At 68.5% G+C, this 57,163-nt stretch carries 54 protein-coding genes and 1 pseudogene (2 of these 55 cut by a window edge); 24 read left to right on the top strand and 31 right to left on the bottom strand.

The window, feature by feature from the left end; genetic code table 11:
- Positions 1–18, bottom strand: the 5' end (the start) of a protein-coding gene (locus ACFULV_RS17430; RefSeq protein WP_378631208.1) for a CDP-alcohol phosphatidyltransferase family protein. The gene continues 618 nt to the left of window position 1, outside the view; 18 of the gene's 636 nt are visible here — the first part of the coding sequence; its start codon is at positions 16–18; its stop codon lies off the left edge, out of view.
- A gap of 121 nt (positions 19–139) precedes the next feature.
- Between ACFULV_RS17430 and ACFULV_RS17425 the strand changes: the two genes are divergently transcribed.
- The 3 genes from ACFULV_RS17425 (at position 140) to ACFULV_RS17415 (ending at position 3,107) form a co-directional block, all read left to right on the top strand.
- Positions 140–1,537, top strand: a complete 1,398-nt coding sequence (locus ACFULV_RS17425) for a DUF2252 domain-containing protein (RefSeq protein ID WP_378657749.1) — start codon at positions 140–142, stop codon at positions 1,535–1,537.
- Between the two features lie 63 nt (positions 1,538–1,600).
- Positions 1,601–2,479: a nuclease-related domain-containing protein gene (locus ACFULV_RS17420; RefSeq protein WP_378657746.1), complete on the top strand. Its 879-nt coding sequence runs from the start codon at positions 1,601–1,603 to the stop codon at positions 2,477–2,479.
- Between the two features lie 31 nt (positions 2,480–2,510).
- A complete protein-coding gene (locus ACFULV_RS17415) occupies positions 2,511–3,107 on the top strand; it encodes a phosphatase PAP2 family protein (protein WP_378657743.1) in 597 nt (198 codons plus the stop codon).
- Here ACFULV_RS17415 and ACFULV_RS17410 read toward each other — a convergent pair.
- Positions 3,104–5,035: an acyl-CoA dehydrogenase gene (locus tag ACFULV_RS17410; RefSeq protein ID WP_378657741.1), complete on the bottom strand. Its 1,932-nt coding sequence runs from the start codon at positions 5,033–5,035 to the stop codon at positions 3,104–3,106. The two genes, ACFULV_RS17415 and ACFULV_RS17410, sit on opposite strands and share 4 nt — an antisense overlap.
- Positions 5,036–5,136: 101 nt before the next feature.
- Between ACFULV_RS17410 and ACFULV_RS17405 the strand changes: the two genes are divergently transcribed.
- Genes ACFULV_RS17405 through ACFULV_RS17395 form a run of 3 tightly spaced genes read left to right on the top strand, consistent with a single transcriptional unit; the run spans position 5,137 to position 8,318 of the window.
- Positions 5,137–5,757: a TetR family transcriptional regulator gene (locus tag ACFULV_RS17405; RefSeq protein WP_378657739.1), complete on the top strand. Its 621-nt coding sequence runs from the start codon at positions 5,137–5,139 to the stop codon at positions 5,755–5,757.
- A gap of 3 nt (positions 5,758–5,760) precedes the next feature.
- A complete protein-coding gene (locus ACFULV_RS17400; RefSeq protein ID WP_378657737.1) occupies positions 5,761–6,690 on the top strand; it encodes an ATP-binding cassette domain-containing protein in 930 nt (309 codons plus the stop codon).
- A complete protein-coding gene (locus ACFULV_RS17395; protein WP_378657734.1) occupies positions 6,687–8,318 on the top strand; it encodes an ABC transporter permease in 1,632 nt (543 codons plus the stop codon). Before ACFULV_RS17400 ends, ACFULV_RS17395 begins: the two co-directional genes overlap by 4 nt.
- A 60-nt stretch (positions 8,319–8,378) precedes the next feature.
- On the opposite strand, the gene ACFULV_RS17390 is transcribed toward ACFULV_RS17395, so the two are convergent.
- Entirely contained in the window at positions 8,379–9,878 is a 1,500-nt protein-coding gene (locus tag ACFULV_RS17390) for a sugar transferase (RefSeq protein WP_378657731.1), read from the bottom strand.
- Positions 9,879–10,363: 485 nt separating this feature from the next.
- On the opposite strand from ACFULV_RS17390, the gene ACFULV_RS17385 reads away from it, so the two are divergent.
- From ACFULV_RS17385 to ACFULV_RS17370, 4 genes are read left to right on the top strand one after another with little or no spacing between them, the layout of a single operon-like run.
- A complete protein-coding gene (locus ACFULV_RS17385) occupies positions 10,364–11,623 on the top strand; it encodes a methyltransferase domain-containing protein (RefSeq protein WP_378657728.1) in 1,260 nt (419 codons plus the stop codon).
- 14 nt (positions 11,624–11,637) lie between these two features.
- Positions 11,638–12,414, top strand: coding sequence for a glucose-1-phosphate cytidylyltransferase (locus ACFULV_RS17380; protein WP_378631193.1), 777 nt, complete (start codon positions 11,638–11,640; stop codon positions 12,412–12,414).
- Complete coding sequence (locus ACFULV_RS17375) at positions 12,411–13,061, top strand: PIG-L deacetylase family protein (RefSeq protein ID WP_378657908.1); 651 nt, start codon at positions 12,411–12,413, stop codon at positions 13,059–13,061. Before ACFULV_RS17380 ends, ACFULV_RS17375 begins: the two co-directional genes overlap by 4 nt.
- Positions 13,062–13,063: 2 nt before the next feature.
- Complete coding sequence (locus ACFULV_RS17370) at positions 13,064–14,098, top strand: NAD-dependent epimerase/dehydratase family protein (protein WP_378657906.1); 1,035 nt, start codon at positions 13,064–13,066, stop codon at positions 14,096–14,098.
- Here the strand turns inward: ACFULV_RS17370 and rfbC are convergent.
- The gene (gene rfbC / locus ACFULV_RS17365; RefSeq protein WP_378657726.1) at positions 14,076–14,639 is read right to left on the bottom strand and encodes a dTDP-4-dehydrorhamnose 3,5-epimerase; all 564 of its coding nucleotides are present in this window, start codon (positions 14,637–14,639) and stop codon (positions 14,076–14,078) included. The two genes, ACFULV_RS17370 and rfbC, sit on opposite strands and share 23 nt — an antisense overlap.
- 14 nt (positions 14,640–14,653) lie before the next feature.
- Between rfbC and ACFULV_RS17360 the strand changes: the two genes are divergently transcribed.
- Both ACFULV_RS17360 and ACFULV_RS17355 read left to right on the top strand, forming a co-directional pair.
- Positions 14,654–15,742 carry a class I SAM-dependent methyltransferase gene (locus ACFULV_RS17360; protein WP_378657723.1) on the top strand — a complete coding sequence of 363 codons (1,089 nt, stop codon included), beginning with the start codon at positions 14,654–14,656 and terminating at the stop codon, positions 15,740–15,742.
- A gap of 213 nt (positions 15,743–15,955) precedes the next feature.
- The gene (locus ACFULV_RS17355) at positions 15,956–16,591 is read left to right on the top strand and encodes an MspA family porin (RefSeq protein ID WP_378657720.1); all 636 of its coding nucleotides are present in this window, start codon (positions 15,956–15,958) and stop codon (positions 16,589–16,591) included.
- A gap of 51 nt (positions 16,592–16,642) precedes the next feature.
- Here ACFULV_RS17355 and ACFULV_RS17350 read toward each other — a convergent pair whose 3' ends face one another.
- From ACFULV_RS17350 to ACFULV_RS17325, 6 genes are read right to left on the bottom strand one after another with little or no spacing between them, the layout of a single operon-like run.
- Positions 16,643–17,740: a glycosyltransferase family 4 protein gene (locus tag ACFULV_RS17350; protein ID WP_378657717.1), complete on the bottom strand. Its 1,098-nt coding sequence runs from the start codon at positions 17,738–17,740 to the stop codon at positions 16,643–16,645.
- Entirely contained in the window at positions 17,727–18,776 is a 1,050-nt protein-coding gene (locus tag ACFULV_RS17345; RefSeq protein ID WP_378657714.1) for a beta-xylosidase, read from the bottom strand. The genes ACFULV_RS17350 and ACFULV_RS17345 overlap by 14 nt, the downstream gene beginning before the upstream one ends.
- Positions 18,703–20,301, bottom strand: coding sequence for an oligosaccharide flippase family protein (locus ACFULV_RS17340; RefSeq protein WP_378657711.1), 1,599 nt, complete (start codon positions 20,299–20,301; stop codon positions 18,703–18,705). Before ACFULV_RS17340 ends, ACFULV_RS17345 begins: the two co-directional genes overlap by 74 nt.
- Positions 20,298–21,362, bottom strand: coding sequence for a glycosyltransferase family 4 protein (locus tag ACFULV_RS17335; RefSeq protein ID WP_378657708.1), 1,065 nt, complete (start codon positions 21,360–21,362; stop codon positions 20,298–20,300). Before ACFULV_RS17335 ends, ACFULV_RS17340 begins: the two co-directional genes overlap by 4 nt.
- Positions 21,359–22,723, bottom strand: a complete 1,365-nt coding sequence (locus tag ACFULV_RS17330; RefSeq protein WP_378657706.1) for an O-antigen ligase family protein — start codon at positions 22,721–22,723, stop codon at positions 21,359–21,361. The genes ACFULV_RS17335 and ACFULV_RS17330 overlap by 4 nt, the downstream gene beginning before the upstream one ends.
- The gene (locus ACFULV_RS17325; protein WP_378657703.1) at positions 22,720–23,556 is read right to left on the bottom strand and encodes a glycosyltransferase family 2 protein; all 837 of its coding nucleotides are present in this window, start codon (positions 23,554–23,556) and stop codon (positions 22,720–22,722) included. Before ACFULV_RS17325 ends, ACFULV_RS17330 begins: the two co-directional genes overlap by 4 nt.
- A gap of 294 nt (positions 23,557–23,850) precedes the next feature.
- On the opposite strand from ACFULV_RS17325, the gene ACFULV_RS17320 reads away from it, so the two are divergent.
- The 5 genes from ACFULV_RS17320 to ACFULV_RS17300 all read left to right on the top strand — a co-directional run bounded on the left by ACFULV_RS17320 (position 23,851) and on the right by ACFULV_RS17300 (position 30,971).
- Entirely contained in the window at positions 23,851–24,927 is a 1,077-nt protein-coding gene (locus ACFULV_RS17320; RefSeq protein WP_378657700.1) for a hypothetical protein, read from the top strand.
- Positions 24,928–24,936: 9 nt separating this feature from the next.
- Positions 24,937–26,253, top strand: a complete 1,317-nt coding sequence (locus ACFULV_RS17315; protein ID WP_378657698.1) for a GNAT family N-acetyltransferase — start codon at positions 24,937–24,939, stop codon at positions 26,251–26,253.
- Positions 26,253–27,584 carry a glutamate-1-semialdehyde 2,1-aminomutase gene (locus ACFULV_RS17310; RefSeq protein WP_378657695.1) on the top strand — a complete coding sequence of 444 codons (1,332 nt, stop codon included), beginning with the start codon at positions 26,253–26,255 and terminating at the stop codon, positions 27,582–27,584. The genes ACFULV_RS17315 and ACFULV_RS17310 overlap by 1 nt, the downstream gene beginning before the upstream one ends.
- Positions 27,581–28,684 carry a glycosyltransferase gene (locus ACFULV_RS17305; protein WP_378657693.1) on the top strand — a complete coding sequence of 368 codons (1,104 nt, stop codon included), beginning with the start codon at positions 27,581–27,583 and terminating at the stop codon, positions 28,682–28,684. The genes ACFULV_RS17310 and ACFULV_RS17305 overlap by 4 nt, the downstream gene beginning before the upstream one ends.
- A 274-nt stretch (positions 28,685–28,958) precedes the next feature.
- Positions 28,959–30,971, top strand: a complete 2,013-nt coding sequence (locus ACFULV_RS17300; protein WP_378631166.1) for an SDR family oxidoreductase — start codon at positions 28,959–28,961, stop codon at positions 30,969–30,971.
- Positions 30,972–31,029: 58 nt separating this feature from the next.
- Here ACFULV_RS17300 and ACFULV_RS17295 read toward each other — a convergent pair whose 3' ends face one another.
- The 5 genes from ACFULV_RS17295 to ACFULV_RS17275 form a co-directional block, all read right to left on the bottom strand.
- Positions 31,030–31,914, bottom strand: coding sequence for an NAD(P)H-binding protein (locus tag ACFULV_RS17295; RefSeq protein WP_378657691.1), 885 nt, complete (start codon positions 31,912–31,914; stop codon positions 31,030–31,032).
- Positions 31,915–31,993: 79 nt separating this feature from the next.
- Positions 31,994–33,187 (bottom strand): NAD(P)/FAD-dependent oxidoreductase, encoded by a 1,194-nt coding sequence (locus ACFULV_RS17290; protein ID WP_378657690.1) that lies wholly within the window; start codon positions 33,185–33,187, stop codon positions 31,994–31,996.
- The gene (locus tag ACFULV_RS17285; protein WP_266289085.1) at positions 33,184–33,366 is read right to left on the bottom strand and encodes a rubredoxin; all 183 of its coding nucleotides are present in this window, start codon (positions 33,364–33,366) and stop codon (positions 33,184–33,186) included. Before ACFULV_RS17285 ends, ACFULV_RS17290 begins: the two co-directional genes overlap by 4 nt.
- A complete protein-coding gene (locus ACFULV_RS17280; RefSeq protein ID WP_378657687.1) occupies positions 33,363–33,536 on the bottom strand; it encodes a rubredoxin in 174 nt (57 codons plus the stop codon). The genes ACFULV_RS17285 and ACFULV_RS17280 overlap by 4 nt, the downstream gene beginning before the upstream one ends.
- Positions 33,536–34,762 carry an alkane 1-monooxygenase gene (locus ACFULV_RS17275; RefSeq protein ID WP_378657685.1) on the bottom strand — a complete coding sequence of 409 codons (1,227 nt, stop codon included), beginning with the start codon at positions 34,760–34,762 and terminating at the stop codon, positions 33,536–33,538. Before ACFULV_RS17275 ends, ACFULV_RS17280 begins: the two co-directional genes overlap by 1 nt.
- A gap of 149 nt (positions 34,763–34,911) precedes the next feature.
- Here ACFULV_RS17275 and ACFULV_RS17270 point away from each other — a divergent pair, with 149 nt between their 5' ends.
- Entirely contained in the window at positions 34,912–35,514 is a 603-nt protein-coding gene (locus ACFULV_RS17270; protein ID WP_378657683.1) for a TetR family transcriptional regulator, read from the top strand.
- Between the two features lie 7 nt (positions 35,515–35,521).
- Here the strand turns inward: ACFULV_RS17270 and ACFULV_RS17265 are convergent, their stop codons facing one another.
- Both ACFULV_RS17265 and ACFULV_RS17260 read right to left on the bottom strand, forming a co-directional pair.
- On the bottom strand, positions 35,522–36,175 hold the full coding sequence (locus tag ACFULV_RS17265; protein WP_378631154.1) for a cutinase family protein: 654 nt from the start codon (positions 36,173–36,175) through the stop codon (positions 35,522–35,524).
- Between the two features lie 183 nt (positions 36,176–36,358).
- Complete coding sequence (locus tag ACFULV_RS17260; protein ID WP_378657680.1) at positions 36,359–36,571, bottom strand: hypothetical protein; 213 nt, start codon at positions 36,569–36,571, stop codon at positions 36,359–36,361.
- Between the two features lie 97 nt (positions 36,572–36,668).
- Here ACFULV_RS17260 and ACFULV_RS17255 point away from each other — a divergent pair, with 97 nt between their 5' ends.
- Entirely contained in the window at positions 36,669–38,357 is a 1,689-nt protein-coding gene (locus ACFULV_RS17255; protein WP_378657679.1) for an FAD-binding dehydrogenase, read from the top strand.
- Here the strand turns inward: ACFULV_RS17255 and ACFULV_RS17250 are convergent.
- From ACFULV_RS17250 to ACFULV_RS17200, 11 genes and pseudogenes are all read right to left on the bottom strand, one after another.
- Entirely contained in the window at positions 38,354–39,181 is an 828-nt protein-coding gene (locus tag ACFULV_RS17250; protein WP_378631150.1) for an IclR family transcriptional regulator, read from the bottom strand. The genes ACFULV_RS17255 and ACFULV_RS17250 overlap by 4 nt on opposite strands.
- Positions 39,182–39,258: 77 nt before the next feature.
- On the bottom strand, positions 39,259–40,389 hold the full coding sequence (locus ACFULV_RS17245; RefSeq protein ID WP_378657676.1) for an Mrp/NBP35 family ATP-binding protein: 1,131 nt from the start codon (positions 40,387–40,389) through the stop codon (positions 39,259–39,261).
- 10 nt (positions 40,390–40,399) lie between these two features.
- Positions 40,400–41,776, bottom strand: a complete 1,377-nt coding sequence (locus ACFULV_RS17240) for an FAD-dependent oxidoreductase (RefSeq protein ID WP_378657674.1) — start codon at positions 41,774–41,776, stop codon at positions 40,400–40,402.
- Entirely contained in the window at positions 41,773–42,108 is a 336-nt protein-coding gene (gene fdxA / locus ACFULV_RS17235; protein ID WP_378657671.1) for a ferredoxin, read from the bottom strand. Before fdxA ends, ACFULV_RS17240 begins: the two co-directional genes overlap by 4 nt.
- The gene (locus tag ACFULV_RS17230) at positions 42,105–42,860 is read right to left on the bottom strand and encodes an ABC transporter ATP-binding protein (RefSeq protein ID WP_378631143.1); all 756 of its coding nucleotides are present in this window, start codon (positions 42,858–42,860) and stop codon (positions 42,105–42,107) included. Before ACFULV_RS17230 ends, fdxA begins: the two co-directional genes overlap by 4 nt.
- The gene (locus tag ACFULV_RS17225; RefSeq protein ID WP_378657669.1) at positions 42,857–43,720 is read right to left on the bottom strand and encodes an ABC transporter permease; all 864 of its coding nucleotides are present in this window, start codon (positions 43,718–43,720) and stop codon (positions 42,857–42,859) included. The genes ACFULV_RS17230 and ACFULV_RS17225 overlap by 4 nt, the downstream gene beginning before the upstream one ends.
- A 29-nt stretch (positions 43,721–43,749) precedes the next feature.
- Positions 43,750–45,162, bottom strand: a complete 1,413-nt coding sequence (locus tag ACFULV_RS17220; protein WP_378657666.1) for an ABC transporter substrate-binding protein — start codon at positions 45,160–45,162, stop codon at positions 43,750–43,752.
- Positions 45,163–45,173: 11 nt separating this feature from the next.
- Entirely contained in the window at positions 45,174–45,401 is a 228-nt protein-coding gene (locus ACFULV_RS17215; protein ID WP_056816902.1) for a ferredoxin family protein, read from the bottom strand.
- A pseudogene (locus ACFULV_RS17210) lies at positions 45,401–48,125 on the bottom strand (fumarate reductase/succinate dehydrogenase flavoprotein subunit). Before ACFULV_RS17210 ends, ACFULV_RS17215 begins: the two are co-directional and overlap by 1 nt.
- 5 nt (positions 48,126–48,130) lie before the next feature.
- A complete protein-coding gene (locus tag ACFULV_RS17205) occupies positions 48,131–48,940 on the bottom strand; it encodes a GntR family transcriptional regulator (RefSeq protein ID WP_378657663.1) in 810 nt (269 codons plus the stop codon).
- Between the two features lie 160 nt (positions 48,941–49,100).
- Positions 49,101–49,694: a TetR/AcrR family transcriptional regulator gene (locus tag ACFULV_RS17200; protein WP_378631137.1), complete on the bottom strand. Its 594-nt coding sequence runs from the start codon at positions 49,692–49,694 to the stop codon at positions 49,101–49,103.
- A gap of 56 nt (positions 49,695–49,750) precedes the next feature.
- Here ACFULV_RS17200 and ACFULV_RS17195 point away from each other — a divergent pair, with 56 nt between their 5' ends.
- A complete protein-coding gene (locus tag ACFULV_RS17195) occupies positions 49,751–50,896 on the top strand; it encodes a glycosyltransferase (RefSeq protein ID WP_378657660.1) in 1,146 nt (381 codons plus the stop codon).
- Positions 50,897–50,908: 12 nt separating this feature from the next.
- Here the strand turns inward: ACFULV_RS17195 and ACFULV_RS17190 are convergent, their stop codons facing one another.
- The gene (locus ACFULV_RS17190; protein WP_378631134.1) at positions 50,909–51,829 is read right to left on the bottom strand and encodes a LysR substrate-binding domain-containing protein; all 921 of its coding nucleotides are present in this window, start codon (positions 51,827–51,829) and stop codon (positions 50,909–50,911) included.
- Positions 51,830–51,865: 36 nt separating this feature from the next.
- Positions 51,866–52,471, bottom strand: a complete 606-nt coding sequence (locus tag ACFULV_RS17185; RefSeq protein WP_378631132.1) for a YdcF family protein — start codon at positions 52,469–52,471, stop codon at positions 51,866–51,868.
- Positions 52,472–52,578: 107 nt separating this feature from the next.
- On the opposite strand from ACFULV_RS17185, the gene ACFULV_RS17180 reads away from it, so the two are divergent.
- Both ACFULV_RS17180 and ACFULV_RS17175 read left to right on the top strand, forming a co-directional pair.
- Positions 52,579–53,586, top strand: a complete 1,008-nt coding sequence (locus ACFULV_RS17180) for a YeiH family protein (RefSeq protein ID WP_378657657.1) — start codon at positions 52,579–52,581, stop codon at positions 53,584–53,586.
- A 99-nt stretch (positions 53,587–53,685) separates the two neighbouring features.
- On the top strand, positions 53,686–53,946 hold the full coding sequence (locus ACFULV_RS17175; RefSeq protein ID WP_378657654.1) for a hypothetical protein: 261 nt from the start codon (positions 53,686–53,688) through the stop codon (positions 53,944–53,946).
- A 48-nt stretch (positions 53,947–53,994) separates the two neighbouring features.
- Here the strand turns inward: ACFULV_RS17175 and ACFULV_RS17170 are convergent, their stop codons facing one another.
- Positions 53,995–55,656 carry a 2-isopropylmalate synthase gene (locus ACFULV_RS17170; protein ID WP_378657903.1) on the bottom strand — a complete coding sequence of 554 codons (1,662 nt, stop codon included), beginning with the start codon at positions 55,654–55,656 and terminating at the stop codon, positions 53,995–53,997.
- A gap of 265 nt (positions 55,657–55,921) precedes the next feature.
- Between ACFULV_RS17170 and ACFULV_RS17165 the strand changes: the two genes are divergently transcribed.
- Positions 55,922–56,593 (top strand): FadR/GntR family transcriptional regulator, encoded by a 672-nt coding sequence (locus tag ACFULV_RS17165; RefSeq protein ID WP_378657900.1) that lies wholly within the window; start codon positions 55,922–55,924, stop codon positions 56,591–56,593.
- A protein-coding gene (locus ACFULV_RS17160) for an ABC transporter ATP-binding protein (RefSeq protein ID WP_378657651.1) crosses the window boundary here: on the top strand, positions 56,590–57,163 show its 5' portion. It continues 209 nt past the right edge of the window; only the first 574 of its 783 coding nucleotides appear in the window; it begins with the start codon at positions 56,590–56,592; its stop codon lies off the right edge, out of view. The genes ACFULV_RS17165 and ACFULV_RS17160 overlap by 4 nt, the downstream gene beginning before the upstream one ends.

Raw genomic sequence — 57,163 nt, 5'->3', positions numbered from 1 at the left:
TCCTGATTCGGTTGCCACGCCCCTGCTTACCGCACCGACCCCGTCCGGCGCCATCCGGCCACGCCGAAACGCCGTCAACTCCGCTGAGTACCGAGCGCCACCCTGCCCGGCGCGCGGCAAACGGCTAACCTCGGCAATCGTGTCCGACAGTGGTATTGATCTGCGTTCCTACGTCTCCGCCGAGGAGGCCCGCGAACGTGGCCGGGCTGCCCGGCGGCGGGTGCCTGTCACCGAGCGTAACCGTGCCGCGGCGAGCCCCGATCGGCCGACGGTGCGCGAATTCATCGACATCAGCAACCGCGGCCGGATCGAACGTCTGATCCCGTTGCGGATCGGGCGGATGATCGCCTCACCGTTCACCTTCTTTCGCGGCGCCGCGGGCCTGATGGCCGCCGACCTCGCCGCCGGACCCGACAGTGGTCTGGCCGCCCAGATCTGTGGTGACGCCCACGCCGCCAACTTCGGCCTCTACGGCACGCAGCGCGGCGAGATCGTGATGGATATCAATGATTTCGACGAGACGGTCATGGGCCCGTGGGAGTGGGATCTGGAGCGCCTGGCGGCAAGCCTCGTGCTGGCGGGACGCGAGAGCGGCGTCGACGAGGACGATTGCCTGCGCGCGGCACGCGATGCCGCCCGCTCCTACCGTCGTACCGTCGGCGAATTGGCCGACATGCCGTTCATGCAGTCCTGGACCGCGTTGCCCGACGAGTCGATCCTCACCAGCGCCAAAGCCGAAGACCTGCTCGACGACTTCAAGAAGGCCGCGAAGAAGGCGCGCAAGAACACCAGCGCCAAGGTGGTGGCGAAGTGGACCGAGCACCTCGACGACCACGAGACCGACATCCGCAAGCACCGTTTCGTCAGCGATCCGCCCGTGCTGACCGCGGTCGACACGCCGGTGTCGGAAGCCGTGATCGACGGCCTGGAACGCTACGCGGGCACCATCCGGGAGTCCCGGCGCAACCTCCTGGCCAGGTTCGCGGTCTCCGATGTCGCGTTCCGCATCGTCGGCACCGGCAGCGTCGGCCTGCACAGCTATGTGGCGCTGTTGCACGGCAACGACGGCGAGGCGGTGGTGTTGCAGGTCAAGCAGGCGCGCCCGTCGGCCCTCGCCCCGTTCCTGCCGCCCACCGAGCCCCGGCACGAGGGCGAGCGGATCGTGGTCGGCGCGCGGACCGTGCAGTCCGAGACCGACATCCTGCTCGGTTGGACGACCGTCGAACTCGACGAGTCGCTGCCCTTCATCGTGCGTCAGTTCCGCAATCTCAAAGGCAGCATCGACCCGGCGGAACTGTCCGCCGACGATCTCGACGACTACGGCCGCCTCGCCGGCGCGCTACTGGCCCGCGCGCATGCTCGCTCCCTCGACCCGCGCGCGCTGGCGGGATATCTGGAAACCGACGATGACGACGACGACCGGTTCGAGGACTCGGTGGCCCGCTTCGCGGTGCGCTACGCCGACCGCACCGAGGCCGATCACGCCGACCTCGTCGCGGCCGTGGACGCGGGTACGATCGCCGCCGAACAGGATTGATCGAGCTACGATGTACGCCAACGGTTCTCGGCACAACGAAGGGCGGTCTCCATGCTCGTGCGCGTGCAGAATGCGGCAGGCAGCGATGCCGAGGCGGCACTGATCGACTGGTTGCGCACGTGGAAGGACCCGGCGAGCCCGCACGGCGTCGCCACGATCAACTGCAGCCTGTTCCACCAGGATCGGCTGCATCAGTTCGACGCGGTGGTCTGGACTCCGACCAGTTGCGTGATCATCGAGGCGGAGACCTTCACCGCCCCGCAGGACGGCGTACTCGAGATCCCGCTCAACGGTCCGTGGATGGTCTCCGGCGAACTCGCCCAGTTCGCGGGCGCGGAGAAATCGACGCCGCTGGAACGTTCGCGTGATCACACCTTCGCCCTGCAGGACTATCTCGCCGCGCGCGGGCTCGGCCAGCGCGCGGTGCACGGTCTCGGCCTGATCGTGCCGATGCCCGGCGCCCAGATCGACGTGCACCAGGGCTGGAGCGACCCGAGCTTCGATGTGATCGTCACCGACGACCCGCATCGGCTCGAGATGTACTTCGAGTTGCTGGCCGAGAAGGAACACAACCTCTGGACGGCCAACGACGTCGCCATCGCGTTCCGTGGCCTCGGCATCCTGCCGTTCCTGCCCGCACCACAGGATCTGCTCAACGAGGGCTTCCTCGGCCCGATCGACGTGACGCTGTGGCACGGCGGGCCCACCCAGGCGGCCGCGGAGTCCTACGCCGAGCAACAGGCCGAGCTCGAACGCCAGGCGCAGTCCCGGGGGATGATCGCACCGTGGTACAGCCCGTGGAAGCTGTATCCGCGGGTCGGCGGCGATCTCGATTTCGGCCGGGCGTTCCTGCGGATCACCCTCGCTCTCGGCATGATCGTGGCCATCGTGTGGGTGCTGTGGTTCCTGGTCACGGCGGTACTCACCTACGGTCCGGCCTGAGCGGGGCCGGACGGCGGCTATCGTCGCGTTCGTGATCGACCGTGTCGGTAGTGCCTCCGCTGTGCGAGTGGCGGCGATCGGCGCCGGTGCCGTACTGACCGCGTCGGTCCCGTTGACGTTCCCCGCGGACGGCGGCCCGAGCGAGCTGGATTCGGTGGCGACGACCGACACCGTCTCCCCGGGCCTGGCGCACGTACTCGTCACGCCGAGTAACGCGCCGGTGGTCGTGGCGCTGCTCCTGGCCGCGTGTGCCTTTTTCGCGCTCCATCGGCAGTGGTGGCGGGCCGTGACCATGCTGGTGGTTCCCGAGGTCGCCTTGGCGGTCAACACCTGGTTGCTGAAACCACTGTGGGATCGCCGACTCGACGACCATCTCGCCTACCCGAGCGGGCATACCGTCCACATGGTCGCTGTCGCAACAACTTTCGCGTGCCTGGTGACCGACCTCCGGATACGGATCGCGGTCGCGACGCTCACCGTGCTCGCCCTGATCGCGATCACCCCCGCGATGGCCGAGCTGGGCTACCACCACCCCACCGATGTCCTCGGTGGGGCGGCAGCGGCCGCCTCGATGGCGATCGGCCTGTGCTGGATCTCCGATGCCCTACACGCCCGGCGCGCCGTCTAGCGGCGATCGAAAACGCTGGCGTCGTGCAGCATTTCGGCGCGCAGCATCGTCTCGGGCACACCCATCGCCTCCACCAGGTTCAGCGCGTCCGGGCGCAGGCGGTCGACGAGTTCGTTCACCCCGCGCCGCACCGCCTTGGCCCGCTCCACCGACATGAACCGGTGCATGATGTACCAGGCCAGGTTCTCCTCCAGCGAGGCGTAGACGAAGAGGTCACAGACGGTTTCGGCCAGCGCCTTGGCATCGGGGTCCTCGATGGTGGCGATGCCGTCGACGAACTCCTCGAGCACCAGCCGGTCGATGTGCGCGGCGCCGGCGGCCAGGATGTGGTCCTGGGCATTGTTGAACGCCTCGAACGGGCCGGTGTCGGCGGCGCGGGCGCGCAACCGGTGCGCGGCGGTGCGCAGCAGGTAGTCCTCGCGGTCGGCGAACAGCTGCAGCTGGACGTCGCGTTTGGACAGGTCGCCTTCGTCGACGGACTCGTCGTTGCGGTCGCGCAGGGTCTGGATCAGCTGACGCACGCCGGAGCGTTTGCGCACCACGTCACCGGCCATGGTGGCGGCGAAGCGCACCCAGCCGAGCGCGTCGAGGTCGCGGACCTCGTCGGAGTAGGCCGTGAGCAGTTCCTTCGCCACGAGCTGGGTCAACACGACGTTGTCGCCCTCGAAGGTGGTGAACACATCGGTGTCGGCCTTCAGCGTGACCAGGCGGTTCTCGGTGAGATATCCCGCGCCGCCGCAGGCTTCGCGACATTCCTGAATGGCCCTGGTGGCGTGGCGGGTCTGAGCCACCTTCAGACCGGCGGCACGCTTCTCCAGCGCCCGCTGTGAGCTCGGTTCGGTGTTCTCCCCGCGCTGGATCTCGTCCATCCGGCGCACCAGGTCGTTCTGGGCGAAGGCCAGCGCGAACGACTTCGCGACCAGCGGCAGCAGCCTGCGCTGATGGCTGCGGTAGTCCATCAGCAGGGTCTCTTCACCGGTATCGGGGTCGGCGAACTGGCGGCGCGCCAGCGCGTAGCGGACGGCGATACTCAGTGCCACCCGCGCGCCGGCCGCGGCCGCGCCGCCGACACTGACCCGGCCACGCACCAGCGTGCCGAGGGTGGTGAAGAAGCGGCGGCTCGGGTTCTCGATCTCCGAGCTGTAGGTGCCGTCCGGCGACACGTCGGCGTAGCGATTGAGCAGGTTCTCGCGGGGGATCCGCACCTGGTCGAAGACGATCCGGCCGTTGTCGACACCGGGCAGGCCGCCCTTGAGCCCATCGTCGTAGGTCGTCACGCCGGGCAGGTCCGCGCCGAGGTCGTCACGGATCGGCACCAGCAGACAGTGCACCCCTTTGCTCTCGCCGCCGACGATCAGCTGGGCGAACACCGCGGCCATCCGCGCGTGCACCGCGGCGCCACCGATGTAGTCCTTGCGCGCCGACGGGGTCGGGGTGTTGATGACGAATTCCTGGGTGGCCGGGTCATAGGTGGCCGTGGTCTCCAGATCGGCGACATCGCTGCCGTGGCCCGACTCGGTCATCGCGAAACAGCCGAGCAGATCGAGCGAGATCAGGCGCTTGATGAAGTCACGGTGACGTTCGGTGCCCAGGTTCTCCACCGCGCCACCGAACAGTCCCCACTGCACGCCGGATTTCACCCACAACGACAGGTCGGTGTAGGCGAGCATCTCCAGCCCGATGACCGCGCCGCCGGGATCACCGGTGCCGCCGTTCTCGGGCCGGAAACCGCGTTCGGGGTAGCCCATGGTCGCGATGACCCGCATCTGGTCGAGCACGCGCGCTCTCGCCGCGTGGATGTCGAGTTCGGGATCGTCGGTGAATTCCGCACCGGCGAGCTGGGTGCGCGCCTGCTCCCTGACCGTGCGCCACGGTCCGTCCAGCGCTGCGCGGAGATGTTCTGCCGTCGTCGATGTGCCGGTAGCCATGGCTTCGACATTAGCCCGCACACGATGGGTCCCCCAGGCCCGAAACTCGGAGCGGGCGAAAGTCTTGCCAACGAATTGAACACGCGTTTAACATATTGAACATGCGTTCAGCCGATCTCACCACCGCCGCCAGGATTCGCGATGCCGCGATCGAATTGTTCGGTGAGCAGGGGTTCGGCGTCGGCGTACGGGCCATCGCCGCCGCGGCCGGGGTGTCACCCGGGCTGGTGAACCATCACTTCGGCTCCAAGGACGGCCTGCGCGCGGTCTGCGACGATCGTGTGCTCGAGATCATCCGCGACGAGAAGCTGCGCGCGATCCAGGCGCCCGGTCCCGCGGGGATCTTGAACGCGATGGCCGAACTCGAGATGTACGCACCTCTGGTGGCCTACATGCTGCGCAGCTTCCAGGCAGGCGGCCCGCTGTCGGAGTCCTTGCTCGAACACATGATCTCCGACGCGGAGCAGTACATGCAGACCGCCGTCGACGAGGGCAAGGCCAAACCGAGTCGCGACCACGCGGCACGCGCTCGCTACATCGTGCTCTGCCATGTCGGCGCGATGAACCTCTACCTCCAGATGCGCATGCAGCGCGAAGGAAAACTCGATTACCGCAAGGCGATTCGTGAGCTGTCCGACGAGATCACCTTCCCGGCGCTCGAGCTCTACACCCAAGGATTACTCACCGATTCCACCATGCTCGACACCCTTTTCGAGGAGTAGACGATGCCCTCCCCCACCACCGACCGGGTCATCGATGTCGCGGACCTGCGAAAGACGTTCGGCCGCTTCACCGCGCTCGACGGACTCGACCTACACGTCAGCACCGGCGAGATCCACGGTTTCCTAGGTCCCAACGGCGCAGGCAAGTCCACCACCATCCGCATCCTGCTCGGAGTCCTGCGCGCGACCGGTGGCGAAGCCGCGGTCTTCGGCCGCGACCCCTGGACCGATGCCGTCGACCTGCATCGCCGGATCGCCTATGTCCCCGGCGATGTCACGCTGTGGCCGTCGCTGTCGGGCGGTGAGACGATCGACCTGCTCGCCCGCATGCGCGGGGGGTTGGACGAGTCACGACGCGGCGAGCTGATCGAACGATTCGAACTCGACCCCACCAAGAAGGCCCGTACCTATTCCAAGGGCAACCGGCAGAAAGTCGCACTGGTGTCGGCGTTTTCGGCGAACGCGGATCTGCTGATCCTCGACGAGCCGACCTCGGGTCTGGACCCGTTGATGGAGCAGGTCTTCCAGGACTGTGTGCACGATGCCGCCGCCCGTGGCGCGACGGTGCTGCTGTCGAGCCACATCCTGTCCGAGGTCGAGCACCTGTGCGACCGGGTCACCATCATCCGCGCCGGCCGCACCGTCGAATCCGGTTCACTCAACGATCTGCGCCATCTGAGCCGCACTGCCATCACCGCCGACCTGATCGGCGATCCCGGCGATCTGAGCACGATGCCCGGGGTCGGCGACATCGAACGAGACGGTTCGACCCTGCGCTGCCAGGTCGATGCCGACCACCTCGGCGCGCTGATCCGGGTACTCGGCGACGCGGGGGTCCGCAGCCTGACCAGCGCGCCACCGACGCTCGAGGATCTGTTCCTCCGCCACTACCACGTCGACGGTGCCGAGACCGCGGAGAAGGTGCGGGCATGACTGCGACAGCCGCTCTCCCTCGCTTCGCCGGAACTGCCCGCACCGCAGGCGAATTCGCCGGCACCGGTCAGATGCTGCGCCTGTATCTGCGCCGCGACCGGGTGGTCGCGCCGCTGTGGTCGCTGCTGATCGGGCTGATGCCCGCGCTGCAGATCGTGTCGATCAAGGACATCTACACCACCGGAGAACAACTCGACCACTTCGCGGCGACCACGGCGGCCAGCCCCGCGCTGATCGCCATGTACGGCCCCGTTTTCAGCTCGGCACTCGGTTCCATCGGCACCTGGAAGGCCGGGGCGATGTACGCGATGATCGCGATCGCCGCGGTGCTCACGGTCATCCGCCACACCAGGGTCGAGGAGGAGACCGGGCGCGCGGAACTGGTCGGCGCCACCAGCATCGGCCGCTTCGCCGGTCTCACCGGAGCACTGCTGCTCGCCTACGGGGCTTCGGCGGTTGCCGGAATCGCCTGTACCGCTTCACTGATGGCCACCGATCTGCCCGTCGCAGGGTCGGTCGCCTTCGGCGCCGCACTCGCCGGCTCCGGCGTGGTCTGGGGTGCGGTGGCCGCCGTGGCGGCGCAGGTCAGCACCGGCGCGCGGCTCGCCCGCGGCATCGCGCTGGGCGGGCTGGGCGCGGCGTTCGCGGTGCGTGCGGTCGGCGATGCGGGAAACGGTGTGCTGTCCTGGTTTTCGCCGCTGGGATGGTGCCTGCAGATCCGCCCGTTCGCCGACGAACGCTGGTGGGTGCTCGTGCCGATGGCCGCCCTCGCCACCGGCGCGACCCTGCTCGCCTATCGGTTGCTGCGGACTCGCGACATCGGCGCGGGACTGCTGGCCGACCGACCCGGACCGGCCGTCGCGGGCACCGCGCTGTCGGGTCCGGTGGGGCTGGCCTGGCGACTGCAGCGAGGTTCGCTGCTCGCCTGGACGACCGGTTTCGCCCTCTACGGTCTGCTCATCGGCGGTGCGGTCGACAGCATCGGCGGCATGCTCGACGACAGCGGCACCCTGCAGGATGTGGTCACCTCGATGGGCGGGTCGGCCGATCTGGAGAAGTCGTTCATCGCCTACGCGGTCGCCATGCTGGCCGCCGCGGCCGCCGCCTACTCCGTGTCGGCTGTGCTGCGATTGCACGAGGAGGAGAACTCAGGGCGCGCGGAGACGGTTCTGGCCGCCGCGGTGAGCCGCGTGCGCTACGCGTCGAGCCACCTGCTGTTCGCGATCGGCGGACCTGCCGTGGCACTGCTGACCGCGGGCTCGGCGATCGGCATCGTCTGGGGCGCGACAGACGGCGACCTTCCCGGCAAGGTCGGCGAATCCTTGGGCGCGGTCGCGGTGCAACTGCCCGCGGTCTGGGTGGTCACCGCCGTCGCGATGCTGCTGTTCGGCGCACTGCCCAAGTACGCGGCACTCGCGTGGGGCGTGCTGAGCGCGATGATCGTGATCTTCGTGCTGGGCTCGCTGGGCAGCTTCTCGCAGTGGATCCTCGATCTGGTGCCCTTCGTCCACCCGCCGAAGCTGCCGGGTGCGGCGTTCGACATCGTGCCGATCGCCTACCTGCTCGCCCTGGCGGGGGCGGGAATCGTGGTGGGGCTCATGGCCTTCCGCCGGCGCGACCTGCGCTGACCGCGGGCGTGCGCTCCGCGTCACCGAGCCGGGGTGGTGAGTCGACTCGCCACCCCGGTTTCAATACGCGCCGTCGCCGCGGGTGACCGCCCCGACTGTGCGCGCGATCAACGCCAGATCCAGCACCATCGACCAGTTCTCGACGTAGGACAGGTCGAGGCGCACCGAGTCCTCCGGCGACAGATCCGACCGTCCGCTGACCTGCCACAACCCGGTGACGCCCGGCTTCACCAGCAGCCGCCGTCGCATCTCCCCGTCGTAGCTGTCGACCTCACGTTGCACCTGCGGCCGTGGCCCGACGACGCTCATGTCGCCGCGCAGCACGTTGAAGAATTGGGGCAGCTCGTCGAGGCTGTACTTGCGCAGGAAACGGCCGACGGCGGTCACTCGCGGATCGTCTTTGACCTTGAAGAACAACGGATTTCCACCGTGGTGCTCGATGAGCGCCTCCACCGTGCTGTCGGCGTCGACGAGCATGCTGCGGAACTTGATCATCCGGAACGGAATACCGTCGCGCCCGATCCGCTCCGACAGGTAGAACACCGGCCCCGCGCTCGTCATCTTCACCGCGATCGCGATGGCGGCCAGCATCGGCGCGACGAGCACCAGCACGGTCGCGGCGAAACACACATCGAACAGCGCTTTTCGGCTCGACTTCGCTCGTCCGTAGCGCGGCGGGTCTATGTGCAGCATCGGCATCCCCGCGACGAGGCGGTTGGTCAGCCGCGCCCCCGCGATGTCGGCGATGCCGGGTGCGACGATCAGATCGACGCCGAGGGGATCCAATGCCCATGCCATCCGCCGCAACTCGGCGGGTCCGAGATGATCGGTCGCGGCCACGGCTACGGAGTCGGCGCCACTGCGGCGCACCGCCTCCAGGACCGAGCGATCGTCGCCGAGCACCGACGGCCCGTCGGACGTTTCGAACTGCGGGCCCACCGATCCCGCGGGCACGCAGACACCGACCACGCGATAGCCGGAGCCGGGATCGCCGGTGAACGCCGTCGCCATCGCCTGCGCGGCCTCCGGCGAACCCACGACCAGCACCGCGATATGGCACCGCCCTTGCGCGCGCCACCGCCGCAACCGCCACCGCCACGCCAACCGCCCGGCCACCAGCGCGAACAGCCCGGCGGGCAACGCGATGGCGAGATAGCCGCGCGCGACCTCCACCCGGAACAGCAGCGCGAGGATCGCCAGCACACCGAACAGCCGCAGGGTCGCCGACACCAGCCTGCGGAACTCCTCGGTCCCGGTCCCGACCACCTGTGGGGTGCGGCTGCCGTAGCCGTGCAGCAACGCCAGCCACCCGGCGGCCAGAGCCAGCGACACCACGGAGTAGCCGACCTCGTAGGGCAGTGGCCAGGCCAGCGGCGGCGCGGCGGGCCCGCCGAAGCGGATGACCTGTGCCGCCGCGACCGCACCGAACACCGCGATCACGTCGGTCGCCGCCAACCGCTGGACCAGTGCGCTCTGCCAACTTTCGCGCTGGGTACGGCGCAGCACCTGGACGCCGTTGACAACATCGACGTCGCCACTACCGGTGAGCTCGTAGCTCATGAACCCACACCTCCCCTTCGGGCGACGAATCGTTTCCCGATCCCCGTCGACCGGAATGCGGCCGTTGCGGCCGTCCTACTTCCCGTCGATTCGATACCCGCTCGTTGATTGTTACAGACCACCAGCAGGGGTTCTTTCCGAAGACTCACCGCCACAAGGGATTCCAGTAGTTAGCCACTTCACAGCGCAATCGGACAGCTATCACCGAGCCGCTATTGCCTTTCGATATGAATGCAGGACAATCACTTTCACAAGTGATCGCCATCACAAACAGAGGAGGAATGGTCGCCCTCGCCGACAGTTAGCCGGTGCCGGATCGACCTGGTATTACTCCGAAAATTACCATGAATGTGTTTCCGCCCGAACGTTTCAGGGCACCCTTTCTGCCCACCGCTGTAACGTCTGTGCCCACTGATCCGACTTCCGGCATGACCGGCAAGAGCCGCGACAGCTCGGGTGAACAGGTATGAAGGTGGGGGCTCCACGTGCAATGTCGACTCTGCGACTCCGAACGGCTCACGAGCGTGCTCGACCTGGGCGCCACCCCACCGTGCGAGAGCTTTCTGTCCGCCACCGATCTCGACCGGCCCGAATCGACGTATCCGCTGCACCTGCGGTTGTGTGAGGACTGCCTGCTGTTACAGATCCCGGCGCTGATCACCCCCGAGGACACCTTCACCGAGTACGCGTACTTCTCCTCGTTCTCCGACAGCTGGGTCCGTCACGCCGAGCAGTTCGTCACCACGACCGCCGAACGACTCGGCCTCGGCGCCGATTCGTTCGTCGTCGAGGTGGCGAGCAACGACGGCTACCTGCTGCGACACGCGGTCGCGCGCGGCATCCGCTGTCTGGGCATCGAGCCCTCGGTCAATGTCGGACTCGCGGCCCGCGAGGTCGGCGTACCGACGGACACCGCGTTCCTGCACCAGGATTCGGCCGCGCGGATCCGCGCCGAGCACGGACCGGCCGACCTGGTGGTCGCCAACAACGTCTACGCCCACGTACCCGACCTGCGCGGGTTCACCCACGCACTGCGCACCCTGCTCAGCGACGACGGCTGGTGCAGCATCGAAGTGCACCACGCGCTGAACCTGGTCCAGCTCGGCCAGTTCGACACCATCTACCACGAGCACTTCCAGTACTACACCGTCCATTCGGCGCAGCGCGCGCTGGCGATCGCCGGCCTGACCGTCGTCGATGTGGAACTGCTGGACACCCACGGTGGCTCGCTCCGGCTGTGGGCACGCCCCGACGCCGTCGCCGAACCCACCGCCCGCGTCGCCGAGGTCCTCGACCTCGAGCGCGCGGCGGGGCTGCACGAACCCGCCGGCTACGCCGCACTCGGTGCCCGTGCCGAATCGGTTCGCCACGAGCTGCTGCGTTTCCTGCTCGACTGCCGCGCCGCGGGCAAGCGGGTGGTCGGCTACGGCGCACCGGGCAAGGGCAACACGCTGCTCAACTACTGCGGCATCCGGCCCGACCTGCTCGAATACACCGTGGACCGCAACCCCTACAAGCACGGCCGCTACACCCCCGGCACCCGGATTCCGATCCATCCGCCGGAACGCATCGACGCGGACAAGCCCGATGTGGTGCTGGTCCTGCCGTGGAATCTCGAAACCGAGATCACCGCTCAACTCAGCCACGTCGGCGAATGGGGTGGCGAACTGATCTACCCCCTGCCGGTGCTGCATCGCGCCGCCACGACGGGCGAACCGGTCGCGGCCGGCGCACTCCCGGAATGAAGGTGAACGAACCGATGAAGGTCGTATTGTTCTGTGGCGGATACGGCATGCGCATGCGCGGCGGATCCGACGACGTCGTCCCCAAGCCGATGCAGCTGGTCGGGCCGCGCCCGTTGCTGTGGCACGTGATGCGCTACTACGCGCACTACGGACACACAGAGTTCGTGCTGTGTCTCGGTTACGGCGCCGAGCACATCAAGAACTTCTTCCTCACCTACCAGGAGTCGGCGTCCAACGACTTCGTGATCCGCAACGGTGAAGTGGAGCTGCTGGGCAGCGACATCAGCGACTGGACGATCACCTTCGTCGACACCGGCGTCGAATCCGCGATCGGGGAGCGACTGCGCCGCGTGCGCGAGCACCTCGACGGCGACGAGTACTTCCTGGCCAACTACGCCGACGTCCTCACCGACGCACCGCTGGACACCATGATCGAGCGTTTCCATGCCTCGGGTGCGGCCGCGTCGATGATGGTGGTGCCGCCGCAGTCCTCGTTCCACTGCGTGGACATCTCGCCGACCGGCGAGGTGAAGGACATCGTGCCGGTGGCGCAGATGCCGCTGTGGGAGAACGGCGGATATTTCGTGCTCAGCCAGGAGATCTTCGATCTGCTGCCCCCTGGCGGCGATCTGGTGGCCGACGCGTGCGGCGCGCTCGCCGGGCAAGGCAGGCTCTTCGGATATCAGCACATGGGTTTCTGGAAGCCGGCCGACACCTTCAAGGAGCGCGCCGAACTCGACGACGCCTACCGCAACGGCACCCGGCCGTGGATGGTGTGGGACCGGCCGTGATCGGGCTGTTCACCACCCCGCCGCGCCGGATCGCGGTGCTCGGCGCGCACTGCGACGACATCGCGATCGGGATGGGGGCAACGCTTCTCGCGCTCACCGGCGCCGATCCCGAGGTCGAGGTGCGCGCGCTTGTCCTCTCCGGTGGCGGCACCGCACGTGAGGACGAGGAGCGGGCGGCGCTCACCGCGTTCTGCTCGGGCAACAAGCCGGAACTGCACGTCCTCGATGTGCCCGACGGCCGCGCGCCCGCGCACTGGGATCGGATCAAGGACGCGCTGGCGGTCTTTCGTCGTGGCGGTGAACCCGAGGTGGTGTTCGCGCCGCATCGTGGCGACGCCCACCAGGACCATCGGCTGCTCGCCGAACTGGTGCCCACCGAGTTCCGTGACCACCTGACCCTGGGTTACGAAATCCTCAAATGGGAGACCGACACTCCGGCTCCCACCCTCTACCATCCACTGAGTCACGCACTCGCGCAGCAGAAGTCGCGTCTGCTGCACGAACACTATCCGTCGCAGACGGGCCGCGACTGGTTCGACGAACAGGCCTTCCTCGGGCTGGCCCGGATGCGTGGGGTGCAGTGCCACGCACAGTATGCCGAGGCGTTCGTGCTCGACAAAGCGATCATCAGATGGGAACAGACGTGAACATGCGGGTACTGGTCACAGGGCACCAAGGCTATCTCGGCACCGTGATGGTGCCCGTGCTGCGGGCGGCGGGCCACCGGGTCACCGGCCTGGACATCGGCTACTTCGCCGACTGCCTGCTCGGCGAATTCGCCGGTGACCCCGACGGTCTGGCCGTGGACCTGCGCGAGGTGACCGTCGAGCAGCTGCGCGGTTTCGACGCGGTGATCCACCTCGCGGCGTTGTCGAACGATCCCCTCGGTGCCCTGGCGCCGGAGATCACCTACGACATCAACCATCACGCGTCGGTGCGACTGGCCCGCCTCGCCAAGGAGGCCGGGGTCTCGAGGTTCCTCTACGCGTCTACCTGCTCGGTCTACGGCGCCGCCGGTGCCGACCTCGTCACCGAGGACGCCCCGCTGCGCCCGATCACCCCCTACGCCGAGAGCAAAGTGCGCGTCGAAGACGATGTGGCCGCGCTGGCCGACGACAACTTCGTTCCGGTATTCCTGCGCAATGCCACCGCTTTCGGCTTCTCGCCGCGGTTGCGGGCCGACATCGTGCTCAACAATCTGGTCGGCTACGCGGTGCTCACCGGCGAGGTGAAGGTGCTCTCCGACGGCACCCCGTGGCGGCCCCTGGTGCACGCCGCCGATATCGCCGCCGCCTTCGCCACCTGCCTCACCGCGCCCGCCGCCGACATCTCGTGCCGGGCGTTCAACATCGGCACCGAGGTCAACAACCTCACCGTCGCCGAGATCGCCGCCTCGGTGGTCGACGCGGTCCCCGGATCCCGGCTGCTGATCACCGGCGAGAACGGCGCCGACCCACGGTCCTACCGGGTCGACTTCTCCTACGCGCGTGAGGTTCTCGGCTTCGAGGCGCAGTGGACGGTCCCTGCGGGCGCGGCCGAGCTCTTCACCGAGTACACCGCGCGCGGACTCACCGCCGACGCGTTCTTCCGCCGGTTCACCCGGCTGCCGCACCTGCAGGGGCTGTGCGACTCCGGGGTGCTCGACGCACAGCTGCGCCGGATCAGTGCGTCGGCGTCAGCGTAGCCAGCAGCGCGGCCCAGGTCCCGGCCCGCGCGTCACGCGCGGAGACCGGACCGACCGGCAGCGGCCACTCGATGGCCAGTTCGGGGTCGTCAAAGGCGACCCCGAGGTCCTCGGCGGGATCGTGCGGACGGTCGATGCGGTAGCAGACGTCGGCGATCTCGGTGAGTGCCTGGAACCCGTGCAGGAAACCCGGCGGCACATAGAGGTGGTGGAACTGCTCGTCGTCGAGCCGAAATGCTTGGCGCGCACCGAAAGTCGGCGAACCTGGTCGAATGTCGACGAGCACGTCGTGCACGGCGCCGTGCGCGCACCGCACCAGCTTGGCCTCACCGCGCCCGCCGCGCCCGTGCATGCCACGGATCACCCCGCGCACCGACCGCGACTGCGAATCCTGGACGAAGGCCGCCGCCGCACCCGCTACCCCGAGATGGGTGTCGAACTCGCCCGCGTCGAAGGTACGGGTGAACAACCCCCGCTCGTCCCGGAACGGTTCGGGAACGAGTACCACTACGTCGGCCAATTCGGTCCGCTCGATACGCACGAGGCCATACTCCCATGACCCGCCGATGCCGCGGCTGCGCGAAGGCCGCGCTCGTTCCCGTCCTCGATCTGGGCTCGGTCCCGGCGGCGGATCACTTTCCGCCACGTGACGCTCCGATCGCCGCCACCGAATCCGGCCACCCTTTGCGGATGGACCGGTGCACGGCGTGCGGGCTGGCTCAGCTGGCCGACGACGACACCGTCACCGCGGAGCCCCGCGGTATCGAACCGCTGGCCCTGCGCGACCAAGCCGGCGAGGCGGTGCGTCTGGTGCACGCCGCCGGGCTGCTGCGCGGATCGACGGTCACCGAATTCGGTAGCCCGCACGGCGGAACCTGGCTGCCACTGCTCGCCGAGCACGGCTTCACCGAGAACACCGGTGAACCGGCCGATGTGGTGCTCGACTGCTTCGGGATCATGCACGAACCCGATCAGCGAGCGGCCTTCGCGGCGCGGGCCGCGGCGACGGCGCCCGACGGGGTGCTGCTTGTCCAATACCACTCACTGGCCACCATCGTCACGCAGGGACAGTGGAACGCGTTGCGGCACGGGCACTTCGCGTATTACTCGCTGTCCGCTCTGCGCACCCTGTTACGCGCGGCGGGGATGAGCGTGGTCACCGCGTGGGAGTTCGACCTCTACGGCGGCACGGTGCTCCTGGCCGTTCGCCACGGCGATCACACCCCCGACGCCAGCATCGACGGCCTTCTCGTCGCCGAAGCCGACGCACTGAGCTCGGCCCCCGAGCTGCAGCAGACGGTCGACCGTCACGTCCGCGCCCTGCGCGGTTGGCTGGACGCCGGTGCCACGCAGGGCCTTCGGGTCTATGCCTACGGCGCCGCGTCGCGCGCGGTGGCCCTGCTGAGCATGGCGGGCGCGCACCGCGACCTGCTCGCCGGTGTCGCCGACGCCGCTCCGGGAAAACAGGGCTGCCGGATGCCCGGCACCGATGTGCCCATCATCTCCCCCGCCGAACTGGTCGCCGCCGAGCCCGACGTCGTGTTGCTCACGCTGCCGGACCTGCTCGCCGAGGTGAGCGCCGCACTGCCCGAACTCGACGGACGGTGGATGATCGACGATCCGGCGGGCCCACGCAACCGATAGAGACCGGCGAAGGCTGTGGGATAACCGACCTTATGTCGATCGGCACATGACCGCAGGACGTGGGATACTCGGAAATGCCCAGCGCCGCACCATGATCGAGTTCGGGTCACCGCTGGACCGCCGCAGTGTCGCGGTGGCCGGTGCCCGGATCGCAGGGGAAACGCGGCGCCGAACGCAGCGTTCGGCGGGCCACTGTCCAGGGGAAGAATTCTGATGAGGGGAACCACCGTGCTCGCATCACGCGCGCTCCGGATCGCGGCGATGGTATCGGCCATCGCTGTCGGTCTCGCCATGGGGGCAGGCGCCGCCGCTGCCGGAATCGACAGCAGCAGTACCGTTCTCGACGGCAAGAACCGCACCGTCGAGGCGATCCAGTCCGACACCCGGATCGACTTCGTCGCACCACTGGACGGCAATCCGCTCACCCGCGAATGGTTCCACAGCGGCGCGGCTTCCTACCTGGTCACCGGCCCCGACGCCGAGACCTGGTCCGGTCGCATCACGCTCGGCTATCAGGTCGGCTACCCCGCCACCCTCGACGGCCGGATCAAGTTCGAGTGGTCCACCCCCAGCCTCGGCCTCGAGGTCGGCGTCGACGGCCCCACCGTCAAGCTCGACGGCCTCATCCCGCGCGCGGGCATCGAACTCGCCGCCGGCTTCGGCCCCGGTATCCAGGAGGTCGAGGTCGCCGGCGGTGAGATCGCCGGAGCCGAAGGCGTACTGCGTCTTTCGGGTTTCCACGGCACTGTCACCGGTGTGCTCGGCCAGACCAATGTCCGTCCGTTCGTACGGATCGTCGGCTCGTCCGGCGACACCGTCGTCACCTACGGCAAGACCTTCTCGATCTGATCGGGGCCCGACGGACCCGGCGAGTGAGTTCACTCGCCGGGTCCGTCGCTGTCACCGTGCCGTGCCGAGCAGAGCGTCGAGCATCTGCGGCAGTGTGCGGGACCGATCGTGTGCCGCCGCGACCCGAGCCCGACCGTCCTCGTGCAAGCGCGACCGCAACCGCGGATCACCGGTGACCCGCTCGATCGCGGCCCGCAGCGCGGCCGGATCAGCGGGCGGAACGCACACCATGACGCGGTCATCGGCGTAACCGCCGTGATCGGTGGCGATCACCGGGACACCCAAACTCATCGCCTCGAGGACGACGAGCTGACCGGCCTCGGGCAGCACGCTGGCCGAGATCACCGCGTCCCAGCCCCGCAGGGTGGTCATGGCGTCGACCTGACCGAGAAAGGCGACCCGACCGGCGAGGTCGGGCTGCTCGGCGCGCTCGCGGAGCTCGGCCAGATACGCCACGTCGCCGGGCAATGCCCGGCCGGCGATCTCGAGTCGCACCTCGGGCAACCCCGCGACGGCCTCCAGCAGAACGTGGTGACCCTTCCATGAGGTCACCACGCCCAGGATGCCGACCACCGGTGGCGTGCGCTCGAACACGGGCGCGGGTTCGACCGGCCAGGTCACGCCGTTGAACGCGACATCGACATCGAACCCGCGCCGGCGCAGCGGCTGCGCGGCGGTCTCGGAGACCGCGACGGCGTGGCCCACCGCCGCGCGCCCGGCCCAGGCGGCGCCGTACTGCCGCCGGCTGGCGAGGATGTCGTGGACCAACCAGGCCGCCGAGCCCCGATGCGGACGGGCCAGCGCCAGCGCGGGCAACGCCATGGTCGAATTGACGATGATGCGGGTTCTGCTGTCCCGCAACGGCTTCCGAAGCCGCCATGCCGCACTGATCCAGTTCTTCAGCATCACCAGCGCGGCGGTCAACCGGCGCAGGCCGCGTTCACCCGCCAACCCCAGCGCGGCGATGCCGATGTGCTCGACACCGGCGGGCAGCCGCTCCCGCAACGGACCGTCCGGGCAGGCGACCCGCACCCGGTAGCCACGTTCGAGCGCCGAGTCCACGAGGGCGAGCATCACGTTCTCCGCGCCCGACGCCTGTCCGGTGTGAGCGACGAACACCAGCTCGCGCCCGTCGTCACTGCCCCGCACGGAGCACCTCCGCGCGGGCGCGGACCTGCGCCAGTGCCGGTTTCGCCGAATAGTCACGACGGAGCATGCCGAAGTTGTCCTCCAGGTTCTGGCGATCGTCGCCCGCGTCGATCAGGGAATAGACGAAAACAGGGCCGATATTGGGCATCGCCGCCATCAAGTCCAGTCCGCCGCCGAGTATCTCGGCTTGGGTCTGCTCGTCGACCGCGCGTGCTCCGGTACCGGTCGGTGCGCCGAATTCGGTGGGCCACAACCGCTTCGACGTATCGCCGCGAGCATCCATGATCGCGCGGATTCGAGTCAGGTTCTGGAAGGCGTTGTCCCGGCTGGGCGACGAGGGCAGCTCCGGATAGGAGTAGGGGTGCACCGCGATGGCGTCGAAGTCGAGAGCCGAGCCCAGCGCGTAGAGGCGCTCGATGAACGTCGACGGCGCGATGTCGCGGCCGTTGTCGGCAGCGGGCGCCAAGCCGCCGACCAGCACCTGACCACCCGGCTGGCGGGTGCGCACAGCCGTCGCCGCCTGATGGAGCAGCTGGGCGTACAGATTCACATGGGGCAGCGGCGCGAAGAAGCTGGTGACATTGGGCTCGTTCCAGACCTCCCAGTGCTTGATCTTATCGCGGTAGCGCTCGACCGCGTCGGCGACGAATTGGCCGAACAGCGCGGGATACGGGGCGACCTTGTTTCCACCGGGCCCCGGGTCCTGACGTGCCCACGGCGGTGAGTAGGTGAGGATGGCCAGCACGTGCAACCCGTGGGCGCGCGCCGACCGCACCACCCGATCGGTCATCGACCAGTCCTTGCGGCCACGGTCGTGCTCGATGAGCGACCAGTCCAGATCCATCCTGATCCAGGTGGCGCCCGCGTCGACCACGCCCTTCATCTGGCGGTCCAATTCGCCGGTGCTCAGTGCGAGCCAAGAGTGCCCGCCCGCGATGCCGAGTCCGGTCTCGTTCACGCGCTCATCGAGCACGGTCGACATCGTCGGTGTCCCGCATCCGAGCAGGGTGAGCGTGAGGGCCACGGTGGTGATCATCCGAGCGAATCGCCACAGTGTCATCAGATTTCGGCCCTCGCACGCTTCGTATCGTCAATCCGTCGGTCCAGCGCACAACGCAGCCGGCGAGGAAAAGGTACAACACACCGGCCACCGTAGAGGTGACAATCCACGGTGGCCCCCACCGCTGCTGAATCATCGTCGCGGGGACGATCACCGCGGCAGCGACAGCGCTGACCGACACCACCGAGGTGACCGGGATCAACCGCCCGATCCGCACCGTGGCGACGAGCGCGAGCCACACCCCGATCAGCAGGACGACGTTCGCCACCAGACCGGCGACGGCCGCGCCTTCGAACGACAGCCACGCGATCAGCGGCCACGACAACGCCAGGTCGACGACCAACGCGAGTAGCGCGATCCAAGGAATCAGGTAGTTGCGCCCGGCGGCCATCAGCGCGACCAGGCCCAGATGGGCCAGCGCGCCGAGCAGTCCGCCGATGATCTGGTAGCGACTCGCATCGACCGCGGACACGAACTTCGCACCGAAGAGCAGGTCGATCACCTGGGTCGCGACCGGCCAGAAGGCGACCAGCGCGGCAAGGCCGAGGGCCGTCAGCGCGGCACCCGACTGCCGGAAGTAGCGCCGGAATCGGGTGGGGTCGGCCGGCCACACCGCGATCAGCAGAGTGGTCAACGGGGCGACGACCGCGATCGCCGCGGTGTCGACGAGGTCGGCGAATTTCATGCCGACCGCGAACATCCCGACGGATTCGAAGGTGTCGAAGTGACCCAGCAGCAGCAGCCCGACCTTCTGCAGCATGATGATCAGGGCCAGGCCGATGCTCAGCGGCAGCGCCTCGCGCAGCATGCCGCCCCACCAGCGCAGTTCGACGCGGCGCGCCGGGATCGGTCCACCGAGTCCCCGACCCACGCCGACGATCTTGATCGCGATGGCGATCAGTTCGTACACCACGGCGGGGATCACCACGATCAGCAAGGTCGGAGCCCACAGCACCGCGACGACGGTCAGCGCCACCTGGACAAGGCGTGCGATCGACTCCGCCGCGGCGACCAAGGTCAAGCGCATGGTCGACTGGAACAGCACGGTGAGCGCGTTGCTCGGCGTCGCGACCACCACGACCAGCCCCGCCACGGCTGTCGCCGCGATGACCTGCGGTGGACAACCGAGCAGCACCACATAGCCCAGCGCCACCCCGTAACCCAGCAGTCCGAGTACGGTCCGCAGCGCGATGAACGAGCTCGCGATCTCGGCGACCTCGGCGGGCTCGCCGTGCACGAGTTTGCCGATGACCGCGCGCCCGACCCCCAGATCGGTGACGATCGCGAGCATGCCGAGCAGACCGAACACGAAGGAGAAGTAGCCCCATTCGACCGCGGGCAGCATCCGGGCGGTGAGCATGGTGCCGAGCAGACCGAGCACCGCGGCGAAGATCCGGCTGGCCAGCATCGCGGCGGTGTTGTTGGCGGCGGCCCGCCCCGACATCGAGGCGCGGCCCTCGATCGGGCGATCGGGGACCGACGGTTTCGCCTCGGTCGTCACGGAATCAACCCGGCGCTGCGATAGGCGCCGACCGTCGCCTCGGCGGTGGCCCGCCAGCTCAGCTTCGACGCCGCGGCCAGACCACGCTCGCGCAGTGCGGCGTTGCCGACGGTGTCGTGCAGCAGTGGGCGCACGGCCGCCGTCCACGACTCGACATTCGCGCGCGCGACCAGCACGGCACCGTCGCCACAGACCTGTGGCAGCGCGCCGACCGCGCTGGCCACCACCGCGCCACCGCACGCCATGGCCTCCACCGGCGGCAGCCCGAATCCTTCGTACTCCGAGCAGTAGGCCACCACGGTCGCGGCGGCGTACAGCGCGGGCAGATCGGCGGCATCGACGTAACCGAGACCGATCGCCGTGGCCGGGGCCTGCGGACCGGTGGATCCCGCCCCGGCCAGCACGAGCGGAATGTCGAGGGCGCGCGCCACTTCCGCGAGCATCCCGACCTGTTTGCGCGGCTCGACGGTCCCCACCTGCAGGATGAATCGAGGCGGCAGGTCGTAGCCGGCGCGCACCCGGTCCACCTCGGAGGCCTCGGGGACGCGCGCCCAGTCGGCGGGAGCGAGCGGCACGACGACCGCCGCACGCCCGAACTTGTCCGCGATCCGTTCGGCGGTGAATTCCGATACCGCGATCAGCAGATCGGCACGCGTCAACGACGTCCGGACCAGCAGCTGTTCCCCGCGCGCCCGATACCGGCTGAACGCCCACGGCACATCGAAGACCGACAGGTCGTGCACCGTGGCGACCGTGGCACGCGGCCCGATCAGCGGAAGGTCGACATCGAGGCCGTGGAACACATCGAATCCGCGCAGCGGCGCGACACCGTGCCACGCGCGCCGAGCGCCGGCCGTGACCGGGCGCGACACCGCCGAGACGGTGGACGGCAGCGAACTCGCCGCGTCGGCTTGGACCAGCGCCGACAGCTCGGCACCCGGCAACAGCGCGGGCAACTGCGCCAGCAGTTGCCGCTGATACGTCGATACCCCGGCGCCGTCGGCTCGGTAGGCCAACGCCCCGAAACACACGGTGGGCCGGCTGTTCGCAGCAGAATTCATGACACCTGTTCGGGGACGGGGCTGCGCTCGACGGCCGGGACTGGGGAGTGCTGGGAGACCGCGCAGCCGACGACCGCGGCGAGCAACCAGAAGTAGAAATCGCTGGGAAAGATCTCGAAGTAGCTCGACGCGACCGCCGCGACCGCGCTCGACAGCACGGCCGCCGCGACCCCGAGCGCCAGTGCGGCGTCGTTGCCGCTCATCGTGCGCGCCGAACGCAGCGCGAGCAGATAGATCACCACCAGGATCGCGCAGAACAACCAGACCCCGATCGGCCCGAGTTCGATGAGCAGCTTCACGTAGTAGTTGTCGGGTTGGTACGGGCGCCCGTAGATCTGGACTTCGCCGGTGGCATAGGGCAATTTCTCGGCGGCCGGGCCGAGCTCGGCGACGAGTTGGGCCGCCTTCGCCGCCCCTGTCGAGCCGAGGCCCTCACCGAACGGATGACTCGGAACCGTCCTGGTCACGACCTTCCACCCGGTCTCGCGGGCGGCCAGGCTCTCCGAGGACAACAGCGAACTGCGCGCCTGCGACGACGCCCCGACGCCGACCACCACGATCAGCGCGACCCCGCCGATGATCACCGCTTTGAGCTGGCGCCGATAGCGGATGACCGCGAGCACCAGCACACCGATCAGCAACCCGAGCAGCGCGGCGCGCACGACGCTAGCCGCGACACCGGCCACCAGCACCGGAGTCATCAGCAGGAACAACCGATTGCGTAGCCGGCGCGGGGCGGCCAGCGCGACTGATCCACCCACCAGCAAGACGGTGACCAGATAGAACGCGAACGGGAACGGTTGGTTGAACGATCCGAACGAGCGCATCAGACCACCGGAGAACCGGATCGTCTCGTTGAATTTGTAGCCCATCTCGGCGAGCCCGGCGGGCCCGATCGCCTGCTGCGCCAAGCCGAAGACCGCGATTCCGACCGACTCGACCATCATGATCGTGATGAGCAGATCGCGATCGCGCGCGGTGAACGGCCGCAGATACAGGATCAACGGCACCACGATGAAGTAGAAGAACGTGATCTTGATCGCGAAAATGCCCAGAATTCCCGCTGTCAGGAACGCCGAACCGACCCCGAACACGCACAGCACCACGCCGATCGACCACCACGGCAACGCCGGACGCGGGTCGACTCGCCCGTAGGGCACGAACGCCGCCACCGCGAGGGTGAGCAGCAGCATCGCTTCTTTCCAGCCGTCCACCCGCATCCACGCCGGTGCGATCAGCAGCAATCCGTTGAACGGCACCAACGCCGCCACCAGCAACACCCCGCGCTGGGGTCGATGCCAGATCCAGCGCAGGAAGACCCAAGCTACCGGCAGGGCCACCACGTACAACAGGGAGTTCACTGCCGCGCGCCTCGCCCGAACAACCGCGCGGCCCGCGCCGACACCCGGACCAGCGCCTGCCGCAGCACGCGACCGTCGCCGATCAGGACATCGATCACACCGACGCGGTCAGCGAACTGCCGACGGTGATGGTGGTTGAACCGCAGCACGTCGGCGAATTTGCTCGCCGACGAAGTCGTACTCGAGTAGTTGAACACCGACGCGCGGTTGATCGCGAATACACGATCGTGGCCGAAGAACTCGCCGCGTCCGCACAGCCGCGCCACCAGGTCGACATCCATCGCGTACAGGAAGTCCGCGCGAAAACCGCTGGTACCGGCGAAATCAGCGCGACGGAACAGGAACGCCGCGGTCGGGCACACGTCGTCGGGCAGTTTGCGCACGAGCGTGCGCAGCACTGTCCGCGACGAGCATCGACCCACCAGTCCTGGCAGCCCGCGCCCCCGCGCGAGGACCACGCCGTCGTCGTCGACGACATCGAACTTGGCGCCCGCGACCGCGATCCCGCTGTCGTCCATCGACTCGACCTGCGCCGACAGGCACCCCGGGGCGATCATGTCGTCGGCGCAGACCAGCTTGACCAGCTCGCCACCGGCCAGTTCGATCGCGCGATTCCAGTTCTGCTCGATCGGCAGCGTGGTGTCGTTGGTGTACAACCGAATGCGCGCATCGTCGAACGCGCGCACGAGATCGCCCGTGCCGTCGGTGCTCGCGTTGTCGACGACCACGATCTCGAGGTCGTCGAAATCCTGCGCGCTGATCGACTCCAGCGTCTCGACAATCGTGCGCGCCGCGTTGAAGGCCGGTACACATACCGACACTCGAACCCCCACAGCCGTTACCCCTCAATGAGATCCATTTGCCGACGGCTCAGCCGTCCCGCACCCATCAAGGGCGAACGTAGATCAGACTACCTGGAGGGCTTCGCGGATGTTCGCCGTGGAATTCCCGGCGACTTACCGGCGAGTGAACTGTGCAGGTTCGGCGGGGTTCGACCGCGTTCGCCGACGCGACCGTCCGGCAGACCTGGGGTATCGTCATCGCAACTCGGTCGTGCCGAAGTGACGGCATACCGGCTTCGGGGGCCGGTGATCGAGAAGTGTTGATGCGTGAAATGTGGGGGAAGTGTGAGCAGTACCGAGTCGCCGTCGACCGCCGACCTCGACTCCGGCGGGCGGTCGATGCCCGCGGTGAACATCGCGGGCCATCTTCGCCAATTGATGCGGGTCCTGCCGTTCGCGCTGGTCGCCGCGATCATTGTCGGCGGCGCGGTGTGGCTGGTTCGTGACGGGAGCGAGCGGACCTACCAGGCGAGCATCACCGTCCAGATCTCGCAGCCGTCGATCGGCGCGGTGTTCAACGAACTGACCCAGCCCTACATTGTGATGGTCACCGATACCCGCGTGCTCTCGGATGTGGTGAAGAACGGGCTCGCACCCTCGGAAGCGGATCTGCGCTCCCGGGTGTCGGCGATGACCGGTCCCGCGCCGTCGTTGCTGATCATCACGGCCGAGGCCGGCTCGCCCGAGCAGGCCTCGAAATTGGTCGTGGCAGTCGAACAGTCGCTCGACAGCGTCGGTTCCCAGATGCGCACCGAGGCGATCGCACGGTCCGCGGCCGACCTGGAGGCACACCGGCGCGCGGTCGAGGACACCTTCTCCAAGCGACTGTCCGACGATCCGCTGCGCCCGGAGCTGAGTTTCGACGCCCGTGATGTCGCGCGCGAGACCGAGTTCCGCCAGGTACTCGGCCCCGCGCGCCTGACGGTGCTCACCGCGCCCTCCTGGGAACTGGTCGCCCCGCACCCGGTGCAGGAAGGGTTGTTCGCCGCGCTGGCCACATTGATCGTGGTCGCCGAAGGTCTGGTGCTGGCCGGGGTGGCTCGTGGCCGTCGTCGTGGCGGCAAGAAGCCAGCCGAGCCCACGGGGGCCGACACCGACAAGGTCGCGCCCACGGCGGAAACCCGAGCACCCGCACCCGACAACCGTGCTCCCGTGATGGAAACCCGTGCACCCGCCGCCGATTCCCGGATGCGCACGTCGCCGGCTCCCCCAGCATCGTTCGACACGCCGCCACGCCGCGCTGCCCCGGTCACCCCGCGCTCGGCCACCATCTCGCACGACCCCGAGACCATGGCGCTGCCTCGGGTCGGGTACACGCCGAGCAGTCCGCGCGCGACTCCCACCGAACCACGCGACAGCTAGCTCCGCGGCGTGACCATTTCCTACCGACGCAGACAACAGCCGAGCGACCGCGAATTGTCACGGCTGACCCTCGGCCCGGTGCGACACAACGGCCACGAGATCCGATTGCGCCCACCCCGGATGTCGGATTTCGCCGCGTGGCGCGAGATCCGGCTGCGTGATCGCGCCCATATCGAGCCGTATTGGAGCACCTCCCCGCTGCCGTGGGAGCGACGGCACACCGCGCGGCGTTGGGCGCGCGAATGTCTGCTGGCCCGTGCCGACATGCGTGCCGGACGCCGCTACGCGGGTGCGATCGAGGTCGACGGACAATTCGTCGGACAGCTGGAGTACTGCGTCATCGACACCCCGACGGGGACCGCCGAGTCCAGCGGCTGGATAGACGCCCGCTGGGCAGGCCAGGGGATGATCACCGTGGCGGGCGCGATGTTGCTCGACTACGGCGTCACCGCGCTCGGGCTGGTACGTGTTGTCGCGCCGATCTCCCCCGCCAATCTGCCCGCCGCCGGGTCGGTGCGCGCCCTCGGCTTCCGCAAGGAAGCCACCATGGCCGTGGCCTTCGACGCGGGTGGGTCGCTGCGTGACCACGCATTGTGGGCATGGACCGCACGTGACAGTTCGACCCCCGAGACTTTCGCGGTCGCGCCACAGTTCCCAGCGCCGATCACCGATCGATCCTCGCGCGCCGGTGGGCCCTCACCGGCGATCATCGCGATCGCCGCGCTGCGGCTGTTGCTGTGGCTGGTCGTTCGCCGTCTGCGCCGGTACACGCTCGCCCGCACGGTGCGGATCACCGTCACCGATGCGCCGGACATCTCGGTGCGCAGCCTGTCCCGCGCCGACCGGGTCGCCTGGCAGGCGGCCGCTACCGCCCACCGCGCCCGGCTCGCACCGACCGACCGGCGCCGGCATCGGCGCGAGTGGCACCGCGCCCTGCGCAATGCCCGCCACGGGTTGCGGTCACCGGCCGGGCTGGTCCTCGTGCTCCTGGCCGAGGGCCGGTACGCCGGGGAGATCCGATTGTTCGAACCGACGATGACCGGGCGCGTCGCCCGGCTGTCGGCCTGGGCGGATCCCGAGCTCGTCGAGGCCACACAGCTGGGGGCGGCGCTGCGGGCGGTCGCCGAACACGGGTTCGCCGAACTCGGGCTTCGGCGGGTCGCCGCCGAAGTCCCCAGCGCCGACCCCGCTCCGAACACCGCTTTGGCTGCCGCCCATTTCACCGAAGAAGGTGTGCTACACGACCATTGCGGCCCCACGGGTGTCCGCGCCGACCATCGCCTGTGGGCCCTGACCACACCACCGAGTCACGGAGGTCGCCGCTGATGCGAACGTTCCAGCGCAGCAATGAGATCCAGGCCCGCCTGCACGATCTGGTGCCGGGCGGTGCGCACACCTACGCTCGTGGCGCCGATCAGTACCCGGAGAACATGGCGCCGATCCTGGTGCGCGGCAAGGGCGCGCACGTGTGGGACGCCGACGGCAATCGCTATGTCGAATACGGGATGGGGTTGCGGTCGGTGACGCTCGGCCACGCGTACCGACCCGTGCTGGACGCGGTGTCGTCGACCATCGCCGACGGGGTCAGCTTCACCCGCCCCACCGAGCTGGAACTGCTGGCCGCCCAGGACTTCCTGGATCTGGTCCCCGGCGCCGACATGGTGAAGTTCACCAAGAACGGTTCCGACGCGACCACCGCCGCGGTGCGCCTGGCCCGCGCGGTGACCGGACGCGACCGCGTCGCGGTCTGCCAGCAGCCCTTCTTCTCCGTCGACGACTGGTTCATCGGCACCACACCGATGTCGGCCGGTATCCCCCCGGTCGACACCGTGACCTTCCCCTACAACGACCTCTCCGCGCTGCGTCGAGTCCTGGCCGCGTCACCGATCGCCGCCGTGGTGATGGAACCCGCGACCGCCACCGGCGAACCCGAACACGGCTACCTGTCCGCGGTCCGCGACCTGTGCGACCGGTACGGCGCCCTGCTCGTCTTCGACGAGATGATCACCGGTTTCCGCTGGTCGGCGGGTGGTGCGCAGGCCGTATACGGCGTCGCCCCCGATCTGTCGTGCTGGGGCAAGGCGATGGGAAACGGGTTCCCCATCGCGGCGCTGGCGGGCAAACGCGAGTTCATGGAACGTGGCGGACTCCGGACCGACCACGACCGCGTGTTCCTGCTGTCGACCACGCACGGCCCGGAGACCGCGTCGCTGGCGGCGTTTCGCGCGGTGGTGCACGCCTACCGGACCGAGGACCCGGTCGCCCGGATGGAAGCGGCCGGTAACCGGTTGGCCGCGGGGGCGAACGCGATCGCCACCGAGCTCGGCATCGCCGAGCACCTGTCGGTGACGGGGCGCCCGTCCTGCTCCATTTTCCGCACGCACGACGCCGACGGTGTTGCGTCCCAAGCCTTTCGAACCCTGTTCATCCAGGAGATGCTGACCCACGGCGTCCTCGGTCAGTCGTTCGTCACTTCGGCCGCCCACGACGACACCGCCGTCGACGACACCATCGCCGCGTTCGCCGAGGCCGCCCGGGTGTACCGCACCGCCCTTGCCCGCGGCACCGTCGACGGCCTGCTGACCGGTCGTCCGGTCGCACCCGCCCTGCGTCGCACCGCCGCACCCCGACAGATCGAAGCGAGCACCCGCCGATGACCCGTGTCGCCATCGTCCACGAACGTTTCACCGAGTTCGGCGGCTCCGAGGCCGTTGTCGGCGAATTCGTCGAAACCTGGCCCGATGCCGAGGTTTTCGCACCGATCGTCGCGCAGGGCGGCGTGCGCGAGCCCGTGCGCACCGTGCACGACACCTGGCTCAGCAGGGCGCACACCTACACCGGCGGCAGGCACGCTCCCCTGCTCCCGCTGGTTCCGCGCACGCTGCGGCGAATGCCGTTGCGTGACTTCGATGTCGTGGTGATCAGCCATCACGCGTTCGCCACCCAGGCCGCCTTGGCCACCGACGCGCCGGTGGTCGCCTACGTGCACTCCCCCGCCCGCTGGGCCTGGGATCGCGAGTTCCGCGCACAGGAGGCAGGCGGTCGTATCGGCCAGCTGGCGCTGGGCGCGCTGGGCACCCTGGCCCGGCGGGGCGAACTGCGCGCCGCCCCGCGGCTCACCCACGTCATCGCCAACTCGCACGCGGTGGCCGAGCGGGTCACCGAGTGGTGGGGGCTGCCCGCCTCGGTCGTCAACCCACCGGTGCAGGTCAGCCGCTTCACCCCGGATCCGTCGGTGCAACGCGAGGACTTCTTCCTGTGCGCGGGCAGGCTCGTGCCCTACAAGCGCGCCGACCTCGCCATTCGCGCCGCGCAGCGGGCCGGGGTTCGCCTGGTGGTCCTCGGCGAAGGCCGGTTCCGCGCGCAGCTCGACGAGATCGCGGGCTCGGAGACGACCTTCCTCGGCGCCACCTCGGGCGAGCTGTTGCAGGACATGTACCGGCGCTGCCAAGCGCTGCTCATGCCGGGCATCGAGGATTTCGGCATCGTGCCGGTGGAGGCGATGGCCTGCGGCACGCCGGTGCTCGCGGTGGGCGCCGGTGGCGCGCTCGATACAGTGCGCCCCGGCGTCACCGGCGAATACGTACCGGCCGGATCCGATGAGGACGTCGTCGCGGCGCTGGCCGACATGATGGGCGAATTCCGCTCGGCGTCCTACGATCCCTCGAAGATCCGCGAGCACGCCAACACCTTCGCGCCCGAGGTGTTCCGCACCAGGATCGCGAGCACTGTGGCCGATGTCCTGGCGGATCGGTAGCGACATGTTGTCTGAAACTCTCGGTTACTGAAAGTATCTGTCACACATACCCTTTGACCTGCGACGATGGGTGACAATTCCCACACGGTGATACCACGCCATCAGCTTGCCCGGCTAGGTTACTGACGAGTACGGTACTCGTAGCCGGGACGACGATGTGCCCGGTTTCTCTCCAGCCACTTTGCTGCTGGACCTCAACCGTTGATTTCGCATTCACCGCCGCATGCCGATCACTGTTGCGCGACACCGTGTTTCGAGATTTTCAGGAGGAGCGATGGTTTCCTACATCGTGACAGGCGGTACCGGATTTCTGGGTCGACGCGTAGTGCGGGGGCTGCTCGCAGCCGACCCCACCGCGATCGTGCACGTGCTGGTGCGCGCCGAGTCGCTGCCCAAGTTCACCGCGCACAATGCGCAACATCCCGACAGTGACCGCGTGTTCGCGCTGGTCGGGGACCTGACCGCCGACGGCCTCGGTCTCGGCGACGGCGCACCGCGGGCCGATCACGTGCTGCACCTCGGCGCGGTCTACGACATGACCGCCGACGAGGAGACCGCCCACGCGGCCAACGTCGCGGGCACTCGCTCGGTGATCGAGTTGGCCCGCAACCTCGATGCCACCCTGCACCACGTGTCCTCGGTGGCGGTGGCGGGCGATCATCGCGGCAAGTTCTTCGAGGAGGATTTCGACCTCGGCCAGAACCTGACCTCGCCGTACCACCGCACCAAGTTCGCCGCGGAAAAGCTTGTTCGCGAGGCCACCGACGTGCGCTGGCGGGTATATCGCCCGGCGATCGTCGTCGGTGATTCGCGGACCGGTGAGATGGACAAGATCGACGGCCCGTACTACTTCTTCTCGGCCATTTCAACGCTGGCGGGTCTGCCGTCCGAACTGCCGTTGCCGCTGCCAGATCTGGGTGCGACCAATGTGGTGCCGGTCGACTACGTCGCCGAGGCGATGGTGCGGCTGGTGCGCCGCGACGGCCTGGACGGGCGCACGTTCCACCTGGTCAACCCGCGGCCGCAGCCGTTCGGGGAGATCTACCGCGCGCTGGCGACCGCCGCGGGCGGTCCGGTCGGCATCGGCACCGTGCCCGGCAGCGCACGCGCGCTGAGCGGGCTCGGCCATGTTCCCGGCGCGAACACGGTGCGCGACTTCCTGTTCGAACAGGCAGGTATTCCCGCCGAGGTCGCACCGCACGTCGGATTCACCGCCGACTTCGTCTCCGACTCCACCCAGGCGGTACTGCCCGGCCTCACCGTGCCCGCCTTCGACACCTACGCCGACCGTCTCTGGGACTTCTGGCGCGTCAACCTGGACCCGCACCGCGGTCGTCCCGCCGCCGACGCGCACCCGCTCTCGGGCCGCACGGTGCTGATCACCGGCGCGTCCTCGGGTATCGGTCTGGCCACGGCCCATGCCGTCGCCCGCCGTGGCGCGATCGTGCTGATGATCGCCCGTGGCGTCGAAGATCTCACGGCCGCAGCGGAATCCGTGCGCGCCGAGGGCGGCTCCGCGTTCGCCTACCCCTGCGACATCACCGACGCGGAGGCTGTCGATCTCCTCGTCAAGACGGTGCTCACCGAGCACCACCATGTCGATTACCTGATCAACAACGCCGGTCGCTCCATCCGCCGTTCGGTGGCCAACTCGGTGGACCGGATGCACGACTTCGAACGCACCATGGCGGTCAACTACTTCGGTGCCGTCCGTCTCATCCTGGGGCTGCTTCCCTCGATGCGCGAACGTCACTTCGGCCACATCGTCAACATCTCCTCCATCGCCGTGCAGACCAAGGCACCTCGCTTCGCCGCCTATGCCGCGAGCAAGTCCGCCCTGGACAACTTCAGCGATATCGCCGCGGTCGAAAACCGTGGCGACGGTGTCTCTTTCACCTCGATCCGGATGCCGCTCGTGCGCACCCCGATGATCGCGCCCACCGATCTCTACCGTTCGCTGCCCCTGCCCGACCCCGACCGGGCGGCCGACATCGTGGTGCGCGCTCTGCTGGAACGCCCCGACCGCATCGACACCCCCGCGGGCACCTTCGCCCAGGCGGTCGAAATGTTCCTGCCCTCGCTCAAGCGCACGATCATGCACACCGGGTTCCGGTTCTTCGGCGAATCCACTGCGGCACAGGGCAAGTCCGTTCCCGCCGCGGTTACCGAGCCCGCCGAACCAGCACGCAATGCCCTCACCGTCCTCGGCCCGGTCTTCGCGCCGCTGATGGTGATGCCGAACTCGGCGGCCCGCATGAGCCGGGTACTGCCCGGCGTGCACTGGTGACCTCACCCTGAACACCCGGCCGGTCACGACGTTCGTCGTCGTGACCGGCCGGTTCGGTTCACCGCAGGAAGGTGCTGGCCCAGGCGGCGAGGGTCGTCGGCGTGGTGGTGAGCACCGTTCGCGGGTTCTCCGCGACGAATCCGGAACTCAATCCCGCTGACATACCGGCGATTCCGTGGATCTGGCCCTGTCCGAGGCCCGCTGCTCGCAGCGCTTCCCGGAACTCGCTGTCGGCGAGGTGGATCGGGGTGACCTCATGGCCCAACTGCCGGCCGAGGATCTCGGCGACCTCGGTGAAGGTCAGATCCCGCGGACCGTGCACGGCCTGCACGACACGCCCCGACCAGGCGTCCGACAGCAGTCGGGCCGCCGCCACCTCACCGATATCGCGCGGATCCACCCAGGCCATCGCATGGTCGGGCGGCCACGGTGTGGACAGCGTGCCCGCCCGGATCTCGTCGAGCTGGGTCAGCAGATTGGTGAAGAAGTAGCCGCACCGCAGGTGCGCCACATTCGCCCCGGTCTTGTCGAGCAACTCCTCGGTGCGCGCCAGCCCGTCGATTTCCCCGGCCCCACCCCGCTTCTCAGCACCCACACTGCTGACGAACACCGTCGCCTCGATCCCGTTCTCGACAACAGCACGCGCCGCCGACGCCCCCATCCGCGCGAACCCTGCCACCGGATCACCATCCACCAGCGCAGGCGGATCCACCCAGAACAACCGATCCGCTCCCACGGTAGCTCGCACCACCGCCTCCGAATCCCCCTGATCGACCCGCACGACATCGACGAACTCCCGCATCGCGTCGTCGAGCCGCCCAGGATCGCGCATCAGCACAGTCGGCCGAACCCCCGCCTGCACCAGCAACTGCACAACCCGAGCCCCTACATGCCCGACCGGCGTAGTGACAACAACCTTCTTCGCGTCCTCTCTCAGTTCCATAACCCCACGCTAAAACCCATCGCGGCCAGTTCCTGACCGCAACAGCCGACAGATTTCGCCGAATTCGCCGGCACTCGGTTCAGCGTGCGCGGACCAGGTCGAGGGAAGCGTTCGGTGACCACGGCTGCCCTGCGGCGATGAGGGTGCGGGTGGCTCGGAGTTCTCTCGGTCGTGCCATGGCTACGGCGCCGACGGGGTGGCCGTTGTGGAGGGCGATCGCGAGGAAGTCCCGGGAGTCGAGGTCGCCGTCGATGACCAGGTCGTCGTGGGGGTGCAGCCAGCCTGTGAAGTGCATCGACAGGCCGTGTTGGTCGGTCCAGCCCCAGGGGACTTCGGCGGGGGCCGCGGGGTGGCCGAGGATGGCTTTGGCGGCCGCGGCGCCGTCCGACATCGCCGTGTTCCAGTGTTGGCCGCGTTCGAATTCGCCACGGCGGGGGTTGAATGCGGTGGTGGCGTCGCCTGCGGCGAAGACGGCGGGGGCCGAGGTGCGGTAGTGCTGGTCGATGATGATGCCGTCGTTCACCGCGATGCCGGCGGATTCGGCCAGGGCGGTGTCGGGGATCGAGCCGATGGCGACCAGGGCGGCGGCCGCGGTGAACGTGCGGCCGTCGGTGGTGGTGGCGGCGACGCCGGTGGCGGTGTCGACGAGTTGCGTGGTGGTGACGCTGTTCTCGACGACGACCCCGTGCTCGATGTGGATGTCGCGCACCAGGTTCGACACGGCGTTCGGCACTACCCGATCGAGCAACCCCGGCCCGGCGTTCACCAGCGTCACCTCGGCGCCGAGACCGCGCGCGGTGGCGGCGACTTCGCACCCGATGAGCCCGCCACCGATGATGAGCAGCGAGCCGCCCATGTCGATCGCGTTTTGCAGTGCGACGACGTCGGCCTGTCTCCGCAAGGTGTGCACGCGGGTGGACGCGGTGTCGATCGTGCGCGCGCCGGCTCCGGTGGCGAGCAGCAGGCTGTCGTAGCCGAGCACCTCGCCGGTGCTCAAACGTACTGTCGCGCTGTCGGTGTCGATGGCGCGCACCAGCGTGGCCGGGCGCAGATCGATCGCGTTGTCGGCCCAGAACTTCACCGGCTTCAGCACCACGCGCTGGAACGGCGTAGTGCCCGCGAGCAGCTCCTTGGAGACCGCCGGTCGGCGATACGGCAGATCGGGTTCGGCCCCGACGAGCACGATCTCACCGGCGTAGCCCTCGCGTCGCAGGGTCTGGGCGGCGGTGGCACCGGCGACGCCGGTGCCGACGATGACGATCCGTCCACTCATCCGCGGCTCACCTCCCGCATATCGAAATCGGCCTTGGCGGCACCACAGTCGGGGCAGGACCAGTCGTCGGGAATGTCGTCCCAGCGGGTGCCGGGTTCGATACCGTCCTCGGGCCAGCCGAGTGCCTCGTCGTATTCGAAGCCGCACTGGACGCACTGGAACAGTCGATAGTCGCTCATCGGCTCGCGCCTTCCCTCGGTTCGAAGTCGACCTTCTCGCGCACGCCGCAGTCGGGGCAGCACCAGTCGTCGGGGATCTGCGCCCAGGCCGTGCCGGGCGCGAAACCCTCACGGGGAGCACCGAATCGCTCGTCGTAGACGTAGTCGCAGATCGGGCAGAGGTACGCCATCAGTTCACTCCGTACTTCGCCAGGACCCGCGCCCGCTTGCTGGGCTGGATGTTCACGCGGGTGATGTCGCCGTTGTAGTGGGCGAGCACGCGATGGTCCATCACCCTGCGCCACAGCGGCGTCAGGTAGGCCAGGCCGATCAGGCTCGCGTAGCCGCTGGGCAGCTCGGGCGCGCCGTCCATGTGGCGCAGGATCTGATAGCGGCGGGTGGGGTTGGCGTGATGGTCGCTGTGCCGTTGCAGGTGGTAGAGGAAGATGTTGGTGACGATGTGGTCGGAGTTCCAGCTGTGCTCGGGGGTGCAGCGCTCGTAGCGGCCCGAGGCGGTCTTCTGCCGGAGCAGACCGTAGTGCTCGAGGTAGTTCACCGTCTCCAGCAGCGAGAAACCGTAGATCGCCTGGATCACCAGAAACGGCAGAATCGACGGACCGAACACCGCGACCAGCCCCACCCACAGCACGACCGACATGAGCCAGGCGTTCACCACGTCGTTCTGCAGCGAGAACGTGCTCTTACCCAGCCGCTGCATGCGGGTGCGCTCCAGCTCCCACGCCGAGCTCAAGCTGCCCCACACGCTGCGCGGCAGGAAGCTCCAGAACGATTCAGCGAACCGCGCGCTGGCCGGATCCTCCGGCGTCGCGACGCGCACGTGGTGGCCACGGTTGTGCTCGATGTAGAAGTGGCCGTAGAAGGTCTGGGCCAGCGTGATCTTCGACAGCCAGCGTTCGAGTTCGTCCTTCTTGTGGCCGAGTTCGTGCGCGGTGTTGATGCCGACGCCGCCCATCGCGCCGATCGTGAAGGCCAGCCCGATCTTGGAGATCAGGCCGAGTCCACCGTCGATGCCGAGCCAGGACAGGTTGTCCGCGGTCCACAGGTAGCAGGCGAACACCAGGCTGACCAGCTGCAGAGGGATGTAGGCGTAGGTGCAGTAGCGGTAGTACTTGTCGTTCTCCAGCTGCTCCATCACCTCGTCGGGCGGGTTCTTGCCGTCTGGCCCGAAGAATCGGTCGAGGGTCGGCAGCAGCACGTACAGCAGGATCGGCCCGAGCCACCACCACACGGGCGCGACAGCCTGCCAGCCGAACTGGTTGAAGGCCCACACGAACCCGCTCGCCAGCAGTGTCGCGCTGGGGGCGACGAGGCCGAACAGCCACAGGTATCGCTTGGGATCTCGCCACTGCGGCGGGGCCGCCGATCCTGCGTGGTCACCGATTCGAGATGTCGTCATTGCCATTCTCCTCATCACCGGGACTTCGGACACCTTCTCGCTCGAAGTCGCCTTCGTTTACACATTAGCGCGTGTTGTTCCGATTGGATACACAATCACCCCGATTGTCAATGAACGAGCACATCGACGGGCACATGTAGGATGATCACGTGGCCGAACCACCGAACTTTCAGGCAGAAATGCGCCAGCTGCTGCGCGACCGGATGATCGACGCCGCGCGCACGATGGTCGTGAGCGAGGGCTGGGGCGCGGTGAACATGTCGCGGGTGGCCAAGGAGGTCGGTATCAGCAGGCCGGTCCTCTACAAGGAGATCGGCACCAAGCAGGCGCTCGCGGATGCCCTGATCGAGCGTGAGACCGGCATCTACCTGACCGGCATCGCCGAGACACTGGCCCGGCATCCGGCCGACCCGCTCGCCGGCATGACCGCCGCCGCCGAGTACACGCTGCGCGCCGCGGGCGACAACACCCTGATCAAGGCGGTGCTCTCAGCTCGCCAGGACGGCGATACCGCTTTGCTGCCCGCCCTGGTGAGCGACCCGGAGCCGGTGCTCGGGCGGGCCGTGGTCGCCCTCAGCGCCACCGTCCGCGAGCAGTACGAATTCGCGTCCCTCACCGATGACGAGCTGACCTCGGTCGTCGAGATCATGGTCCGGCTGACGCTGAGTCATCTGTTCCAGCCGACAGGCAGCGTCGACCGCGCGGTAGCGCAGGTCGGCGCTGTCCTGTCGGGGGTGATGCCCGCCCTCTGAGCGGGGGTCACAACCGGGCGCTCACCTGTCCGGCCGCGGCCGCGAACGCCCATCCGTAGCTGCCGTGCGCGGCCGGGAACACCCCGCCCGCGCACACCGGATCGCCTGCGGCGCAATAGTTCGCGGTGCGATCGGCATACATCGGCGGCACTGTGCCGCCGATCAATCGCAGCGGGTCACCGAACAGCAGCACCGCGACGACGCGCGAAGACAGCTCGGGGGGCAATACCCACGCGCCGGGCAGCGGGGCGGAGCCGAGGACACCGTGGGTGACCACCGCGCCCTGTGAGTAGCCGACCAGAACGAAACGCTGGTCCGGGCAGGCGGCGGCCTGGTCGATCAGGTGGCCGGTCATGGCCCGGGTACCGTCGGGCATCGAGGTCGGCACCAGCAGATCGGCTGGGTAGTCCACGCGATGGGCGGTGGTGTCCACCGGTAGTTGCGCGCTCAGTACCGCGTAGAGCGGGTCGCCGATCGCGGCTCCCAGATAGCCGGGTTCTACTGTGCCGCGGGCGATCACGACGTCGAGGGTGGCGCAATTCTGCGCCCACGCTGTCAATCCCGGGGACATCGCTGTCCCGATTCCCGCGGCCAGTAGCAACACCGACAGCGCTCGCGCTGTTTGCCTTGCGACGATACGAATTGCCTTCCGATAGGTCATCGTGCCCACCCACTCACGCCGTTGTGAGAAATAGAGAAAGAGCGATTCACCTCCTGCCCAACAGCATTCGGTGTGCTCAGTGGTGGAATACCCGCTGACCTGCATCTTCATGGCGCGAACTCGGCATCGGCTGCGCCACGGTTACATCTCGGATCGCCTGCGGCACAACGCCGCTGCGCTACGTCAGTGCTTCTTGGGCTTCTTCTTGTACTTGGGCTTGTCGTGATCGGGCTCCCACTCGTAGCCCGCGACACCACGCTCGCAGTAGGAGTCCGCGACGAGAACGTCGCCCTGATCGCGTTCACACCAGCGCGACTTCGAGCACGAGGTGGCGCCGAGGCCGGCCACGACGGCGAGTGTGAGGACGGCGGCGCCGGTACGGATTCGGACGTTCATGAGCGTGTCGAGCCTTTCATAGAATGAAATGTCGCAGGTCAGGGTGTTTTCCAGGACTTGCCCCCGCCTGCCGACGAACCAATGCTACGTTCCAGACATGTCGAGCACAGCGCCTGAGCCCACCGAAGATTTCACACCCGACGCGATTGTCGTCGGCGCCGGACTGGCGGGCCTGGTGGCCGCGCACGAGCTGGTGCTCGGCGGACGCAAGGTCCTGGTGCTCGATCAGGAGAATCGCGCCAACCTCGGCGGGCAGGCGTTCTGGTCGCTGGGTGGGCTGTTCGTCGTCGACAGCCCAGAGCAGCGCAGGATGGGCATCAAGGACTCCTACGAACTGGCACTGCAGGATTGGCTGGGATCGGCCGGTTTCGACCGCGACGACGAGGACCGGATGGGCCGCGAGTGGGCGAAGGCCTACGTGCGATTCGCCACCGACGAGAAGCGGGACTACCTGCACGCCCTGGGTCTGCGTTTCACCCCGCTGGTCGGCTGGGCCGAGCGGGGCGGTGGCCTGGCAGGCGGGCACGGCAACTCGGTGCCGCGGTTCCACCTCACCTGGGGCACCGGGCCCGAGGTACTGCGGGTGTTCCGCGAGCCGGTGCTGGCCGGTGAGGCGAAAGGGTTGGTCCGCTTCGCCTTCCGGCACCGCGTCGACGAGCTGATCGTCGAAGACGGCGCCGTGACCGGCGTGCGCGGCAGCGTTCTCGCCCCCTCCGACACCGACCGCGGTCAGGCCTCGAACCGGGAAGTGGTGGGCGAGTTCACCTTCCGAGTCCCCGCGGTTCTCGTGAGTTCGGGTGGCATCGGGCACGCCCACGACCTCATCCGCCGCAACTGGCCCACCGAACGGCTCGGCCCGTGCCCGGAGCACATGATCTCCGGTGTGCCCGCTTATGTCGACGGCCGGATGCTCGGGATCTCCGAGGAAGCCGGGGCGGCGCTGGTCAACCGCGATCGGATGTGGCACTACACCGAGGGCATCCACAACTGGGATCCGATCTGGCCCGATCACGCCATCCGCATCATCCCCGGACCGTCGTCGCTGTGGTTCGACGCGAACGGAAACCGCATGCCCGCACCGTGTTTCCCCGGTTTCGACACCAACGAGACCATGCGCCAGATCCTGTCGACGGGCTACGACTACTCGTGGTTCGTCCTGAACCAGTCGATCATCGAGAAGGAGTTCGCGCTGTCGGGTTCGGAACAGAACCCCGACATCACCGGCAAGGACTTGAAGTTCACCGTGCGCAGCAGGCTCGCCAAGGGCGCGCCGGGCCCGGTGGAGGCGTTCAAGCAGCACGGCGTGGACTTCGTGGTCGCCGAGTCCCTGGCCGAACTCGTCGACGGCATGAACGACATCTCCCGCGGCCCGAAGTTGGACGTGGCCGCCCTCGAGCACCAGATCGTGGGCCGTGATCGCGAGGTCGCCAACTCCTTCTCCAAGGACGCGCAGGTGACCGCGACCAACAGCGCCCGCAAGTTCCTCGGCGACAAGCTCCGCGTCGCCAAGCCGCACCGCATCCTCGACCCTGCCCACGGCCCGCTCATCGCGGTGCGCCTCAATGTGCTGACCCGCAAGACCCTCGGCGGGCTGCAGACCGACCTCGATTCGCAGGTGCTGCGCCCGGACGGCTCGGTGTTCCCCGGCTTGTACGCGGCCGGTGAGGTCGCCGGGTTCGGCGGTGGCGGCGTGCACGGTTACAACGCGCTGGAGGGCACGTTCCTGGGCGGGTGCATCTTCTCCGGTCGGGCGGCCGGTCGAGCGATCGCGCGACGCACAGCCTAGTGCGGGTGCCGGGGGGCCAGGGTGCGTGACGCTTCCTTGGCCACCTCGGCCAGCGCCCGAGCCAGCCGCGCGGTGTCGAGCGCGGTGCGCTCACCATTGACCGTGCCCGACAACGAGATCGCGGCCACCGCGACACCGCGGCCGCGGATCGGCACTGCCACGCAACCGACGCCCGGCAGCGACTCCTCGGTGTCCACGGCCACGCCCTGACGGTTGCGGATGCGGGCGAGTTCGCGGTGCAGTTCGGCCCGGTCGACGATCGTGCGCGCGGTCCGTGCCACGGCATTGCCCCGCAGCGCGGCCTCGGCGATGCCGGGCTCCAGCGTGGCCAGTAGCGCCTTGCCCACCGCCGTGGAGTGCGCGGGCAGCCTGCCGCCGACACGGGTCGGGATGACCACCCGTCCGCGGCCCCCCGAACGATCCAGGAACAGCACCTCACGCCCGTCCAGCACCGCGAGGTGTCCCACCAGCCCCGTGCGCTGACTCAGTTCGTAGAGCAGTGGCCCCACCACCTCGCGCAGTTCGTTCTGCTCGGCCGCGAGCCCGCCGAGTTCGAGCACCCGCAACCCCAGCCGGTAGCCGCCCGGAGTGTGCGCGAGCCAGCGCAGCCGGATCATCTGGTCGAGGATGCGATGCACGGTCGAGCGCGGCAGCCCGGTGCGTTCGGCGAGCCCGAGCAGCGTCAGCGTGGGTGTGGCGGCGTCGAACGCGTCCAGGATGAGCGTCATCCGCTCGATCATCGACGTCGGCGGTGTCCCGGTCGCCCGGCCCGATCCGGTCCACAGGTTCTCGGGCGCCGGTTCGGTCACGATCTCGACCGTCATGTGATCCAACCTCCACAGTGCGTAGCGCTAACAGACTAGAGCCGTCAGCTCCGCTCACGCACTATTTCGCCTCGATCTCAGGCAGGCACCGGGCTGACCGGGGTCACAGACAGCGGGCGGCGCACGATCGGCGCGATGGTCGCCGCGATCTCGCCGATCGCCAGGGCGGGTGCGCAGTGGGGATCGGTGTCGACGAACGGAGCGCCCTGATCGCCGGCCGCGCAGACCACCGGATCGAACGGGATCCGGCCGATGACCGGGCAATAGGTGCCGAGCAGGCCGCTCAGCGCACGGCTCACCGCGGTGGCGCCGCCCGCGCCGAAGAGGGTCTGCCGGGTGCCGTCGGGACTGTCGTACCAGGACATGTTCTCGATGATGCCCGCCACCCGCTGACCGGTCTGCGCGGCCACGGCGCCCGCGCGTTCGGCGATGCGAGCCGCGGTGCGTTGGGGCGTGGTGACGACCAGCAGCTGCGCGGTGGGCAGCAACTGGGCCAGGGAGATGGCGACATCGCCGGTGCCCGGTGGCATGTCGATCAGCAGAATATCCAGCTCGCCCCAGTACACGTCGCTGACGAACTGCTGCAACGCGCGGTGCAGCATCGGCCCGCGCCAGACGACGGGGGCGTTGTCGTCGACGAACATCCCGATCGACACGACGCGTACGCCGAATGCGGTGGGCGACATGATCATTGATTCGACCAGGGTGGGCGCGGTGGTGATGCCGAGCATCGCGGGTACCGAGTGACCGTGGACATCGGCGTCCATGAGACCGACGCGTAGTCCGCGTCGAGCCAGCGCGACCGCCAGATTGACGGTCACACTCGACTTCCCGACACCGCCTTTGCCCGAGACCACGCAGTACACGCGGGTGGGTGAATCCGGTTGTACGAGAGCGGAGACACTCTCGGATTCGGGTCCCCGGAGCTGGATTCTCAGGCTACGGCGCTGCTCCTCGCTCATCACCCCAAAGTCGATCTCGACACCGGCGACGCCGGGCACCGCGGTGACGGCGGCGCGGATGTCGTCACTGATCTTCGCCCGAAGAGGGCATCCTGCGACGGTGAGCAGGATGCCTACCGCGACACGACCTTCTCCGTCGATGTCGAGGGTCTCGACCATGTTCAATTCGGTGATGGGACGGCCGATCTCGGGGTCGTCGACGCGGGCGAGCGCGGTCCTGATCTGGGGTTCGGTCGGTGATGTCATGGGCTCCTCCTCACTGGGCCAGGCCGGCGTGCAGCATGTCCGCGCGTTCGACGACCTTGATCCGCTCGCGCCCTTCGGCTTCGCCCAGCGCGCGTTCGTGGGCGTCCAGTCGGTACCAGCCTTCCCACGTGGTGAAGGCAATGCCCGCGGCGGTGAGATGTTCGGTCACGGCATCGGGGTGTGGTCGCGGCGCCGGCGTCAGCCGGGCCTGATCGGCCAGCAGGCAGGCAACGGTTTCGGCGGCGTCGCCTTTGGTGTGGCCGATCAGGCCGACGGGGCCGCGTTTGATCCAGCCGGTGACATACACCCCGTCGAGGTATCGCGCCCCCTCGCGCGCGTTCGGGTCGATCAGCACGCGCCCCGCTTCGTTGGGGATGGTGCCGGTGCGGCCGTCGAACGGGATGTCGGCGACATCTTCGGAGCGATAGCCGACCGCCCGATAGACCGCCTGCACCTCCCACACCCGAAATTCGCCGGTGCCCTTGACGTTGCCGGTGCCGTCGAGCTGGGTGCGTTCGGTCTTCAGGCCGACGACCTTGCCGTCGGCACCGAGGATCTCCGAGGGCGATTCGAAGAAGTGCAGGAACAGCTTGTGCGGGCGGTCACCGTGATCGCGGATGGCCCACTGCTCCAAGGTGTTGGCGACCATGTCGACCTGCTTGGAGTTACGGCGCGCGGCTTCGGAGCCCTCGTCGTAGTCGATGTCCTCGGGGTTGACGATGACCTCGATCGTCGGCGAGTGATCCAGTTCGCGCAGCTCGAGGGGCGTGAACTTGGCCTGCGCGGGGCCACGACGACCGAACACGTGGACCTCGAGGGCCTTGTTGGCCTTGAGGCCTTCGTAGACGTTCGGCGGGATCTCGGTCGGCAGCAGTTCGTCACCGGTCTTGGCGAGTACGCGCGCGACGTCGAGGGCGACGTTGCCGACACCGAGGACGGCGACCTTCTCGGCCTCGAGGGGCCAGGAGCGGGGGACGTCGGGGTGGCCGTCGTACCAGGACACGAAGTCGGCGGCGCCGTAGGAGCCGTCGAGGTCGATGCCGGGGATGGCCAGGGCGCGGTCGGCGTTGGCGCCGGTGGAGAAGATGACCGCGTCGTAGAACTGGCGCAGGTCGTCGAGGGTGATGTCGGTGCCGTAGTCGATGTTGCCGAGCAGGCGGACCTGGTCTTTGTCGAGGACCTTGTGCAGGGCGGTGATGATGCCCTTGATGCGGGGGTGGTCGGGGGCGACGCCGTAGCGGATCAGGCCGAAGGGCGCGGGCATGCGCTCGTAGAGGTCGATGCTCACTCCCCTGTGTTCACCGGCATCGGATTTCATCAACGCGTCGGCGGCATAGATGCCGGCGGGCCCGGCGCCGATGATCGCCACCCGCAGTGGAGTTCTCATTTCTCGTAGCCCGCGACGAACGGCGTGTCCACGCCGAGCTCACCCACCGCGCCCGCGCCGCCCGGCGAGCCGAGCGCGGTGTCGCGGCCGGGCAGCGGCGTCTCGAAGAAGGCCGCGTTCGTGGCGACGAAGTCTTGCTGGCCGACTGGAATGTCATCGTCGAGGTAGATCGCCTCGACGGGGCAGACCGGTTCGCACGCACCGCAATCCACGCACTCGGTCGGGTGGATGTAGGCCATCCGGTCGCCGGTGTAGATGCAGTCGACGGGGCATTCCTCCACGCAGGCGCGATCCATGACGTCCACGCAGGCGGCTCCGATGACGAAGGTCATGGCTGTAGTTCCTTCTCGCTGGGCTCGCCGAGGGCGGCGAGGATTTCGTAACGCAGCCGCGCGAATTCGGGTTCGAAACGCGCGCCGGGTGCGCGAGGTGCGGCGATCTCGATGACGCGCTGGATGCGGGCGGGGCGCGGGGTGAGCAGCACGATCCGATCGGCCAGCAACAGCGCCTCGTCGACGTCGTGGGTCACGAACAGCACCGTGGTCCGGCGCTGTTGCCACACCGAGATGAGCAGGCGCTGCATATCGGCGCGGGTCTGGGCGTCGAGAGCGCCGAACGGTTCGTCCATCAGCAGCACGCGTGGCTGCGCGGCCAATGTCCGCGCCAGCTGTACCCGCTGACGCATACCGCCCGACAGCGCACCGGGCAGATGGTCACCGAAGTCGGTGAGCCCCACCAGGTTCAGCAGTTCCTGGGCTTCGACGCGCCGGTTACGCCGTGACACTCCACGCAGTTTCAGCGCGAATTCGACATTGCGCCGGGCCGTGCGCCACGGCAGCAGCGCGTCCTCCTGGAACACCATCGAACAGTGCTGGGCGCTGGGCCCACCGTCGACGGTGACCGTGCCGCCGATCGGCGGCAGCAATCCGGCCATCGCCCGCAGCACCGTGGATTTGCCACAGCCCGACGGCCCAAGCAGGACCACGATCTGGCCGGCGTCGACATCGAGATCTACTTCGGCGGCGAGACTTTCACCGTAGGCGATGCGCAGTCCGTGCAGCCGCACCGCGGCGCCGGCGCTCATCGCTGCGCCCTGGGCAGCCACCGGTTCACCCGGCGCCCCGCCAGTTCGACCAGCCAGGCGGTGAACCAGCCGAGCAGCCCGATGGTGAGCATCCCGACGATCACCCCCGGATAGTCCAGGAGCCCGTAGGACTGCCAGGTGAAGTACCCGATGCCGAACTGACCCGAGATCATCTCCGCGCTGATCACACAGATCCAGGCCACGCCCATCGCCACCGACAGGCCCGAGAAGATGCCGGGTAGCGCACCGGGCAGGGCGATCTGGAACAGGATGTCGCGTCGACGCGCGCCGAGGGTGTGCGCCGCTTCCTCCCAGACTTTCGGCAGCGCGTGCATGGCGTGGATGGTGCTCACCGCGACCGGGAAGAACGCGGCGAAGAAGGTGATGAACACGATGCCCTGTTCGCCGGTCGGGAACAGCAGGATGGCCAGGGGCACCAGCGCGATCGCGGGGATCGGCCGGAACACCTCGAGTACCGGCCGCACGAGTGCGCTGACCACGGCCGAGCGACCGACCGCCATGCCGATCAGCACGCCCGACACCGTGGCGAGGCCGAAGCCGATCAGGATGCGGCGGGTGCTGGAGAAGATGTCGCGGTAGTAGGTGGCCGCACCGAGCTGCGTACGGAAGGAGTCGAATACTTGTGCGGGCGTGGGGATCTTGTCGAAACGCAGCCAGAACACCACCTGATTGGTGGTGAGCAGGTACCAGGCCAGGAGCAACGCGGCCAGTGGCACGGCGGTCAGTACGGCCTTGCGTGCTTTGCGGGGAACGATGAATCGGGTGGGTGCACTCGGTGGTGCGGTGGCGATGTCGGGCTTCGCGACGGGCGCGGTGCGGGGTTCGGCGGAAACGGTCATGGTGAGCCTCCTGGTCTCACGTGACGGATCTAGCGGGCCTTCAGTGCTGCCTGGTAGTCGATCACCGTGACGCCCGGATGGGCGGCGGCGTACTGCTGTGCGGCGGCACCGGTCGCGAAGGGCAGCAGCCGATCGTCCGGCCCCGCGGTAGGGTCGCTGACCCAGGTCGCGGTCGCGGCGAAGAGCCGGGTGCCGGTGCTGTGGTCGGGGACGTAGGCGGCGCGGGCGGTGCTGCCGGTGGCCGCGATCTGTCGCAGCAGACAGGTCGGGGTCTTGGCGACGGTGGTGGTCGTGGCGTCGGCGAACCACACCTCCGAGGCGGTGGGACGGCCGTCCACCGCTCCCCCACACGCGGCATCGGTGCCGGTCAGTGGCGCGGGAGCCGCCACCGACGCGCGGGCGGTGTCGTAGTCGGGCCCGTAGACGGTGCGCAGATAGCGGTCGTCGACGAATTCGCCGAGATTCAGATCCGACAGCGCGCCGAGGCTTTTCAGGAACGGCAACAGTGTGCCCAGCGCGTCCACCTGTTGGGGTTTGATCGTCGGATCGAAGCTCACCAGGCCGTTCGGGCCGTTGTAGAGATACACGACCTCGGCGGGCAGCCCGGTGATCTCGGCGACGCGCTGTGCGGCCGCCAAGGGGTTCTGGTTGAGGTAGTCGGTGGTCTTGCGCACCGCGGTGAGGAACGCGGTGACGATATCGGGGTTGCCGGTACCGAAGCGCTCGCTCGCGACCACGGCGTGGAAGGTCGGTATGCCGGCGCTGCCACCGTCATAGAGCAGCTTGGCTTTGCCGTCGTAGACGAGTTTCTGTGGCCACGGCACGAATTGGGCCAGCGCGGCCACCTGATCCCCTTGCAGCGCCGAGGCGCCGACGGCCGGATCCTGACCGAGCAGCTTCACATCGTCGAGAGTCATCCCGGCGGCCGAGAGCCCGGCGGCGAGCATGCCGTGCGCGGCCGACCCCACGCTGGTCGAGACGATCTCACCACGCAGGTCGGTGATCGTGGCCGCCTTCGAATCCGTCGGCACCACAATTTGATTCAGCGAACCGCGCAGGTTGTATCCGGTGACGGCGATCAGTTCGGACTTCACGTCGGCGTGGTCGCGAGTCTTGGAGCCGTTGACCAGGATCGGCGCGTCTCCCATCGACCCGATGTCGACCTGGCCCGCCAACATCTGCGCGGTCAGCGGTGGGCCCGCGGCGAAGTCCTTCCACTCCACCTTGTAGGTGAGCCCTGTCGTCTTGCCGAGTTCGGCGAGTTCGGCCTCGAAAGTGCCGCGATCACGCAGCAGTGTGCCCGCGGTGACGGTGTTGATCGTCTTGGACTGGTAACCGATGTTCACGGTGACGGTCTTGGCGTCGTCGGCGCTCCCGCAGCCGGTGGCCAGTGCGGCCACCGCGGCGATGCCGAGCAGCAGCGCGGGGATTCGGGTGCTCATGGTCGGCTCTCTCAACGCAACAGAAACGGGATGTTCACGGTGACGGCGCCGACCGGGCACCGCGCGGCACACGGCCCGCAGTACCAGCATTCGTCGACGTGCATGTAGGCCTTGCCCGAATCCGGGTGGATGGCAAGGGAATCGAGTGGGCACATGTCCACGCAGAGGGTGCAGCCGTCGATACATTTCGCTTCGTCGACCGAGACGGGGACGTCGAGACGGGCATTGACCTGGGCCATCAGAGTTCCTTTCCAGAGTTGGCGATGCCGATGCGGGCGAAGGCGCGGACATCGGCGTCCGGGTCGTCGAGCGCGGCCTGCAGCGCCGTGGTGATGTCGCGTCGTTCGGCGATCCGCTCGGCCAGTGCGCGCACCGCCGCCTTGCGGACGTCGAGGTTGGGATCGGAGACCGCCGACAGCAGCGGTGCCGCGGCGAGTTCGGGGTCGGCGGCGGCCAGGGCGATGGCCGCCGCCTGCCGGACCTGCCAGGCCGGGTCGGTCATCGATGCGGCGGCCGCCGCGGCAGCGTGTTCGTCGCAGCCGGTCCCGGCCAGACTCGACAGCGCGGCGGCCCGGACAAGCGGCCGGGGGTCGGCGGCGAGGACGAGCAGGGTCACCGCGCCGCGTGGATCACCGATCGCCGCAACCCCTTTCGCCACTGCGATGCGCACGTCCTCGTCTTCGTCAGCGGCGCCGAGGCTCAGTTCGTCGAGAGCGTCGACAGAGGTGAGCCCGCCCACGACGGTGCGACGAACCGCCGCGTTCGGATCGGCGAGCCACCCCACCAGCTCCGCCGCATCGGTCCTGCGGTGCCGCCACAGCGCCTCGATCGCGGCCGAGCGCACCGCAGGCTCCGCTGCGGTGACACATTGGCGCAGCGCCGCATCGAATTCCGGACCGGGCACGATGACCTCGAGGAGTTCGGTGAGCAAGCCGATGGCGGCGTGCCGCACGTCGACATCGACATCGGCCAGTGCGGTGGCGAAGATCGGAGCGGCCTCGGCCCAGGCGTCGGTGGTCTCGCTGAGCACCGACAGTGCCGTACGGCGCACCTCCGGGTCGGGGTCGGTGATGAACGGGGTGAGTTCGTCGAGCTCGGGGCACTCGTCGGCCAGTTCGAGCAGGGCCAGCAGGCGGGCGCTCATCGGACACCCCGCACGTCGAGGTCGCCGACATTGCGCGGGCACGGCACGGGTGTGCTCATCGCGCACCCCAAGCGCCGACGAGTTCGGGCGCGGAGACATCGGCGACGCCGTCGGGACGGACGAAGCCCGGCACCCGCACGATGTAGGGGGCGACCGGCCTGGTGCGGAACTCCATCGCCCCGGTGGCGCCGCGATACAGGTTCAAATGACAGAACCATTCGGCATCGTTGCGTCCGGGCCAGTCGGCACGCTGATGGTAGAGCCCCCAACGGCTTTCGGTGCGTCGCAGCGAGGCCCGGGCCGCCATTTCGGCGCAGTCGCGAATGAAGGTCACCTCGGCGCAGCGCATCAGTTCATGCGGCGTCTGGCCGCCCATCGCGGCGATGTCGGTGTTCATCCGTTCGAACGCCTCGACACCCAGCGTCAGATACGACTGCGCCTTGGGCGGCTGGAGGTAGTCGTTGACGAAGCGACGCAGTTTGTACTCGACCTGGGTTTGGGGTGGGCCGTCCGGGTTGCGCAGCGGGCGGTAGATGAGCTCGTGAGCGGCCTCGATCTGATCGGCGGGCAGCGCTGGATGTGCCGCGCCACGGGCGAATTCGCTCGCGTGCTCACCGGCGATGTCGCCGTAGACGAAGGCGCCGATCATGTAGTTGTGCGGCACCAGCGCCATATCGCCCGCCGCGTAGAGGCCGGGCACGGTGGTGGCGGCGTGTTCGTCGACCCAGACTCCCGACGCGGAATGCCCACTGCACAAACCGATCTCGGAGATGTGCATCTCGATATCGCTGGTGCGGTAGTCGGTGCCGCGGCCTTCGTGGAAGGTGCCGCGGGTGGGGCGTTCGGTGGTGTGCAGGATGCCTTCGATCTCGCGGATCGTGGCATCGGGCAGGTGGCTCAGTTTCAGGTAGATCGGGCCGCGGGCGCTGTCGAGTTCGCGTTTGACCTCGGCCATCATCTGACCGGACCAGTAATCGCAGTCGACGAAGCGATTGCCTTCGGAGTTGACCTGATAGCCGCCGAACGGATTCGCCACGTACGCGCAAGCAGGACCGTTGTAGTCCTTGATCAGCGGGTTGATCTGGAAACACTCGATACCCGAGAGCTCCGCGCCGGCGTGATAGGCCATGGCGTAGCCGTCACCGGCGTTGGTGGGGTTCTCGTAGGTGCCGTAGAGATAGCCCGACGCGGGCAGTCCGAGCCGGCCACACGCTCCCGCTGCCAGGATCACCGCGCCAGCCGAGATGGTGACGAATTCGCCGGTGCGCGTGTCGAATCCGACCGCGCCGACCGCCCGACCGTCGACGGTGAGCACCCGCACCGGCATCACCCGGTTGCTGATGGTCACCTTGGATCGGACGTCGCGGGCGCGCAGGGTGCGGTAGAGCACCTTCTTCACGTCGCGCCCCTCGGGCATCGGCAGGACGTAGGAGCCGGAGCGGTGCACCTTGCGGACCGCGTATTCGCCGTGCTCGTCCTTCTCGAATTTGACGCCGTAGCCCTCGAGGCGCTGGACCATCTCGAAACCCCGGGTGGCGGTTTCGTAGACGGTGCGCTGGTTGACGATGCCGTCGTTGGCGACGGTGATGTCGGCGACGTAGTCCTCCGGGCTCGCCTTGCCCGGGACCACGGCGTTGTTCACGCCGTCCATGCCCATGGCGAGTGCGCCGGAGTGCCGGACGTGGGCTTTCTCGAGCAGCAGCACGCGGGCGCCGTGGCGGGCGGCGGTGAGCGCGGCCATGGTGCCCGCGGTGCCGCCACCGACGATCAGGACGTCGCAGACCAGTTCTCGCCGGTCGGTCAGCGGTGGAATCTGCATGGGGATCAACCCCTTTCGTGGTTGTCGCGGGTGCGCCGCGGGGTCACCGGGACGCGGTCGAGCCGCCCGGACAGGGAGAACCGGTCGCCGCGATAGCGGATGTATTCGAGATCGACGGGTCGACCGGAGTCGGTGTAGGTGAGCCGTTCCAGGAACAGCAGCGGAGATCCCGCACGGACCTGCAACAGTCCGGCGACGGTGGGATCGGCGGCGACCGCCTCGATCGCGACCGCGGCTGAGCCCAGTGGCAGGCCGAGTTCGGCTTCGAGCAGGCCGAACACATCGCAGCCGGTGAGGTCTTTGTCCAGGAGCGGGATGCCGACGTCGGCGGTGAGGTAGCTGGCGTCGAGCGAGAGCGGTGCCCCGTCGAGGTAGCGCACCCGTTCCAGGGCGACGACCGGGTCGCCGGGCTGGAGCTCGAGCCGTTCGGCGATCAACGGTGTGGCGGGCACGACCTCGGCGAGCAGGACCTGGTTCACCACCCGGTCGCTGCTGGTCTCGAAGGTTTCGGCGAGGCCACGCAGGCGGTCGAGGCCCTGCACCGCCTTGTCGGCGACGACGAAGGTGCCCGCACCGGGAACGCGGTCGATCAGGCCTTCGTCGCGGAGCAGGGTGAGCGCGTCGCGCACGATATTGCGGCTGGTGGCGAAGTCGGCGGCGAGCTGGGCTTCGGCGGGCAGTGCGCGGGTGCCGTAGACGCCGCTGCGGATACGTGCGCGCAGGATGTCGCGGATGCGCCGGGCCGGTGCGCTGCGTCTGCCCGAACCCGGATCGGGAGGCCGTGGCCTCGCCGAGGAGGTTGGAGTGGCTGTCATGCGGCAAATGCTGCGAACGCCGCGTTACGACGGACGTTTCGGGCAATTACCGGATGGTTACGCCAGTTCCTGACCGTCGACGAGGGCCGTGACCTGCGATGATTCCGGCATCACTACGAATCCCACCACCACCGCGGTGGCCGGACCGCCCCCTGCGCGATCACTTCGCGCCGAGATGGAGGTGGATCGTGTCGCGTACCCAGCACCTGTACCGGTCGAGCGACCAACCTCGTTCGTTGACCAGATTGCCGTAGGTCCCGGTGTTGACCAGGCCCCACAGCATGTCGGCCACCGCATCGACGTCGATCCGCGGCGGCAGTGCGCCCTCTCGCTCGAGTCGCCGCCCGAGTTCTAGCAGCTCACCGTAGCGATCCGCCTCGCGTACCCGCAATGTCTCCTCGACTTCGGGATGCTGGCGCCGAGCCACCACCAGCGCCTCGTGAATCCGCCACACCCTGGACGCGACCTCGACATCGGCGGCGATTGTCGCGTCGAGCGCCTCCCACGCGGTCATCGTGTCCGTGACCGGATGCCGCTCGAGAACCGGAACGACATCGGTGGCGTAGATATGCAGATGCAGGGCCGTCAACAGCTCGATCTTCGACGGAAAATGCAGGTAGATCGCCTGGCGCGAGACCCCGGCCTCTTTCGCGACAGCTCCGAGGCCGGCGCCGTGATAGCCGTGTTCCTCGAACATCGCGCGCGCCGACTCGAGGATCTGAGTCCGGGTTTGGGGCCGTCCGCCACTTGACACGCTGTCAACCTTACCGTACTTTACAAGCTGTCAAGCAATCCTCGAGGAGGAACGTCATGGCTCGCTACCTGATCACCACCTGGGACGGTGCGGGAAACCTCGTCCCGACGCTCGGCATCGCACGCGCGCTGGTCGATCGCGGCCACGACGTCCGAATACTCGGACACGAGACGATCACTCGACGATGCGCCGATGTCGGCGCCCGCTTCGTCACCTTGACCCAGAGCGAGGGCTGGGACGCGATGGACACCCCGGACGACTTCGAGGCCGAAGTGAAGCTCATGATCGAGGAGCTGTGCTTCAGTTCCGCGATCGCGCGGGACCTCGCACAGGAGCTGGACCGCGAGCCCGCTGATGTGGTGATCGTCGATTGTCTGCTCTTCACCGCTATCGACGTCGCACTGGCCTCGGGCACTCCGACCGCGACCCTGTTCCACACGGCGTACAGCATCTTTCGGGGCGGACCATTGGTCGAGATGTTCACCCCGGGTATCGCGATCGCGAACGCGGCACGCGCGGAGCTGGGCCTGCCCGCGATCGAGAGTCTCGCCGAGATCCACGACGCGTGCGCGCGGGCGCTCGTCGCGGTGCCCGAGGAGTTCGAGCCCGATGTCGCGGACGCAGCCAACGTGGTCCGCGTCGGACCGGTGCTCGACGCGCCCGCGTTGTCGCGCGAGATCGACGAGGTCGATGTCGGTGACGGTGCGAAGCCACTGGTTCTGGTGGCGCTGAGCACGAGCGAGCAAGGTCAGGCCGATCTGTTGCAGCGCTGTGTCGATGCGGTCGCGCGGATGCCGGTGCGCGCCATTGTCACGACCGGGGCGGCGATCGACCCGGCGACCGTGCGTGCGGGGGTGGATACCCAGGTCGTGCGGTACGCGCCACACGCCGACATCCTCCCTTCGGCATCACTGGTGATCACCCACGCCGGGCTCGGAACGACCATGGCCGCGCTCGGTCGTGGCGTGCCGCTGCTGTGCACCCCGATGGGCCGCGATCAGTTCTTCAACGCAGAGCAGGTCCGAACCCTCGGCGCGGGCCTGATGCTGATGCCCGACACGAGCAGCGAGGTGATCGCACAGACCGCCGCACAGATCCTCGGCGAGCGCAGCTTCGCCTCGTCCGCCGAACAGTTGGCCGTCAGCATCAGCGAATACGGCGGCGCGGCGAAGGCCGTTGCCGTGCTCGAGGCGCTGGGATAGGACCGGTGACGCTCAACCGCGCGCGTTCTCGAGCAGCGCGGCGCGCTCCACGAGCAGTTCGCCCGGCCCGGTCGGCGGGGTGTTGCGGCGCCAGATGGCCCGGAATTTGCGGGTCAGCCGGGCGGCCTCGGCCGAGGGGACTTCCACGAGGGTGCCGGTGACGAGGTCGGGTGCGGCGATCAATCGACTCAGGACAGCGGGTGCCATCCCGGTTCGGGCGGCGGCCACGATCGCGGCGGTAGACCCGAGTTCGGCCGCCGGGCCCATGGGTGGGGCCGCGGTGGCGAGCAGGTCCCACACGGTGTCGCGGGTACCCGAACCCGGTTCGCGCCACAGCAGGGCGGTGCCTGCCAGCTCCGTCAGCGTGACCGGGGTCTTCCGTTGTGCCCATGGATGATTCGGCGCCACGACTACGACGAGGTCGTCGGCGCCCAGCACGCGGCTGCCGAGTCCGGCCGGTGGGTGCGGGCCTTCCACGAAGCCCAGATCGGCGGTGCCGTCCCGCACGAGGCCCGCGACCTGGGTGGAGTTCTCGACCTCGAGGGAGATCACGACCTCGGGGTGATCGGCGCGCAGTGCGGCCAGCCAGTGCGGAATGCGGTGGTCGGCAATGGTTTTGGAGGCGGCGATGCGCAGGCGCGGAGCTTGCGCGGCGCGCAGGCGGGCGACATCGTCGACGAGGTCTGCGACGGCGGCCAGGACGGTACGCGCGTGGGCGACGACGGCGCGACCGGCGTCGGTGAGTTCGGACCCGGTCGGCGCGCGGTCGAGTAGCTTCACGTGCAGGCGGCGTTCCAGTGCGCTGATCCGCATACTCGCGGCCGGCTGGCTGATCCCGTGCCTGCGGGCGGCGGCGCCGAGACTACCCAGCTCCGCCACCGACACCAGGAGATCGAGGACCTCCAGGTCGGGGGTTCCGGGTGGCAGGGTCATGGCCCGATTATGGGTGACGGGTGGTGCGACACCACATCAGGCACCGTAGCCGCCGTGATCGGGACCGAATCGGCCTCGCAGCTTCTTCGCCACACCGTAGAGGGCGAACACCGGTTTCAGCGGCATCCATTCGCCGAACCGGTACTCCCGGCCGGGGACCAGGCGAACGGCCAGTTCCGGGCTCTGTTCGGCGAGATAGGCGCGGGCGGTCTCGGCATGCGTCGGCAGCGAGACGATCTTGATCCGGTCGACGTCCTTCAGGTACGGGATCGCGAAGGCGATGTTCTCCCAGGTGGACCGGCTCGACTCCTCCAGAACGAGTTCGCCCTCGTAACCGCGGGTTTCCACGGCGTAGCGGCCCATCAGCGCCGCCTCGGTCTCCGGTCCCGCGCAGGCACCTCCACACAGCACGAGGCGAGTCTCGGACGCGTGCGGATCGATGGATCGTAGACCGGCGCGCACTCGCCAGCGGTTCATGCCGTTGGCGCGCGAACCGGTGTTGCGATACCCGAGGACCACGACGGCCTCCGACCCGGAGCGTGGGGCTCCGACGCCCCGACGGGAGGCCCGTCGATTCGCCCATTCGCCCCACAGCATCAATCCGACACCGGTGGCGATCGTCAGCCGGGTTCGTTTCCGCACGTCTCCAGCAAACCACACACCCCGCCGGCAGGGCCATAAGCCGAAATTATGACCACCTGCGAATTCGCTCTCTACCTCGGGCTCCTGCGTACCGCGAGGGTGAAGGAGTGAACCGCGTACCCGCTCTCGCTCCCGGCCTGATCCTCAGCGCGCTCCTGGCCACCGTGGCCACGCCGTTCGGCAAGGCGCTGCCGATGATCGGCACGCCGGTGCTCGCGCTCGGTGCGGGCGCCGTCGCCGGGATCGTGCTGCGGCGCAAGGATGTGACGGGCGAGACGTTCGGCCCGGGGCTCGACGTCGCCCGGCAGCGCTTGCTCGGGCTGGCGATCGTTCTGCTGGGGCTCGGCCTGCCGCTCGGGTCGGTGATGAGCGTTGGGCGCGAGACGGCGGTGGTGCTGATCGGGACGCTGCTCGTCGGCGGTGTGGCGGCGTTCTTCGTGGGACGGATGCTCGCGGTGGACAAGGAGTCGGCGACCCTCATCGCCGTGGGCACCACGATCTGTGGCGCGTCCGCGATCGCCGCCGCCACCGCGGTCCTGCGGCCCGACAAGCAACGGGTCGCCTACGCCCTGTGCACCATCTTCATCTTCAATGTCACGGCCGTGCTGGTGTATCCGCCGCTGGGCCGCGCGCTCGGCCTGTCGCAGGAGGCGTTCGGGCTCTGGGCGGGCACCGCGATCAACGACACGTCGTCCGTCTTGGCCGCCGGCGTCATCTTCGGCGCGGGCGCGGCACAGTTCGCCGTGATCGTGAAGATGGTTCGCAGCCTCGCCATCATCCCGCTCTGCGTCGGCCTGCACGTCGGCCGCCGCCACATCGCCGAGGACACCGATCTCCCCCAGGCCTCCCTGCGCCGGGCCGTCCCCCTGTTCGTGATCTTGTTCCTGGCCGCCTCCGTCATCGCGGGCCTCGGCATCGTTCCCACCGAGCTCACCGCACCGCTCGCCACACTCAGCGGTTGGCTGATCGCCGCCGTCCTCGCCGCCATCGGCACCTCGCTGAGCATCGCCCGCCTGCGCACCGCGGGCATCCGCCCCCTGATCCTCGGTGGCACCCTCGGCCTGATCCTCGGCACCACCAGCCTCGGCCTCATGTACGTGACCGGTTGGTGCTGACCACAACGCCCCACCGACGTGCGCGCGGGGCCTGATCAGGCCCGCGTCGCGGAGCTAGGATTGCGGGACATCGCATGTCGGCGCGGACAGGAGGATGTCATGAACAGCGTTTGCCGGATCGTCGCCACCGCGGGTGCCGCCGCGGCATTGACCCTGGCCACCGCAGGTGTCGCGGCGGCCGAGGACACCGAGCCGCCCTCGTCGCCGTTGGTCGAGTACATCGAGTCGTGGCCACCCGCCCCCGAATGGTGCAACGCGAGGTGGGATCCGATCGAGAATGCCATCGAGGATTCGATCCCACCCCAGTACGAGCCGGAGTTCGACGCGTTCGACGACTGGTGCGAGGGCGACGCGGACTGACTCGCCCGGTGCTGCGGGGCGGCCGACCTGGCGACCGCCCCGATCGACCTATCCCGCCGCGTTGACGGCGTTCATCACCGCTTCCAGCGAGGCCGCGACGACCGAGGTGTCGCGGCCGAATGCCCATCCGGTGCGGTCTGCCACCCGGTACTCGACGTAGCTCACGGCGGTGCCTGCGGCGCCCTCGTCCACCGAATGCTGGGTCAGGCCGAGGATCTCGATGCGACAGCCCGCCTCGTCGAGTGCGGCGGTCAGTGCCTCGATCGGGCCCACCTCGCGGTGCACCGAATGCCGTTCGGTGCCGTGTGCGTCGAGGACGATCCCGGTGGCGCCGGCGGCGATCTGCCATCCCACCAGCGTGATTCGCTGATCGGAGACGGTGTAGGTCTGCTCGAACAGTGTGAACAGATCCTTGGCGGTGATCTCCGCGCCGGTGTCGTCGGTGTGTTCCTGCACCCGCTTCGCGAGATCGATCTGCAGACGACGTGGCAGGTCCAGGCCGTATTCGGTGTGCAGCAGGTAGGCGATACCGCCCTTGCCCGACTGGGAGTTGACCCGGATCACGGCGTCGTAGGAGCGGCCGAGGTCGGCGGGGTCGATCGGCAGATACGGTACCCGCCACGGTGATTCGCGCTCGGCGATGCCCTCGGCCGCTGCCCGCTCGCGATGTTCGGCCATGCCCTTGCGGATCGCGTCCTGATGGGTGCCGGAGAAGGCGGTGTGGACGAGATCGCCGACGTACGGATGCCTCTCGTGCACGGGCAGGCGGGTGCAGTGTTCGACGGTGCGCCGGATCTCGTCGATGTCGGAGAAGTCGATCATCGGGTCGACACCCTGGGCGTGCAGATTCAGGGCCAGTGTGGCGATGTCGACGTTGCCGGTGCGTTCACCGTTGCCGAAGACACAGCCTTCCACGCGTTGCGCGCCCGCGAGCACGGCCAGCTCGGCGCAGGCGATACCGGTCCCCCGGTCGTTGTGCGGGTGCACCGACAGGATCACGCCGTCGCGGCGAGCCAGGTTGCGGTGCATGTATTCGATCTGGTCGGCGTATATGTTCGGGGTCGCGACCTCCACTGTCGCAGGCAGATTCAGCGTCACCGGACGCTGCGCGCTCGCCTGCCACAGTTCGGTGACCGCGTCGCAGATCTCGAGGGCGAAATCCGGTTCGGTCAGGTTGAACACCTCCGGCGAGAACTGGAAGCGCGCGTGGGGCAGCTCGCCCGCCAGTTCCAGCACATCGCGGGCACCGGCGACGATCAATTCGCGCAGTTGCGCACGATCCTTGCCGAGGACCACCTCCCGCCAGACCGGCGCGGTGGCGGTGTACAGGTGGATCACCACCTCGTTGGTGATACCGCGCACCGACTCGACGGTCCGTTCGATCAGGTCGCGCCGCGCCGGGGTGAACACGACGACGGTTACGTCCGGCGGGGCGATCGAGGTGTCGGCCAGCAGGCGCACGAAATCGAAGTCGGTCTGTGAGGCGGACGGGTAGCCGACCTCGATCTCCTTGTAGCCCATGGCGATCAGGAGCTCGAAGAACCGGCGTTTGCGCGCCGGGTCCATCGGTTCGGCCAGCGCCTGATTGCCGTCACGCAGGTCGACGGGGACCCACAGCGGCGCGGCGGTCAGCCGCGCGTTCGGCCAGTCGCGGTGTCCGACAGGAACATCCACGCGCCGATGGACATCACGGTATCGAGACGAGGGCATTGCCGAGTGGCGCTGCCGATTCCACGCGGGCGCGCCGTCGGCGACAGCGCCCGAGGGAGTGGTCAGGGTGGGGAATTCGATCATGACTTGCTCTGCTTCCCGGCCCACATCGGGCCACGAGACGACGACGACCGGCCATGACGGAGCCCCACGGCGGGGCGGCCGGTCGGTCAGGCCCCGCCGTGGCGGCCGAGAAGAAGCGCGGTGTAGGTCATGATGGGTACACTTCTACCACAACTCCTCAGACAAGTAGAGAGGTATGCCGGTGGTATCGCAGGTAAGACGTCAGCCGCTGGCCGCGCAAGCGGCCGAACTACTGCTCACTCGGATCCGTGCGGGCGAGTGGCCACTGGGTCATCGGCTACCGGGTGAGACGCTGCTCGCCGCCCAGCTGGGTGTGGGCCGATCGACGCTGCGCGAGGCGATCAGAGAGCTCGCGGGCAAAGGCGTGCTCGACAGCAGGCAGGGCGCCGGGGTCTTCGTCACCGCGCTCGACGTGTCCGAGGACTGGGATGTCGTGCTGCGTGGCGCCACCATCGCCGCGGTGATCGAGGCGCGCATCGCGATCGAGGCCGAGGCCGCCGCGCTCGCGGCACAGCGGCGCACGCCTGCCGATCTGCGGGCCATCCGGCGCGCACTGGCCGGTCGTCGGGCCGAGGGCCAGACCGTCGCCGCGCACGTCGATGCCGATATGGCCTTTCATCGCGCGGTCATCGTGGCCGCGCACAACGATGTGCTCACCCAGCTGTTCGACAGCTTCCTGCCGCGGCTGCGCCTGGCCATGATCGACATGCTCGAGTTGCGCCCGGTCCGCTCCGAGGAGGCCGACCACTGCGCGCACGAACAACTCGCCCAGGCGATCGCCGACCGAACTCCCACTGCCGCCGCGGAATTCAGCCGCACCCACCTGTCCGCTCTGAAGGAGGCCTTCACATGACCGGCGCCCCCGTGATCGAACTCGACGACGTGACCTTCCGGCGCGACGGCAAGAAGATCATCAACGGGATCTCACTGACCGTCCGGGCCGGTGAGCACTGGGCTCTGCTGGGCCCCAACGGTGCGGGCAAGAGCACGCTGCTCGGCTTCTGCGGCGCGGTCACCTTCCCCACCACCGGCGCGGTGCGGGTGCTCGGCGAACAGTTCGGCCGGGTGGAGCTGGCCCGGCTGCGACGCTCGATCGGCCACGTCAACCCGCGCCATCCGCTGCGCTATGCCCTCACCGTGCGCGAGGTCGTCCTCACCGGTGTCACCGGCACCATCGATACCCCGATGCGGTGGTCGCCGACCTCCGACGACCTCGCCCGTGCCGCCGCGATCATCGACACCCTCGGCCTGTCCGGCAAGGCCGACGACATCTGGCCCACCCTGTCCCAGGGCGAACGCGGCCGCACCCTCATCGCCCGCGCCCTGATCAGCGACCCCGATGTCCTGCTCCTGGACGAACCGTCGACCGGCCTCGACCTGGCCGCCCGTGAGCAACTCCTCACCACCATCGACACCCTCGATC

This window comes from Nocardia sp. NPDC057272 (assembly GCF_042668615.1).
Lineage (GTDB): Bacteria > Actinomycetota > Actinomycetes > Mycobacteriales > Mycobacteriaceae > Nocardia.
Note: the sequence above shows the minus strand (reverse complement) of the source record. Positions and strands in the feature narration are given on the sequence as shown.

Coding starts and splice junctions, on each gene's coding strand:
- ACFULV_RS17310 (WP_378657695.1), top strand. CDS start 26,253: ATGCGAACGTTCCAGCGCAGCAATGAGATCCAGGCCCGCCTGCACGAT.
- ACFULV_RS17360 (WP_378657723.1), top strand. CDS start 14,654: ATGACCCGCCGATGCCGCGGCTGCGCGAAGGCCGCGCTCGTTCCCGTC.
- ACFULV_RS17395 (WP_378657734.1), top strand. CDS start 6,687: ATGACTGCGACAGCCGCTCTCCCTCGCTTCGCCGGAACTGCCCGCACC.
- ACFULV_RS17225 (WP_378657669.1), bottom strand. CDS start 43,720: ATGACCGTTTCCGCCGAACCCCGCACCGCGCCCGTCGCGAAGCCCGAC.
- ACFULV_RS17255 (WP_378657679.1), top strand. CDS start 36,669: ATGTCGAGCACAGCGCCTGAGCCCACCGAAGATTTCACACCCGACGCG.
- ACFULV_RS17280 (WP_378657687.1), bottom strand. CDS start 33,536: ATGGCGTACCTCTGCCCGATCTGCGACTACGTCTACGACGAGCGATTC.
- ACFULV_RS17245 (WP_378657676.1), bottom strand. CDS start 40,389: ATGACATCACCGACCGAACCCCAGATCAGGACCGCGCTCGCCCGCGTC.
- ACFULV_RS17410 (WP_378657741.1), bottom strand. CDS start 5,035: ATGGCTACCGGCACATCGACGACGGCAGAACATCTCCGCGCAGCGCTG.
- ACFULV_RS17230 (WP_378631143.1), bottom strand. CDS start 42,860: ATGAGCGCCGGCGCCGCGGTGCGGCTGCACGGACTGCGCATCGCCTAC.
- ACFULV_RS17220 (WP_378657666.1), bottom strand. CDS start 45,162: ATGAGCACCCGAATCCCCGCGCTGCTGCTCGGCATCGCCGCGGTGGCC.
- ACFULV_RS17370 (WP_378657906.1), top strand. CDS start 13,064: ATGCGGGTACTGGTCACAGGGCACCAAGGCTATCTCGGCACCGTGATG.
- ACFULV_RS17215 (WP_056816902.1), bottom strand. CDS start 45,401: ATGGCCCAGGTCAATGCCCGTCTCGACGTCCCCGTCTCGGTCGACGAA.
- ACFULV_RS17295 (WP_378657691.1), bottom strand. CDS start 31,914: ATGGAACTGAGAGAGGACGCGAAGAAGGTTGTTGTCACTACGCCGGTC.
- ACFULV_RS17175 (WP_378657654.1), top strand. CDS start 53,686: ATGAACAGCGTTTGCCGGATCGTCGCCACCGCGGGTGCCGCCGCGGCA.
- ACFULV_RS17290 (WP_378657690.1), bottom strand. CDS start 33,187: ATGAGTGGACGGATCGTCATCGTCGGCACCGGCGTCGCCGGTGCCACC.
- ACFULV_RS17240 (WP_378657674.1), bottom strand. CDS start 41,776: ATGAGAACTCCACTGCGGGTGGCGATCATCGGCGCCGGGCCCGCCGGC.
- ACFULV_RS17250 (WP_378631150.1), bottom strand. CDS start 39,181: ATGACGGTCGAGATCGTGACCGAACCGGCGCCCGAGAACCTGTGGACC.
- ACFULV_RS17300 (WP_378631166.1), top strand. CDS start 28,959: ATGGTTTCCTACATCGTGACAGGCGGTACCGGATTTCTGGGTCGACGC.
- ACFULV_RS17260 (WP_378657680.1), bottom strand. CDS start 36,571: ATGAACGTCCGAATCCGTACCGGCGCCGCCGTCCTCACACTCGCCGTC.
- ACFULV_RS17380 (WP_378631193.1), top strand. CDS start 11,638: ATGAAGGTCGTATTGTTCTGTGGCGGATACGGCATGCGCATGCGCGGC.
- ACFULV_RS17275 (WP_378657685.1), bottom strand. CDS start 34,762: ATGACGACATCTCGAATCGGTGACCACGCAGGATCGGCGGCCCCGCCG.
- ACFULV_RS17355 (WP_378657720.1), top strand. CDS start 15,956: ATGAGGGGAACCACCGTGCTCGCATCACGCGCGCTCCGGATCGCGGCG.
- ACFULV_RS17205 (WP_378657663.1), bottom strand. CDS start 48,940: ATGACAGCCACTCCAACCTCCTCGGCGAGGCCACGGCCTCCCGATCCG.
- ACFULV_RS17335 (WP_378657708.1), bottom strand. CDS start 21,362: ATGAATTCTGCTGCGAACAGCCGGCCCACCGTGTGTTTCGGGGCGTTG.
- ACFULV_RS17195 (WP_378657660.1), top strand. CDS start 49,751: ATGGCTCGCTACCTGATCACCACCTGGGACGGTGCGGGAAACCTCGTC.
- fdxA (WP_378657671.1), bottom strand. CDS start 42,108: ATGACCTTCGTCATCGGAGCCGCCTGCGTGGACGTCATGGATCGCGCC.
- ACFULV_RS17190 (WP_378631134.1), bottom strand. CDS start 51,829: ATGACCCTGCCACCCGGAACCCCCGACCTGGAGGTCCTCGATCTCCTG.
- ACFULV_RS17345 (WP_378657714.1), bottom strand. CDS start 18,776: ATGATCACCACCGTGGCCCTCACGCTCACCCTGCTCGGATGCGGGACA.
- ACFULV_RS17390 (WP_378657731.1), bottom strand. CDS start 9,878: ATGAGCTACGAGCTCACCGGTAGTGGCGACGTCGATGTTGTCAACGGC.
- ACFULV_RS17285 (WP_266289085.1), bottom strand. CDS start 33,366: ATGAGCGACTATCGACTGTTCCAGTGCGTCCAGTGCGGCTTCGAATAC.
- ACFULV_RS17305 (WP_378657693.1), top strand. CDS start 27,581: ATGACCCGTGTCGCCATCGTCCACGAACGTTTCACCGAGTTCGGCGGC.
- ACFULV_RS17265 (WP_378631154.1), bottom strand. CDS start 36,175: ATGACCTATCGGAAGGCAATTCGTATCGTCGCAAGGCAAACAGCGCGA.
- ACFULV_RS17400 (WP_378657737.1), top strand. CDS start 5,761: ATGCCCTCCCCCACCACCGACCGGGTCATCGATGTCGCGGACCTGCGA.
- ACFULV_RS17170 (WP_378657903.1), bottom strand. CDS start 55,656: ATGCCCTCGTCTCGATACCGTGATGTCCATCGGCGCGTGGATGTTCCT.
- ACFULV_RS17405 (WP_378657739.1), top strand. CDS start 5,137: ATGCGTTCAGCCGATCTCACCACCGCCGCCAGGATTCGCGATGCCGCG.